Annotated in this window: 37 protein-coding genes and 5 pseudogenes; 18 read left to right on the top strand and 24 right to left on the bottom strand. The window is 70.1% G+C overall.

Annotated features, from left to right (window positions below; genetic code table 11):
• Positions 1-24: 24 nt before the first annotated feature.
• A complete protein-coding gene (locus tag SSP08S_RS07625) occupies positions 25-891 on the bottom strand; it encodes a sirohydrochlorin chelatase (RefSeq protein WP_019066986.1) in 867 nt (288 codons plus the stop codon).
• 222 nt (positions 892-1,113) lie between these two features.
• Here SSP08S_RS07625 and SSP08S_RS07620 point away from each other — a divergent pair, with 222 nt between their 5' ends.
• A complete protein-coding gene (locus SSP08S_RS07620; RefSeq protein ID WP_078532365.1) occupies positions 1,114-1,803 on the top strand; it encodes a SanA/YdcF family protein in 690 nt (229 codons plus the stop codon).
• 18 nt (positions 1,804-1,821) lie between these two features.
• On the opposite strand, the gene SSP08S_RS07615 is transcribed toward SSP08S_RS07620, so the two are convergent.
• Positions 1,822-2,238, bottom strand: a complete 417-nt coding sequence (locus SSP08S_RS07615; RefSeq protein WP_019066984.1) for a gamma-glutamylcyclotransferase family protein — start codon at positions 2,236-2,238, stop codon at positions 1,822-1,824.
• Between the two features lie 122 nt (positions 2,239-2,360).
• Between SSP08S_RS07615 and SSP08S_RS07610 the strand changes: the two genes are divergently transcribed.
• From SSP08S_RS07610 to SSP08S_RS07600, 3 genes are all read left to right on the top strand, one after another.
• Positions 2,361-4,004 (top strand): M4 family metallopeptidase, encoded by a 1,644-nt coding sequence (locus tag SSP08S_RS07610; RefSeq protein WP_019066983.1) that lies wholly within the window; start codon positions 2,361-2,363, stop codon positions 4,002-4,004.
• 91 nt (positions 4,005-4,095) lie between these two features.
• Positions 4,096-4,572: a carboxymuconolactone decarboxylase family protein gene (locus SSP08S_RS07605; protein WP_019066982.1), complete on the top strand. Its 477-nt coding sequence runs from the start codon at positions 4,096-4,098 to the stop codon at positions 4,570-4,572.
• 41 nt (positions 4,573-4,613) lie between these two features.
• The gene (locus SSP08S_RS07600; protein WP_019066981.1) at positions 4,614-5,543 is read left to right on the top strand and encodes an RNA polymerase sigma-70 factor; all 930 of its coding nucleotides are present in this window, start codon (positions 4,614-4,616) and stop codon (positions 5,541-5,543) included.
• A gap of 11 nt (positions 5,544-5,554) precedes the next feature.
• Here the strand turns inward: SSP08S_RS07600 and SSP08S_RS07595 are convergent, their stop codons facing one another.
• From SSP08S_RS07595 to SSP08S_RS07575, 5 genes are all read right to left on the bottom strand, one after another.
• Positions 5,555-6,175 (bottom strand): hypothetical protein, encoded by a 621-nt coding sequence (locus tag SSP08S_RS07595; protein ID WP_019066980.1) that lies wholly within the window; start codon positions 6,173-6,175, stop codon positions 5,555-5,557.
• Positions 6,169-7,737, bottom strand: a complete 1,569-nt coding sequence (locus SSP08S_RS07590) for a hypothetical protein (RefSeq protein ID WP_019066979.1) — start codon at positions 7,735-7,737, stop codon at positions 6,169-6,171. The genes SSP08S_RS07595 and SSP08S_RS07590 overlap by 7 nt, the downstream gene beginning before the upstream one ends.
• A gap of 14 nt (positions 7,738-7,751) precedes the next feature.
• Positions 7,752-9,215: a hypothetical protein gene (locus tag SSP08S_RS07585; protein ID WP_019066978.1), complete on the bottom strand. Its 1,464-nt coding sequence runs from the start codon at positions 9,213-9,215 to the stop codon at positions 7,752-7,754.
• 85 nt (positions 9,216-9,300) lie between these two features.
• Positions 9,301-10,431: a hemopexin repeat-containing protein gene (locus SSP08S_RS59130; protein WP_019066977.1), complete on the bottom strand. Its 1,131-nt coding sequence runs from the start codon at positions 10,429-10,431 to the stop codon at positions 9,301-9,303.
• Between the two features lie 79 nt (positions 10,432-10,510).
• Positions 10,511-11,098 carry an NADPH-dependent FMN reductase gene (locus SSP08S_RS07575; protein ID WP_019066976.1) on the bottom strand — a complete coding sequence of 196 codons (588 nt, stop codon included), beginning with the start codon at positions 11,096-11,098 and terminating at the stop codon, positions 10,511-10,513.
• Between the two features lie 263 nt (positions 11,099-11,361).
• Here SSP08S_RS07575 and SSP08S_RS07570 point away from each other — a divergent pair, with 263 nt between their 5' ends.
• Positions 11,362-11,880, top strand: a complete 519-nt coding sequence (locus SSP08S_RS07570; protein WP_019066975.1) for a GVDTG sorting domain-containing protein — start codon at positions 11,362-11,364, stop codon at positions 11,878-11,880.
• 118 nt (positions 11,881-11,998) lie between these two features.
• Positions 11,999-12,616 (top strand): class F sortase, encoded by a 618-nt coding sequence (locus SSP08S_RS07565; RefSeq protein ID WP_019066974.1) that lies wholly within the window; start codon positions 11,999-12,001, stop codon positions 12,614-12,616.
• Positions 12,617-12,629: 13 nt separating this feature from the next.
• Here SSP08S_RS07565 and SSP08S_RS07560 read toward each other — a convergent pair whose 3' ends face one another.
• From SSP08S_RS07560 to SSP08S_RS07545, 5 genes and pseudogenes are all read right to left on the bottom strand, one after another.
• Positions 12,630-13,919: a glycosyltransferase family 39 protein gene (locus SSP08S_RS07560; RefSeq protein ID WP_019066973.1), complete on the bottom strand. Its 1,290-nt coding sequence runs from the start codon at positions 13,917-13,919 to the stop codon at positions 12,630-12,632.
• Positions 13,916-14,305 (bottom strand): annotated as a pseudogene (locus tag SSP08S_RS59125) (GtrA family protein); the annotation flags it as partial. The gene SSP08S_RS07560 and the pseudogene SSP08S_RS59125, both read right to left, overlap by 4 nt.
• Before the next feature lie 774 nt (positions 14,306-15,079).
• Positions 15,080-15,985, bottom strand: a pseudogene (locus SSP08S_RS54945) (dolichyl-phosphate beta-glucosyltransferase); the annotation flags it as partial.
• 61 nt (positions 15,986-16,046) lie between these two features.
• Entirely contained in the window at positions 16,047-16,598 is a 552-nt protein-coding gene (locus SSP08S_RS54940; protein ID WP_174479372.1) for a hypothetical protein, read from the bottom strand.
• Between the two features lie 11 nt (positions 16,599-16,609).
• Positions 16,610-17,116, bottom strand: coding sequence for a SigE family RNA polymerase sigma factor (locus tag SSP08S_RS07545; RefSeq protein WP_026178275.1), 507 nt, complete (start codon positions 17,114-17,116; stop codon positions 16,610-16,612).
• Positions 17,117-17,259: 143 nt separating this feature from the next.
• Here SSP08S_RS07545 and SSP08S_RS60675 point away from each other — a divergent pair, with 143 nt between their 5' ends.
• Positions 17,260-17,727 (top strand): class I SAM-dependent methyltransferase, encoded by a 468-nt coding sequence (locus SSP08S_RS60675; protein ID WP_019066970.1) that lies wholly within the window; start codon positions 17,260-17,262, stop codon positions 17,725-17,727.
• A gap of 158 nt (positions 17,728-17,885) precedes the next feature.
• On the opposite strand, the gene SSP08S_RS07535 is transcribed toward SSP08S_RS60675, so the two are convergent.
• Genes SSP08S_RS07535 through SSP08S_RS07525 form a run of 3 tightly spaced genes read right to left on the bottom strand, consistent with a single transcriptional unit; the run spans position 17,886 to position 20,349 of the window.
• A complete protein-coding gene (locus SSP08S_RS07535) occupies positions 17,886-18,533 on the bottom strand; it encodes a LuxR C-terminal-related transcriptional regulator (RefSeq protein WP_019066969.1) in 648 nt (215 codons plus the stop codon).
• A 10-nt stretch (positions 18,534-18,543) separates the two neighbouring features.
• A complete protein-coding gene (locus SSP08S_RS07530; protein ID WP_019066968.1) occupies positions 18,544-19,836 on the bottom strand; it encodes a sensor histidine kinase in 1,293 nt (430 codons plus the stop codon).
• A 9-nt stretch (positions 19,837-19,845) separates the two neighbouring features.
• On the bottom strand, positions 19,846-20,349 hold the full coding sequence (locus tag SSP08S_RS07525) for a hypothetical protein (RefSeq protein WP_019066967.1): 504 nt from the start codon (positions 20,347-20,349) through the stop codon (positions 19,846-19,848).
• A gap of 258 nt (positions 20,350-20,607) precedes the next feature.
• Here SSP08S_RS07525 and nirB point away from each other — a divergent pair, with 258 nt between their 5' ends.
• Both nirB and nirD read left to right on the top strand, forming a co-directional pair.
• Positions 20,608-23,223: a nitrite reductase large subunit NirB gene (nirB, locus tag SSP08S_RS07520; protein ID WP_019066966.1), complete on the top strand. Its 2,616-nt coding sequence runs from the start codon at positions 20,608-20,610 to the stop codon at positions 23,221-23,223.
• Positions 23,220-23,570 carry a nitrite reductase small subunit NirD gene (gene nirD, locus SSP08S_RS07515; protein WP_019066965.1) on the top strand — a complete coding sequence of 117 codons (351 nt, stop codon included), beginning with the start codon at positions 23,220-23,222 and terminating at the stop codon, positions 23,568-23,570. Before nirB ends, nirD begins: the two co-directional genes overlap by 4 nt.
• Before the next feature lie 24 nt (positions 23,571-23,594).
• Here nirD and SSP08S_RS07510 read toward each other — a convergent pair whose 3' ends face one another.
• On the bottom strand, positions 23,595-24,911 hold the full coding sequence (locus SSP08S_RS07510) for an MFS transporter (RefSeq protein WP_019066964.1): 1,317 nt from the start codon (positions 24,909-24,911) through the stop codon (positions 23,595-23,597).
• 68 nt (positions 24,912-24,979) lie between these two features.
• Entirely contained in the window at positions 24,980-26,380 is a 1,401-nt protein-coding gene (locus SSP08S_RS07505) for a M20 family metallopeptidase (protein WP_019066963.1), read from the bottom strand.
• A gap of 152 nt (positions 26,381-26,532) precedes the next feature.
• On the opposite strand from SSP08S_RS07505, the gene SSP08S_RS07500 reads away from it, so the two are divergent.
• The 3 genes from SSP08S_RS07500 (at position 26,533) to SSP08S_RS07490 (ending at position 28,924) form a co-directional block, all read left to right on the top strand.
• Positions 26,533-27,444 (top strand): LysR family transcriptional regulator, encoded by a 912-nt coding sequence (locus SSP08S_RS07500; protein WP_019066962.1) that lies wholly within the window; start codon positions 26,533-26,535, stop codon positions 27,442-27,444.
• A 47-nt stretch (positions 27,445-27,491) separates the two neighbouring features.
• Entirely contained in the window at positions 27,492-28,076 is a 585-nt protein-coding gene (locus SSP08S_RS07495) for a TetR/AcrR family transcriptional regulator (RefSeq protein ID WP_019066961.1), read from the top strand.
• Positions 28,077-28,147: 71 nt separating this feature from the next.
• The gene (locus SSP08S_RS07490; protein WP_019066960.1) at positions 28,148-28,924 is read left to right on the top strand and encodes an SDR family NAD(P)-dependent oxidoreductase; all 777 of its coding nucleotides are present in this window, start codon (positions 28,148-28,150) and stop codon (positions 28,922-28,924) included.
• A gap of 19 nt (positions 28,925-28,943) precedes the next feature.
• On the opposite strand, the gene SSP08S_RS07485 is transcribed toward SSP08S_RS07490, so the two are convergent.
• Positions 28,944-29,870, bottom strand: coding sequence for an oxidoreductase (locus SSP08S_RS07485; protein ID WP_019066959.1), 927 nt, complete (start codon positions 29,868-29,870; stop codon positions 28,944-28,946).
• Positions 29,871-30,053: 183 nt separating this feature from the next.
• Between SSP08S_RS07485 and SSP08S_RS07480 the strand changes: the two genes are divergently transcribed.
• Both SSP08S_RS07480 and SSP08S_RS61635 read left to right on the top strand, forming a co-directional pair.
• Entirely contained in the window at positions 30,054-30,545 is a 492-nt protein-coding gene (locus SSP08S_RS07480; protein ID WP_026178274.1) for an excalibur calcium-binding domain-containing protein, read from the top strand.
• 1,211 nt (positions 30,546-31,756) lie between these two features.
• Positions 31,757-31,999: an RICIN domain-containing protein gene (locus tag SSP08S_RS61635; RefSeq protein WP_158697142.1), complete on the top strand. Its 243-nt coding sequence runs from the start codon at positions 31,757-31,759 to the stop codon at positions 31,997-31,999.
• A 440-nt stretch (positions 32,000-32,439) separates the two neighbouring features.
• Here the strand turns inward: SSP08S_RS61635 and SSP08S_RS64455 are convergent.
• Positions 32,440-32,639: pseudogene (locus SSP08S_RS64455) on the bottom strand (GntR family transcriptional regulator); the annotation flags it as partial.
• Positions 32,640-32,686: 47 nt separating this feature from the next.
• A pseudogene (locus tag SSP08S_RS63265) lies at positions 32,687-33,057 on the bottom strand (ATP-binding protein).
• Between the two features lie 339 nt (positions 33,058-33,396).
• Between SSP08S_RS63265 and SSP08S_RS61630 the strand changes: the two are divergent.
• On the top strand, positions 33,397-33,912 hold the full coding sequence (locus SSP08S_RS61630; RefSeq protein WP_158697141.1) for a hypothetical protein: 516 nt from the start codon (positions 33,397-33,399) through the stop codon (positions 33,910-33,912).
• Positions 33,913-34,045: 133 nt separating this feature from the next.
• Here the strand turns inward: SSP08S_RS61630 and SSP08S_RS07460 are convergent, their stop codons facing one another.
• The 4 genes from SSP08S_RS07460 to SSP08S_RS07445 form a co-directional block, all read right to left on the bottom strand.
• Positions 34,046-35,206 carry a pentapeptide repeat-containing protein gene (locus tag SSP08S_RS07460; RefSeq protein WP_019066954.1) on the bottom strand — a complete coding sequence of 387 codons (1,161 nt, stop codon included), beginning with the start codon at positions 35,204-35,206 and terminating at the stop codon, positions 34,046-34,048.
• Positions 35,207-35,533: 327 nt separating this feature from the next.
• Positions 35,534-35,995 (bottom strand): PH domain-containing protein, encoded by a 462-nt coding sequence (locus SSP08S_RS07455; protein ID WP_245607843.1) that lies wholly within the window; start codon positions 35,993-35,995, stop codon positions 35,534-35,536.
• Between the two features lie 234 nt (positions 35,996-36,229).
• Positions 36,230-38,950 carry a pyruvate, phosphate dikinase gene (ppdK, locus tag SSP08S_RS07450; RefSeq protein WP_019066952.1) on the bottom strand — a complete coding sequence of 907 codons (2,721 nt, stop codon included), beginning with the start codon at positions 38,948-38,950 and terminating at the stop codon, positions 36,230-36,232.
• Positions 38,951-39,356: 406 nt separating this feature from the next.
• Entirely contained in the window at positions 39,357-40,559 is a 1,203-nt protein-coding gene (locus tag SSP08S_RS07445; RefSeq protein WP_026178272.1) for an ROK family protein, read from the bottom strand.
• 120 nt (positions 40,560-40,679) lie between these two features.
• Here SSP08S_RS07445 and SSP08S_RS07440 point away from each other — a divergent pair, with 120 nt between their 5' ends.
• The 3 genes and pseudogenes from SSP08S_RS07440 to SSP08S_RS58140 all read left to right on the top strand — a co-directional run.
• Positions 40,680-42,152 (top strand): MGH1-like glycoside hydrolase domain-containing protein, encoded by a 1,473-nt coding sequence (locus SSP08S_RS07440; protein WP_245607842.1) that lies wholly within the window; start codon positions 40,680-40,682, stop codon positions 42,150-42,152.
• On the top strand, positions 42,149-44,086 hold the full coding sequence (locus tag SSP08S_RS07435) for an amylo-alpha-1,6-glucosidase (RefSeq protein ID WP_019066949.1): 1,938 nt from the start codon (positions 42,149-42,151) through the stop codon (positions 44,084-44,086). The genes SSP08S_RS07440 and SSP08S_RS07435 overlap by 4 nt, the downstream gene beginning before the upstream one ends.
• A gap of 169 nt (positions 44,087-44,255) precedes the next feature.
• Positions 44,256-45,036 (top strand): annotated as a pseudogene (locus SSP08S_RS58140) (hypothetical protein); the annotation flags it as partial.

The following is a 45,036-nucleotide window of genomic DNA, read 5'->3' as shown; positions in this document are numbered from 1 at the left end:
TAAAAGACTCGCCTCCCGCAGGGGCTAAGCCGACGCCAGTTCCTGTGCTGTCGTCACCGGAGTTGCCAGCGTCTGGTCGTAGCGGTGGAGGACCAAGCGTGCCATCGCGGGGTGGGCTCCCAGGGGTGCTGATGCGATCCATGGAGCCTGCTCCGCGCACTGTGTCGCGAAGCGGCCCGGGGCCGTGAAACAAGAAGCGACAGCCACCCTGTGGCGGCCCCTCGCGGCGAGGGCGCGGATCGCCGCTGCGACCGTGGGCGTCGCCGCCGACGCGTACGCGGGGATCACGGGGACTCCCAGGCGGTCGGCGAGGAGTTGGGCCGTGTGGTTGGTGTCGAGCTTGGAGTCCGGGTCGCGGGAGCCCGCTGCGGCCAGGACCACCGCGCTGCCGCGGCGGGACTGCTCATCGCCCCTCGTACGCCAACCCGCCTCCACCAGGCGGTCGTAGAGGGTCTCTACGAGGAGGGGGTGCGGGCCGAGAGGGGGTGCCACGCGCGCGCGTGCCTGTGCCTCCGCCGCCATCTCCGGGATGTCTCGCTTGACGTGGTAGCCACGGGCCAGGAGGAGGGGGACCAGGACGGCGTCGGTGGGGCCGAGTGCGGTGAGGGTGTCCGTCAGGCGGGGCTCGTTGAGTTCGATGTGGCCCAGGTGGACGGGGAGGCCGGGGCGCAGTTCGCGGACGCGTTCCACGAGGGCTCGTACGGTGCTCAGGGCGCGCGGGTCGCGGCTGCCGTGGGCCACGAGGACGAGCGCGGGCGGAGCGGGGCGGCGGCTGCCGTTCAGGGAGACGGCGCTGAGCTGGCTGGCGAGCTGACTGCTGATCCGGTTCATGAGATGCGCCGTACTGTCGAGGGTCGTGGACTCGTCGTGGGGATGATGCGACGCCGTCATGGAGTGATGGTGGCGGTGGGAGGTTGCCGTGCCGTTGCACCGGAATGACGGGTCTTTTCCGGGGGTTCACGGTGGGGTTCGGGGGGTGTGTGAGGCGACGTGACCTGCGGGTTCGGCGTTCACAGTGAAGCCAGTCACACTGCCGGCGGCGAACCGGATCGGGTTACGGCGCGTCTGTGACTGTCGAAACCGAACGGTGAGGGGCCCCCGTTGATACGTCTGATGCGCCGCCCGAGACTTCGCCGACCGCGGCTGCCACGCACGCGTGCCGGGTGGCGGCAGCTCGTGCAGGGGGTCGCCCTCGGGTGTGTCCTCGCGCTGCTTCCGGCGACCTGGCTGTGGGTGGCGACGGCGGACCGGCTGCGGACCCTTCAGGACGCGCCGCGCACCGATGTGGCCGTGGTCTTCGGCGCCGGGCTGTGGGACGGCGAGCCGTCGCCGTATCTCGCGCACCGGCTGGACGCGGCGGCCACGCTGTACCGGGAGGGCCGGGTGAAGGTCGTCCTGGTGACCGGTGACAACAGCCGCAAGGACTACGACGAGCCGGACGCGATGCGCGTCTACCTGGCGAAGCACGGGGTGCCCCGCGCGCGCGTGGTGACCGATTACGCCGGCTTCGACACCTGGGACTCGTGTGTCCGCGCCAAGAAGATCTTCGGCGTCGACAGGGCCGTGCTCATCAGCCAGAAGTTCCACATCCGGCGGGCAGTCGCGCTGTGCGAGGCGGCGGGGGTCGACTCGTACGGCGTCGGGGTCGACGAGGCGCACAACGCGACCTGGTACTACGGCGGTACCCGCGAGGTGTTCGCGGCGGGCAAGGCCGCGCTGGACGTGGCGGTCCATCCCGATCCGCAGTTCCTCGGGCCGAAGGAGAAGGGGGTCGCTCGGGCGCTGGCCTCCGGCGGCAACTGAGGATCGTTCAACAATCCTTCAGCGGTGGTGGCGCCAGTCGCCGCCCTCGATCAGCTTGCCGTGGGCGCGCAGGGCGGCGGTGACGGCGGGGGCCGCGAGATACACCCAGGCGCGTACCGCCGTGCCGTCGGCGTCGCGGGTCACCGGGCGCTCGACGCGCTCGTAGAGGTTGCGCGGGTCGCCGGGGGCGTAGTCCTCGAGCCGGTCGAGGGCGAGGAGGAGCCGGGGGTAGGACTCGGGGCGCGCGGTGACGAGTTCGCCGACGACCACCGAGCCGGGGTCCTCGACGGCGTACGGGTAGCCGGGGCCCTCGTAGAGGACGGCGCCGTGCAGGCGTCCCGGTTCCTCCGACTCCGTGCGGCCGCGCAGGAAGAGGTCGTGGTTGGGCTCGCCGGGGCGGAGGGTGCCGTAGACGAAGAACGGGAGGGGTGTCACTCGGCCTCCTGGAGTCCGGAAGTCTTTGCACGCGCTATGGACATGACATGTCATGACCCTTTAAATCTCATTCAACATCAACGCGGCCCCCACGCCCCCCACTTGCGTTCTTGAGGAGACCGATGAGTCGGACACGGCACGTTCATGGTTCCCGTCTCGCCACGGCCGGTATCGCGGCCGGCGCCGCGACCCTGCTGGCCGCCACCCTCTCCCCCACCGCCCAGGCCGTCGACCGGCCGACCCGGTCCGCCGCGATCGCGAACGCCGCGTCCGCGCTGCTGGCCCACGCCACGAGTCTGGGGCTGACGGCCTCGGAGGGCACGTCGGTCCGGGACGTGATCGTCGACCCGGACGGCACACAGCACGTCCGCTACGACCGGACGTACCGCCAACTCCCGGTGCTCGGCGGTGATTTCGTGGTGCACCTGGCTCCCAACGGGAGCTATCGCAGCGCCGACCGTGCGACCCGCGCCTCCATATCCCTGGCGACCGTCACGCCGAAGGTGGCCGCTCCGAAGGCGGCGGACCTGGCCGTCAACGCGCTGCGGGCCGCGCATCTCGGCGAGGCGCTCAAGGGCGTGACCGCCAAACCCCAGCTGATAGTCGACGCCCTCCACGGCGCCCCGAAGCTCGCCTGGCGGACCAATGTCGTCGCCAAGGACTCGCTCGGCAACCCGGTCGCCCGAACCGTGCTGACCGACGCCCGCACCGGCGCCCGGATCGACGCCTGGGACAGCGTGGAGACGGCGACCGGTGACGGGAAGTCGCTGTACAGCGGGACGGTGCCGCTGGAGACGACGCTGTCGGGATCGACGTACCAGCTCAAGGACGCCTCGCGCGGCGGGACCTACACCGGTGACGCGGCGAACAAGACCGACCTGTGCATCCTCGGCATCTGCATCAGCCGGGCGCCGTCCACGGTGTTCACCGACACCGACAACCACTGGGGCACGGGGGCGGCTTCGGACCGTTCGTCGGCGGCGGTGGACGCGCAGTACGGCACGAACGAGACCTGGGACTACTACAAGAGCGTCCACGGCCGGAACGGCATCGCGGGCGACGGGAAGGGCTCGTACAACCGGGTCCACTACGGCAACAGCTACAACAACGCGTTCTGGGACGACAGTTGCTTCTGCATGACGTACGGCGACGGTGACGGGACGCAGCTCGGGCCGCTGGTGGCGCTGGATGTCGCCGGGCACGAGATGACGCACGGCGTGACGTCGAAGACGGCGGCGCTGACCTACTCGGGCGAGTCCGGCGGGCTCAACGAGGCGACCTCCGACATCATGGGCACGCTGGTGGAGTGGTACGCCAACAACGCGTCCGACCAAGGGGATTACCTCATCGGCGAGAAGATCGTGCGGTCCGGGTTCGGGCGGCCGGCGCTGCGGTTCATGGACAAGCCGTCCAAGGACGGGAACTCCGCGGACTGCTGGAGTTCGACGGTCGGGAATCTGGACGTCCACTACTCCTCGGGGGTCGCGAACCACTTCGCGTATCTCCTCGCGGAGGGCAGCGGCGCGAAGACGATCAACGGGGTCGACTACAACTCCCCCACCTGCAACGGCTCTTCGGTCGGCGGGATCGGCCGGGACAAGCTGGGGGCCATCTGGTACCGGGCGCTGACGGTCTACATGACGTCCTCGACGAACTACGCCGGGGCCCGCACGGCGACGCTCAGTGCGGCCAAGGACCTCTACGGGGTGGGGAGTTCGGAGTACAACGCGGTGGCCGCGGCCTGGAGCGCGGTCAACGTGGGGTGAGACCCGGGTCACATGCGTCCATGTCACAGGGGAACGGGCCGTCTCGTCCCGTGGGTGTAGCCACTGACGACGACGGCCCACGGAGGGCATCATGGACGCACGACTGAACTTCTTCGCCAGCCCGACCGCCGGCAAGGCCGCCAAGCAGTTCATGGCGGTCGGCAGGTCGCTCAAGAACTCCGAACTGCCCGCTCTGACGCAGGAGTTGGTGGCGCTGCGGGTCAGCCAGATCAACGGCTGCGCCGTGTGCATCGACATGCACACCAAGGAGGCCGCCGAGGCCGGCGAGACCTCGGTGCGGCTGAACCTGGTCGCGGCGTGGCGCGAGGCCACGGTCTTCACCGAGGCCGAACGGGCCGCGCTGGAACTGGCGGAGGAGGGGACCCGGGTCGCGGACGCGGCCGGCGGGGTGAGCGACGAAGTGTGGGCGCACGCCGCCAAGCACTACGACGACGAGCAGCTCACCTCACTGGTCATCCTGGTCTCCTTCATGAACTCGGTGAACCGGCTGAACATCATCACCCGACAGCCGTGCGCGGGCGACTACAAGCCCGGCATCCTCGGCTGAACCGCACCCCACCCGCACCGGCCAGGACAAGGAGATCCCGCGTGAGCGAAACCGACCGGAAGGCCCAGGAGTTCGAGGAGCTGCGACCGCTGCTGTTCTCGATCGCCTACCGGATCCTGGGCAGTGTGGGCGAGGCCGAGGACGCGGTGCAGGAGACCTGGCTGCGCTACGACGGCTCGGGGACCCGGCCCACCTCGACCAAGTCCTTCCTGTCGGCCACGGTCACGCGGATCTCCATCGACGTCCTGCGCTCGGCGCGGGTACGGCGGGAGGAGTACGTCGGGCCCTGGTTCCCGGAGCCGCTGCTGAGCGACCCGTACCAGGACCCGGCGCGGTCGGTGGAGCTCGCCGACTCGGTGTCGATGGCGGCGCTCCTGCTGCTGGAGCAGCTCAGCCCGCTGGAGCGGGCCGTGTTCGTGCTGCGCGAGGTGTTCGCCTTCGGCTTCGACGAGATCGCCACGACCGTGGGGCGTTCGGAGTCGGCGTGCCGGCAACTGCTGGTGCGGGCGCGGCGGCACATGGCGGACAAGCGGCCCCGGTTCGCCGCCGACCGGCAGGAGCGGCAGGAGCTGGCGACCCGGTTCTTCGACGCGCTGAAGGACGGTGACGTGGGCGGACTGCGTGAACTGCTCGCCGCCGACGTGCAGTTCGTCGGGGACGGCGGCGGCAAGGCCCCGCAGCTGGCCAGGGCCGTCATGGGCGCGGAGAACGTGGCCCGGGTGCTCGGCACGGTCTTCCCCTGGCTGATCCGGATCGACGTGTCGTTCGAGCCGCACGAGGTCAACGGCCAGCCCGGCGCGCTCTTCCGCGACCGCGACGGCAAGGTGCTCCACACCCTCGCCCTCGACGTGCTCGACGGGCAGATCCAGACCATCCGCGCGGTGATCAACCCCGACAAGCTCACCCACCTCGGCCCGGTCGGCGACGCCTGGGCCGTCGACCGCGAACTGAAGCGGGCCCGACGGGGCTGATCCGCCTGTCACTACGGCCGGCCCGTCAGGTCGGCCGTCTCCAGATACACCTCGGCCAGCACCTGCAACTGTGTTTCGTCCGCAGTGAGTTGCTCGCCCGGTCGCAGGCGTCCGGTCAGATCGTCCGGGCGGCCGGGGACCGTCACCGTGCGCGCGGGCGTCTCCTCCACGCTGCCCAACGCCCACCACTCGCCCGCGAGTTGGGCGGTCAGGACCTGGTCGAAGTCCGGGGGGCGGGTGAGGACGTGGGCCAGGTAGAGCTGTTCGCGGCCGAAGAGGACGTAGCGGAGCCCCGCCGGTTCGGTCGGGTGGCCGGCGTACACCGTCTCGTCGATCGTGATGCTCACTTCTCCCAGCGGTTCACCGTCCCTTCCGAAGCGGCCGAAGTAGAGGTCTGCCGGGCAAGTGGCGCCCGGTTCCAGGTCCTTGAGGAGGAGGGTGCGCGGGCGGGCGGTGAACAGGGCCGAGGTGCCGTAGCGCTTGCGGGCCGTGCGGTAGGTGTCGGTGTCCAGGGTCACCCGCAGGACGGCCTGGAAGTCGTGGGGCGCGGTGAACGTGGGCATGTGGACGGCGTAGACGGTGTCCGTGCCGAGCAACAGCAGGCCGTGGAGGGCGAGTTCGGCGCTCACCATGTCAGGGCCGGGTCCGGGTCCGGGCTCTTGGGGAGCTGTCTGCACACGAAGCCGGCGAGGAACACGTCCTCCGGCGCGGTGACGGTGCTCTGGACCGCCGAGGTCGCCTGCTGGTAGGCCACCCAGCGCAGTTGGAGGTCGTAGCCGTACTGGACGACCAGCACCTTGGCGAAGCGGCCCTCCGTCGTGCGTACGGCGAAGACGTCGCCGGAGACCAGTTGGTTGCTCGCGTCCGGGTTGCCGGTGATCGGGGTGGTGGCGTAGGTGAGGGCCGACAGGCGGTGGCCGTCGAAGGCGTCGTAGTCGACCTGGCCGAGGTTGACGATGCCCCCGTGGGAGCTGGGGACCAACTGGGCGGTCGTCTCCGTCATCCACTCCCACCAGAGGTCGGCGGTGTTCATGCCGCCGCCCGCGATGCCGTTGTCGAGGTCCAGGGTCCAGGTGCCGTGGAGGGTGGTCTCGCCGGGGGTCTCGGTGTAGCCGACGGCCTGGCGGATCAGCTCGATGTTGCGGGCCAGGGCGACCGATTCGACGTAGGAGGGGCAGCGGCCGTGAGGTGGGGTGGCGCCGTCGCTGAGCGGGGCGACGCCCGCCGAGAGGCGCCAGGCGCGGGAGCCGAACAGCTCCATCGGCGGGTCCAGCCAGGGGCGGACGACGGAGACGACGCGGTACTCGAAGGCGAGCGAGAAGACCGAGTCGTCGGTGGCGCGGTCTCCGAAGGCCGCCCTGAGTTCCGCCGGCGCCTGGGCGGCCAGGGTGCGGAACATCTGCTCCGGGAGGACGACTCGCGACCAGGGGTCGTCCAGGGCGCCGTCCGGTGAGTAGTAAGTGGGCGCGAAACGCGTGCCGTTGGGGGCGGTCGTGTACTGGTCGGGGAGGTTCGGGTTGAAGGTGTCTCGGTGCCGCTTCCAGATGCCGGAGGGTGCCTTGGAGGCGAGTTCGGAGGTCTCGCGCAGGGCGTCCTCCACCTCGGCCTTGTGTCCGGCGGTCTGCCAGGCGTCCATGGCGTCGTCCCTGGCCTGGCGGAGCCGCGGTTCGTCGACGTGGGTCCAGTGGTCGCGCGCGGCCGGGTCGGCGGACATGACCGCCGCCTGTTCCGCCTGGTGGTAGTCCGTGTCGGCCTGGAGCCAGGCCTGGCGGGCCGTGCGGTAGTCACGCAGGGCGGGCGAGGGGACGAACACTCCGTCGGGGCCGGTGTCGTAGAGGTAGTCGACTGCCCTGTCGTAGCGCTGGTGTTCCTCCGGGGTGAGGGTGGAGCCGGCCAGGTCGGCGCCGAGTACCTCGCCGTAGACGCTCCACAGATGGGTGGTGGCCGGGGGTGCCCAGACGGGCTGGGTGGGGATGCGGTTGACGAGTTCGCAGAACTCGGACCAGACCGTGGCCCGGGCCGTGTCCAGGGCGCCGCCGAAGCGGAACGTGCTGTCCTGGTGGACGACCGGTGTCACCGGTACGCCGACGAGGTGGTCGGGGTCGGTGAGCAGGTTCCGGAAGTACGCGCCCAGGCCGAACATGGCGGCCGCGTCCACCGGGGACGCCGACCACACCGTTGCGTTGTCGGTCACAATTGCCCGCCGCCCTATACCAGTTGGTCGGGGTCGAGGCCGTCGAGCAGGTCGGGTGTCTTGCCCAGCAGGTGGTTGACGAAGCCGATGATCTGCATGCCGGGGACGGTGATGGTGGCGCCGTCGTTCTCCGAGTGGAAGTGCTGGTCCGACTCGGAGTGGCTGTAGCTGCCCCGCACGGTGAACGGGCCCCAGCCGACACTGGCGTTGACCGACACGGAGCTCTGGTGGGTCTGCAGGGCCTGGGCCAGCGAGGCGGAGTGGATGGTGAGGTTCCTGATGAACAGGGCCTGGAGCGGGTAGCCGATGAAGCGGCCCTGGGGCGGGGTGCCGCCGTCGGACGGCATCTCGTCGTAGTTCCAGCCCTGTCCCTTGCGCAGGTCCCAGCCGCGGTTCTCCAGGAACTCCGGGTAGAACCAGGGCCGTACGACCTGCACCTGGGCCATCTCGAAGGACATCGAGAAGTCGTCGACCTGGTAGTTCTCGCTGTAGTCCTGGGAGTTGGAGCTGACGCCCGCACTCGCGCTCCACAGACCGAAGTTGAGACCGCCGCCCGCCGACCAGGACGTCGTCTCGTAGTGGCTGTGGGAGTCCACCATCTGGTGGTACATCGAGTACGCGGTCCAGCCGCTGGAGGTGGCGAAGTCACCGGGGACGACCGTCGTGTAGTAGAACGACTGGCCCGGGCCAAGGGCGTTGGTGTTCGCCTCCTCGTAGAAGCGCTCCAGGTTGCGCTTCCACAGCAGCATCGACTTCTCGGTGGTCTGGTCGATGTAGGCGTTGATCTCCTCGACCTCGTTGCGGTACCCGCTCGACGTCCAGTCGTCCATCGCGGCGGCCACCTGCATCGAGTACAGCTGCGCGTTGGCCGCCCAGTCCGCGACCGCCTGCTTGCCGGACTCGCCGACGGCGGCCTGCGCGGCGATCCGCTTGTTGTTGTACGACAGCGCGGCCGTGACGTACGCCTGCATGCACGCCTTGTAGGCCTTGAGCATGGGGCTGTCCTCGGTGACCTGCTTCTCCTGCTCGGTGACGATGTCCTTCACCGTGCGCGTCACCCTCAACAGGCCGCGGAACCGGTCCAGTTTGGCCTTCTGGTCGTCGGTGAGCTGATCGTCGACCACCTTGGAGAACTTGAGGATCTGGCCGTAGATCTCGCTCAGCCGGGCGCCGCTCGCGTTGCGCCACACCCCGTCCTGGCGGCCCGACGAGTACGCCGAGGTCACGTCCGGGATGAAGTCGATCAGCGAGGAGAAGTTGTACGCCTGCTGGAGCAGGAGCTTGTCCTCCGCCGCCGTGGCGCCGGTGCCGATGCCCTGCGCGGCGAACGCGAAGTCCGCCTCCTGGTACGGCAGTCCGGGCATGCACCAGGTGATGAAGCTGGACTTGGCGGGCGGGACGCTGCCGTCGCCGCCGGTGAGCACGTTGTACATCTGGTCGCGGAACGTCCGCCCCAGATCCCCCAGTTGGTATCCCATGTCCCCGTCCTGCCCGGGTCATATGACACCTATACGGCGACTTGCGGTCATTCACCCGGATCGGTGAATCACCGGCCGCTCCAGTTCAGGCTGCCGCCTCGATGTTCCGCATGACGGACGCGAGGGAGTCGTAGTAGTTCGTGGCGGTCGCGTAGCCCGCGTCCGCGACCGCCCGGGCGAAGGCGTACGGGTCGTCGGTGTGGTCGAACGCGGGCGCGTAACGGGCGTTGTTCCGCAGGTAGTTGCCGTGGGCCGTGAAGGACTCCTCGGGGCTCGCGTAGACGCGGAACCAGTCGCGGACGACGTACAGGTACTTGCCGTCGGGGCGCTGCGTCACCGAGACGACCTCGGGGAACTGCACGTCCGGGCGGTCCAACACCTCCTGGGTCCTGAGCAGTTGGCGGGTCTCCGGCGGGTCGGTCGCCTTCGCCTTGATGCCGAAGAAGTTGTTGCCGGGCGCGGCCGTGCCCCAGCCGGATTCCAGGGCCGCCTGGCCGAGCGTGACCAGGGCGGGCACACCGGTCGCCGTCTCGCCGGCGGTGGCGAACTCGCCGTAGGACTGCAGGAATTGGGCCGCCTTGCTCGAACTCGGCGGTGAGGTGGCCGCGTTGGACCAGATCGCGTCGTAGGGGCCGGTGAGGCCGGGCCACTGGTCGGCGGTGGTGAGCGGGTGGCCGTCCTCCTGTTTCTTGGTGTGCCAGTCGACGGCCGTGTACTCGGTGCCCTTGAAGAAGTACGCCCGTCCGTTGCCGGGGTTGAGCGCGCCGTCGATGCCCTCGCCGATCCAATCGGCGGTGACTCCGGTCCAGCCGTCGGCGATGAGTCTGGGGTAGCCGGGGTCCTGGCGGTCGGCGGCGATGTCGTAGCGGACGTACTGGGGGCCGCTGAAGAAGTAGAGCTTGCCGTCGGCCCAGTTCATGACCGCGTCGACGGTGTCGAAGGAGAGGCCGGTCCAGTTGTCGCGGATCGTGAGCGGGTAGCCGTCGTCGACGGTCTGGGTGGCGAACGGGATGCGGACGTACTCCGTGCCCCGGAACACATAGAGGTGGGCCTGGCCCAGGTCCACCGCCGCGTCGACGCCCTCCTCCCAGCCGGGCGGCAACCCGCCCCAGGCCGCGCCCAGTTGCCACTCCTGCGCCGGGTCGGCCGCGTCCGCGTCGAGGTCGTACGTGGACACGGTGGCCCCGACGGTGAAGTACGCCTTGTCCACACTCATGCGGGGATGCATGCTCCGGCGGGGCCGTTCTCATGGCGCGGGACGGGTTCCCGTTCGGGTGAATTCAAGGGCGGCGACCTTATGCGGCGTACGGCCGCGTCTCCCGCGCCTCCTTCAACGACCGCCCCCACCACACCAGTTGGTCGAGCATCGCCTTCGCCGCCGCGTCCGGGGCCGAGGGGTCCTTGAGGAGGCCGCGGTCGTCGAAGGACGCGCCCGCGTTGTGGAAGGAGACGGTGTCGCGGACCGTGACGGCGTGGAGTTCGGCGAAGACCTGGCGGAGGTGCTCCACCGCGCGCAGGCCGCCCGCGAGGCCGCCGTAGGAGACGAGGGCGACGGGCTTGGCGCGCCACTCGGTGTAGTGCCAGTCGATGAGGTTCTTGAGGCCGGCCGGGAAGGAGTGGTTGTACTCGGGGGTGAGGACGACGAAGGCGTCGGCCGAGGACAGTTTCGGGGTGATGGCGGCGAGCGCGGCGGACGCCTCCGGGCTCGGGGCGAGGGTCGTGGGCAGCCGGCCGGTGTCGGCGACGTCGACGACCTGGAGGGTGAGGTCGGCGCGGTCGTTCACGTGGGTGAGGAGCCAGTCGGCGACGACCGGGCCGAAGCGGCCGTGGCGGTTGCTGCCGATGACGACGGTGACGGTCAGAGGAGCGGTGTCGGTGTCCATGCGGGCAGCCTGGTACCTCAACCATTCTTGAGGTCAAGCGCGGCCGTCGTCACCCGTTCACACGCTCGGCGTGCGCTCTTCGGGTACTCCTTCGGGACGGGGGCGCCGTACCCCTATGACCTGCTGAAACAGCGAGGAAACGGGCCGCCGCGACGGCTCCCTGACACCCATTCACCACACTTCTGACGTGCGCTCAGGAAGCGGGCTCGGCCCGGTGCCACTTACCTCGGAAGGGCAGCCAACCACAGCTCGGAGGAGCACCGATGCGTCGTACGGCCCGTCTGTTGACCGGTACCGCGCTCGCCGTCGCCGCCGCGGGTCTCGCGACCGCACCGGCGTACGGCGGCGAGACCGGCAGCCTGGAGGTGTTCCCGTCGAGCGCCGTGCCGGGCGGCGACGTCACGGTGAACACGGCCGCGTGCGGCGACGGCGGTACGGCGGCCGGGGACGCCAGCGCGGTGGGCGCCGGCACGTTCACGCTGGCGCCGAGCACGCACGAGGGCGACGCGATCGGGCAGTTCAAGGTGCCGCCGAGCGCGCAGCCGGGGACGTACGAGATCGTCGCGAAGTGCACGGACGGCAAGGAGGTCAGCGGCGATCTGATGGTGACGCTGGCCTCGATGCGGCAGCAGGTGCAGCCGCGCGGAAGTGTGAAGACGGGGGTCGGTGGCGCCCTGGGCCCCGACCCCGTGCAGACCGCGGCCGGTGTGGCGGCTCTCGCCGTCGCCGCCGCGGGCGGTACCTGGCTCCTGCATCGCCGGGCGAGAGGCGACGGGATCTGACGGACACCCTCCGCTGTCCGTCCGCCGGTACCGCAAGCCCCTCCCCCTCCGGGTCCGACGCCCCTCGTGACCCGGAGGGGGCGCGGGGCAGGACCTGGTCACTGGAGAGGGGTGCGTGATGCGTTTCGGCAACACCGCGATAGGGGCCGTGACCGCGGTCGCGCTCTGCACGGGTGCGTGGCTGCTGACCAGTGGCCGGGACACGGACCCGCCGCCGCAGCCGTCCGCCGCCGAGGCCCGCCCCGACCCGGCCGTCGAACGCGCCGCGGCCCGTGCGCTGCCGCCGTCGCCGCCGGACCGCATCCGGATCCCTTCCATCCATGTGGATGCCCCGCTGATGGGCCTCAAACTGACGGGCAACGGGAGCCTGGACGTGCCTCCGGCCGCGAAGAAGAACCTCGCCGGCTGGTATGAGTCCGGCACCACTCCTGGTGAGACCGGCACGGCGATCGTCGCGGGCCATGTCGACAACGCCGACGGGCCCGCCGTCTTCTACGACCTCGGTGCCCTGAAGAAGGGCAACACCATCGAGTTGGACCGGCTGGACGGCACGGTCGCGCTGTTCACGGTGGACGCGGTCGAGGTGTATCAGGCGAGCCGCTTCCCCGATCAGAAGGTCTACGGCGCCGCCGGGCGGCCGGAGTTGAGGGTGATCACGTGCGGGGGCGGTTACTCGCGGTCGACGGGTTATCAGGGGAACGTCGTCGTGTTCGCGCATCTGACGGGCAGTCACTAGTCGTCAACACCCGTTACGGGACGCCGAGTTCGAAGAGGGCGTAGCCCGCGTACGAGCCCGAGGCCAGGGCCGCCATCCCCAGCAGGGTGAACTGGTGGGCGAGGCTGAGGCGGCGCAGTGCGGCGGCGAGCGGGAGGAACAGGGGGAAGAGGGGCAGCAGATAGCGGGAGACGTTGCTGAAGATCTGCTGGCTGCCCAGGACGAGCGCGACGGTGAGGACCGTGTAGACGATCAGTACCGCCGGCGGGCGCAGCCGGAACAGCAGCGGGAGCAGGGCGAAACCGAGCAGGACCACACAGACGCCGATCAGGTCCGCGAAGGGCCAGGCGAAGAGGTAGGTGGTCCTGCCGACCGGGATGGACGTGAGGACGTCGAGGGTCTGGCTGCCGTAGTCCCACTTGTGGGCCCAGGCACCGGACTGGAGCTTGAAGTAGCCGCCGTAGTCGCCCATTCGGTGGCCCACCCAGCCGAGATAGGCGAGCAGGCCGAGGGGTGCGACGGCCGTCGCGGCCAGCGGGCGCAGGACGCCGTCGCGGCGGTCGCGCAGTGCGAGCAGGGCCGCTACGGCGACCGCGGCTATCAGCGCCGCCGCCGTGGGGCGGTTGAGGCCGGCGGCGCAGGTGAGGAGGCCGGCGGTGAGCCAGCGGCGGGTGAGGACGGCGTGGCAGGCCCAGGCGGCCAGGGCGACGAAGAGGGAGTCGGAGTAGACCGCCCACTCGACGCCGGAACCGGGCCACACGGCCCAGAGTCCGGCGGCGGCCAACCCGGCCCGGCTGTCGAGGAGTTGCGCGGCGACGGCGTATATCCCCAGGGCGGCGACGAAGGAGGCGAGTACGGAGACCAGCAGGCCGGCGCCGTAGGAACCGAGACCGGTGAGTTCGGAGGCCAGGCGGATCAGCGCCGGGTAGAGGGGGAAGAAGGCCGCCGAGTTGCCTTCGAGGGTGATCATTCCGGTGGCGCCGGGGATGCGGACCAGCTCGGGGTGGTAGCCGTGGACGGCGATCTGCTGGTACCACCAGCCGTCCCAGGTGGCCAGTACGTCCCACGGGTGGGCGCCGCCGCCGAAGCGGGGGTTCTTGGTGCGGTAGTTCCCGGCGGAGTCCAGCAGCCACATGAAGGAGACGAAGCCGATGAGCTTCAGGGCGCCGTAGTAGGCGAGTACGGGGGTGTGGTGCTTGACGGTCTGCTTGATGGTCTGCTTCATGGTCCGGCACGGTCGTTGCCGCTTGCCGTCCGTGGGGGCGGGCCGCTCCTCCGGCAGTCTCGCGTTCCAGTCGCTCGCCGGGGTGATGGTCTCGTTCATGCGCGGAACACCCACGCCCGGAGCAGCAGGAACCGCAGCACGGTCGCGGCCAGGTTGGCCACGAGGAGCACGGCGAGATCGGTGCCGTGACCGGCCGAGGGTGCCGCGTGGTGCAGGACCGCGAGGGAGCCGCTGGTGAGCACCAGACCGATCAGGAAGACCACGAGCCCCTTGCCGTGGTGCCGCAGCGCACCGCCGCGTCCTCGGTACCCAAAGGTGAGCCGCCTGTTCGCGGCCGTGTTGGCGAGGGCACAGAGGAGCAGCGCAAGCGCGTTGGCGGCCTGGGCACCGAGCGCCGGGCTCAGCGCCGCGTACAGCAAGAGGTGTCCTACGGTGCTCATCGCGCCGATGGCGGCGAAGCGGGCGAGCTGGGCGGCGGGGCCGGCGGGGGCGCGGGGGATGAGGACGGCGGGGGCGGCGGGGCCGGCGGGGGCGCGGGGGATGAGGGCGGCTCGGGCGGCGGGCGTGCGGGTGAGTCGGGGGGCCTGTGCGGGGTGGGCTTGCGTGGGCTGGGGGGTCTGTCCGGGCTGCGCGTGTGTGGGTGGGGCGGTCTGTCCGGGCTGCGCGTGTGTGGGTGGGGCGGCGTGTCCGGGCTGCGCCTGCGTGGGCTGGGCAGTCTGTCCGGCGTGCGCGTGCGTGGGCAGTACGCCGGGTCCGGGCTGGGGGTGTGTGGGCTGGGCGGCTCCTCCGGGCCGCGCCCGCGTGAGCTGTGCGCCCGGTCCAGGCTGCGTCCCCGCGAGCTGGGCGGCCTGTCCCGCCTGCACGTGCGTGAGCTGCACGCCCGGTGCAGGCTGCGCGCGCGTGGGCTGGGCTGCCCCTCCGGGCTGCGCCCGCGCGGGCTCCACGCCCGGTCCGGACTGCGCCCCCGTGAGCTGGACGGCCTGCCCGGCATGCGCCTGCGTGGACTGTACGCCCGGTCCAGGCTGCGGCCCCGTGAGCTGGGCAGTCTGCCTGGCCTGCGCCCGCGCGAGCTCTACGCCCGATCCGGACTGCGTGTGCGTGAGCTGGGCGGACTGTCCCACCTGAGCCTGCGTGGACTGTACGCCCGGTCCAGGCTCCGCGTGCGTGAGGTGGGCGGCCCCTCCGGGCTCCGTCCACGTGAACTGGGCCGCCTGTCCAGCCTGCGCCCGCGCGGGCTCCACGCCCGATCCGGACTGCGCCCCCGCGAGCTGGGCAGCCTGTCCCGCCTGCGCCCGCGTGAACTGGGCGGCCGGTTCAGTCGGCGCGCCTGAATCGGCGGTGTCCGGGGCGAGTCGCAGCGTCGCCGGGGTCAGGGTGCCGCGGGCCAGTGCTCTGCCGATTCTGGCGATGCCGCGTAGGTCGGCCAGGGCGGTGGTGAGGAGGTCGACGCGGCTGTCGGGGTCGTCGACCCAGTCGACCGGGACCTCGTGGATGCGGAGGCCGGCGCGCTCGGCTATCACCAGGAGTTCGGTGTCGAAGAACCAACCGGTGTCCTCGACCAGGGGCAGCAGCACTTCGGCGACATCGCGTCGTACGGCTTTGAATCCGCACTGCGCGTCGGAGAAGCCGACGGCGAGGGTGGAGCGGAGGAGGGCGTTGTAGCAGCGGGAGGTGACCTCGCGTTTGGGGCCGCGCACGACCCGGGAGGCGGGGGCGAGGCGGGTGCCGATGGCCAGGTCGGAGTGGCCGGAGATCAGGGGGGCGACGAGGGGCAGCAGCGCGGCGAGTTCGGTGGAGAGGTCGACGTCCACGTACGCGAGCACCGGCGCGGGCGACTGCGACCAGGCGGCGCGCAGTGCCCGGCCGCGGCCCTTCTCGGGCAGCCGTAGCCACTCGGTTCCGGGCAGTTCGGCGGCCAGGCGGGCGGCGATGTGCGGGGTGCGGTCCGTGCTGGCGTTGTCGGCGACGGTGATCCGGAACGGGTACGGGAACGCCTCGGAGAGGTGGGCGTGGAGGCGGCGCACGTTCGGCTCCAGGTCCGTCTCCTCGTTGAACACCGGGACCACCAGGTCCAGGACGGGGCCGGGGTGATGGGTCGGCACCGGTGTGCGTCGCGGTGGCCGGCTGATCACGTCCACCGGCCTGAGCGACTTGTCGTTTAGCATGGTTTGCCCTTTCTGTGCACTGGTTCGGGGCATGCCGAAGTCACCAGTGGCGGAGGGGAGTTCAGGAACCGGAGCCGGGCGAGACGGTGAGCGACGACGTGATGGACGACGGCGTGCTCCGGCTCAGGTTCTCCGCGGTCGCCGTGTTCGAAGGGGTGGAGGAGGAGGTGGCGGGCGGTGTCGTAACGCCCGTGTTCCCGCCGCTGGTTGCCGTCGCCGTGGCCGAACTCCCGGTCGTGGCGGGCGCCGTGGGAGTGTCCGAGGCCGTCGCGCCCGGGTTGGCCAGGGATGTCGTGGCGGACGAGGTGGGCGGAGCGGTCGGGGTCTCCCCCGGTGTCGGGGCCGAGCCGGTGGACGTCGGGCTGGTCGCGGGCCTCGGGTGGGGCTCGGCGGGCTGGACCTTGGTCGGACCGGCGGGCAGCAGGAGCAGCCCGATGCCGACACCGACGACGGCCAGGGCGGAGCCGACGGTCCTGCGCACGACCCTGGTCCGGCGACGGACCCGTACTCCCTCATGGAGACGTGCGCGGTGGCGCGGCTCGAAGGGGGCGGGCTCGTGCGTGTCGCGCATCATCCGCGCCAACTGCCGTTCGAACGGATCCATTTGATCCATGGGGTCCTCCTTCACCGCGTCGGCTCGATGGCGTCGGTCAGGATCTGCCGCAGCCGCGCCACACCACGGGAGGCGTGGGAGCGCGCGGTGCCCACCGGACACCCGAGCGCCTCCGCGACCTGGCCCTCGGGCAGGTCCTGGTAGTAGCGCAGCACCACGGCCGCGCGCTGGTTCGGCGACAGCTGGGCGAGCGCGGCCTCCAGCCGGGACCGCTCCGCCACGTCGGCGGACACGTCCCCGGTCGTCGCCCCCTCGGGCAGCCGCTCGACGGGGCGTTCACCCCACCAGCGCCGCCTGCCCGCGCGCGCCGCCGCGCGGACCATCACCTTGCGGACGTATGCCTCCGGCGCGTCCTGGGAGACCTTCGGCCAGACGAACCAGAGCTTGACCAAGGACTCCTGCGCCAGATCCTCGGCCCGATGCCGGTCACCGCCGACGAGCAGACGCGCCAGATGGAGAAGTACCGACCAGCGGGCCGCCACGAACTCCTCGAACTCACCCGCCTGCCCCTGCTCGATGCGCACTGTCTCTGCTCCCACTGGTTGCCTACACCGGTTAAAAGGCTGTGGGCGGCCTTCCACGATGCACCTGCACTGCGTGATCTGGATCACGGGGTGTGTGCGGCGGACGCGGTGGAACTCCTGCTGCCGCAGGGTCCTGCGTGATCCTGGACATCGCGTGCGGCACGGGCATCGTGACCCGCAGACTGCTGCGCCCGGAGCGGACGGTGGTCGGGGTCGACCGTTCACCCGGGATGCTGGGCCCTGCCAGGCGGCGGATGCCGGGAGGTGTCGTGCGCGGCGACGCCACGCGGCTGCCCTTCGCGCCGGACGCGGTGGACGCCGTCGTGATCGTATGGCTGCTGCATCTCCTGCCGGACCCCGCACCGGTGCCGGCCGAGGCGGCCAGGGTGCTGATCACCACCGTCGACAAGGACGACGCGTATTTCGTCGAGGACAGTGACATCGCCCGGGTCACGGCGGCCTCGCGGCGCCGCTACGCGCCCCGCGTACCCGGCCGTGCCTCCCGGGTACTCGGTCGGGCGGCCGAGCCGGGGCTGGGGTTCGCGGGCCGGACGGCGTTCCCCGGAACAGGGCAGGGCCGCGGCCGCGCAGGTGGCGCGAGGTGATCGAAGAGGGCCGTACCCCCTGAGCCACGTATGCGCCCCCGGACCGGGTGACCCGCCGCGCTGTCGGACCAGGACGCGGCCCGCCCTGACCCCGCCGTATCGGTTCATCGCCCTGAAAGCGTGACATCACGCCGGGTGAGCCTGTTCTTCGCCGGGCTTCAGCGGCCGTTCTCCAGGTAGCGGAGTACGGCGAGCACCCGCCGGTTCCCCGTCTCCGACGGCGGCAGGTCGAGCTTCGTGAAGATGTTGGCGACGTGCTTCTCGACCGCGCGCTCGGAGACGGTGAACGCGGTGGCGATCGCGTGGTTGGTGCGGCCCTCGGCCATCAGGGCGAGGACCTCGCGTTCGCGTGGGGTGAGGGTGTCGAGGGCGGTGGACCGGCGGGCGGCGCCGAAGAGTTGGGCGACGACCTCGGGGTCGAGGGCGGTGCCGCCGGCGGCGACGCGTTCCAGGGCGCCGACGAACTCGCCGATGTCGACGACCCGTTCCTTGAGGAGATAGCCGAACCCGGCCGGGTTGCCGAGGAGTTGGGCCGCGTGGGTCGTCTCGACGTACTGCGAGAAGAGCAGCACACCCATCGCGGGGTACCGCTCCCGCAGTCGTACGGCCGCCCGTACGCCCTCGTCGGTCTGGGTGGGCGGGAGGCGGATGTCGACGACGGCGACGTCCGGGGCGTGGGCCGCGACCGCGGTCAGCAGGGACTCCGCGTCGCCGACCGCCGCGGCCACCTCCACGTCCCGCAGCTGGAGCAGCTGGACCAGGCCGTCGCGCAGGAGGGCCGAGTCCTCGGCGATGACGACGCGCATGCCACTCCGTTCACAGGTGGGGGAGCTCGACCGTGACCACCGTAGGGCCTCCGCGCGGGCTGTCGCAGGTCAGTGTGCCGTCGACGGTACGGACCCGGGCCAGCAGGCCGGTGAGTCCGGACCCGGCGCCGAGCCTCGCGCCGCCCTGTCCGTCGTCGGTGACGCGCAGCCGTAGAACTCCGTCGCGGGCGGTGACGTCGACGGCGGCGGCCGTGGCCCGGGCGTGTTTCGTCGCGTTGGCGAGGAGTTCGGCTGCGCAGAAGTAGGCGATGGTCTCGACGGCCGGGGTGGGGCGGGTGGCGATGTCGGTGGTGAGGGTGACGGGGAGCGCGCTGTCGGCGGCGAGGGTGGTGAGCGCGGCGTGCAGGCCCTCGTCGAGTACGGGCGGGTGGATGCCCTTGACCAGGTGGCGCAGGTCGGTGATGGCCTGGGTGGCGTTGCCCCGGGCGGTGTCTACGACGGCCAGCACGCGGTCGGGTGCGGCCTCGGTGGTGACCAGCTCTCGGATCATGGTGAGCTGCATGGCCAGGGAGACCAGCCGGGCCTGGGTGCCGTCGTGCAGATCGCGTTCGATACGGCGGAGGGTGGCGGCGGCGTCGTCGACGGCCCGCGCGCGGGTCTCCTCCAGGGTGCGGATACGGCGGGTCGCGGCGTCGGGGCCGAGCAGCACGGTCAGCAGGGCGCGGTGCGGGCCGAGGGCGTAGCGGAGGAGGACGGGCGCGACGGCGAGCAGCAGCAGTCCGACCGCGAACGGGATCAACCACCGTGGCCAGGAGTCGAGTTGGAAGCCGAAGAACTCCAGTGAAACGTGGTGCGTGGAGCCGTCGGCGCTGTGCACCGTGTTGTAGTTCCAGCGCTTGAGCAGCGGGTGCAGGGTGAGCAGGACGCCGTAGACGTAGCCGATGACGACGGCCGCGTACGCGAAGACGGCCGTGAACGGTGTCAGCAGCGCGCAGCCGGCGGCCCGCCAGCCCGCCCGGTCGAGCAGGAGGCCCCGGCGCCAGCCGAGGAGGCCGCTGCCGCCGGGTGCGCCCGGCTCCTCGATCTCCAGTCCGAGCAGCCGCCGCGCGAGCCCCCGCTGCAGCGCGCCCAGCGCCAGCGCGCCCCGCACGGTGACGGCCAGCAGCCACAGCCCGAGCGTGGTCACCGACAGCGCGCCGCCGAACGCCAGCCCGACGAGGGTGAGGAGGAAGCCGGCCAGGGCGAGCGGGAGGGCGATCACGCCGTAGAGGACGGCGGCCAGCGCGCGGCGGCCGAAGGTGGCGACGGCGAGCGTGCGGAGGCGGGAGCGGAGGCTCGGCATGGGATCAACCTAGGAGAGGAGCGACCTGGCGACACGGACCTGTACGGCGGTGAGGCCCCGCACCAGCCACGGCATCAGCAGCAGGAAGCCGATGCCGCCCAGGATCGCGTGGAAGGCCCAGGCCCCGGCGAAGGTCGGGCCGCCCCAGGCGCCGGAGTAGTCGTCGCCGGCGCGCAGCGGCCAGCCGAGGTTCATGGGGACGATCGCCCAGCCGTAGACCGTGATGAACAGGGAGAGGAGGTTGAGGGGGGTGGCGAGGAGCGCGTGGCGCAGGCCGCCGCGGCGTGCGGTGCCGGGAAGGTCCGTGTCCAGGAAGCGGCGGACCAGGCCCCGCTGCCAGCGGGCCGTGGGGGCGCCGAGCAGGGAGAGCGGGACGCACGCCAGGTCCACGGGGAGCGCGAGTACCGCGTAGGCCGTGCGGCGCCAGGTCGCGGCGGTGAAGGGCTCGCGGACGATCCGCCACATCCGCACCGCCCCGGTGTCGTGAACCTGCGCATGTCGGACACTGCCCATGGTGCTTCCTCCTGGCCGTGAACTGCCGAAAACCGATGTCTCCAGCGTTCCGCCGCCGCCCGCCGTACACGATGGTGCCTGCACGGAAGTGCGGGGTTCGGTTAACCGAACCGGCGCGGACCGGCCCGTCCTCACACTCCGCCCCCGGCGCGCACCCGGAACCCTCACACCCCCCGCGCGCTCCCGCTGAGGGCAGCGTTCCTCACGGGAAACAGATGTGATGCGGTCGGGTAACACCGAAGTCGCAGGCTCCTGGACATGACCTCGAATCCGCGTGTGGTGCCCACCATCGTGCTCGTCGGCCACGGCATGGTCGGTCAGCGCTTCCTCGAAGCGCTCGCCGAGCGCGGCCTGACCGCGACACACCGCGTGGTCGTGCTGTGCGAGGAGCCGCGCCCGGCCTACGACCGCGTCCAGCTCACCTCGTACTTCTCGGGCCGCACCCCCGAGGAACTGTCGCTCACGGACGCGGAGTTCATCAAGGACCACGGCATCGAGCTGTACGTCGGCGACCCGGCCGAGACGATCGACCGGGCGGCGCGGACGGTAACGGCCCGCTCCGGACTGACAGTTGAGTACGACACCCTCGTCCTGGCCACCGGCTCGTATCCGTTCGTGCCGCCCGTCCCGGGCAAGGACTCCGACGGCTGCTTCGTCTACCGCACGATCGAGGACCTCCTCGCGATCGAGGCGTACGCGAAGTCGCGGGCCACGACGGGTGCGGTGGTCGGCGGCGGGCTGCTCGGCCTGGAGGCCGCCGGCGCGCTCAAGGGGCTCGGACTGGCCACGCACATCGTGGAGTTCGCGCCCCGGCTGATGCCGGTGCAGGTCGACGAGGGCGGTGGCGCGGCCCTGCTGCGCACCATCGAGGACATGGGTCTTACGGTCCATACGGGGACCGGTACGCAGGAGATCGTGGCCGGTGAGGACGGAGCCGTCGTCGGCATGAAGCTGTCGGACGGTTCCGAACTCGCCACGGACATGGTGGTGTTCAGCGCCGGTGTGCGGCCCCGCGACCAACTCGCCCGGGAATCAGGGCTGTCGGTGGGCGAGCGCGGCGGCATCACGGTCGACGAGCAGTGCCGTACGGTCACCGACCCGCACGTCTTCGCGATCGGCGAGTGCGCACTGGCGGCGGACGGCCGGGTGTACGGCCTGGTGGCACCCGGCTACGAGCAGGCGGAGACGGTCGCGGCGACCATCGCGCAGGACGAATCGGCGTTCACCGGCGCCGACTTGTCCACCAAGCTGAAGCTGCTCGGCGTGGACGTGGCGTCCTTCGGCGACGCGCACGGCGCCACCGCGGACTGCCTCGACGTCGTCTACTCCGACGCACGGGCCGGAACGTACAAGAAGCTGGTCATCGGCCGGGGCGGCGAGCTGCTGGGCGGCATCCTGGTCGGCGACGCGGAGGCCTACGGCACGCTGCGCGCGTTCACAGGGTCCGTACCGCCCGTCTCCCCCGAGCAGTTGGTGCTGCCGGCCGGTTCCGGGGGCGCCGTCCAGCTCGGCCCCTCGGCGCTGCCCGACGAGGCGGTGATCTGCTCCTGCCACAACGTCACCAAGGGCACGATCCGCGGCGCGGTCACCGAGCACTCCTGCACGAGCGTGCCGGAGGTGAAGAAGTGCACCAAGGCCGGTACCGGCTGCGGGAGTTGCGTCAAGGTGCTCGGCCAGCTGGTCACCGCCGAGCTAGAGGCGAGCGGCGTCGAGGTCGACAAGGGCCTGTGCGGCTGCTTCGCGCAGACCCGCGAGGAGCTGTACGAGATCGCCCTCGCGCTGCGCATCAACTCCTACCAGGACCTCCTGGACCGCTACGGCCGTGAGGGCGCCCGGGGTGGCGACGGCTGCGAGATCTGCAAGCCGACGGTCGCCTCGATCATCGCGTCCCTCGCTCCGACGATCGGCGCGAGCGGCTATGTCCTGGACGGCGAGCAGGCGGCGTTGCAGGACAGCAACGACCACTTCCTCGCCAACCTCCAGAAGAACGGCTCCTATTCGATCGTGCCGCGCATCCCCGGCGGCGAGATCACCCCCGAGAAGCTCATCGTGATCGGCGAGGTGGCCCGCGACTTCGGCCTCTACACGAAGATCACCGGCGGCCAGCGCATCGACCTCTTCGGCGCGCGGGTGGAACAACTCCCGCTGATCTGGGCGAGGTTGGTGGACGCCGGCTTCGAGTCCGGCCACGCGTACGGAAAGGCCCTGCGCACGGTGAAGTCCTGCGTCGGCCAGACCTGGTGCCGCTACGGCGTCCAGGACTCGGTGCGGATGGCGATCGACCTGGAGCTGCGCTACCGGGGCCTGCGCTCCCCGCACAAGCTCAAGTCGGCGGTCTCCGGCTGCGCCCGCGAGTGCGCCGAGGCCCAGTCGAAGGACTTCGGCGTCATCGCCACCGCCAACGGCTGGAACCTGTACGTCGGCGGCAACGGCGGCGCGACCCCGCGCCACGCGGACCTGCTGGCACAGGACTTGACCGATGCCGAACTGATCCGACTGATCGACCGGTTCCTGATGTTCTACATCCGTACGGCCGACCGCCTCGAGCGTACGAGCGTGTGGCTGGAGCGGATCCCGGGCGGCCTGGACCACATCCGGGACGTGGTCGTGGAGGACTCGCTCGGTATCTGCGAGGAGCTGGAGTCGCTGATGGCCGCGCATGTCGCCGGGTACCGCGACGAGTGGGCCGAGACCATCAACGACCCCGAGAAGCTGGGCCGGTTCGTGTCCTTCGTGAACGCGCCGGACACCCCGGACCCGGTCGTCGGCTTCGTCCCCGAGCGCGACCAGATCAAGCCCGACCTGCCGCTGCTCACCATCGGCATGCGGCCCCAGCAGACCGCCGACGTCCTGGAAGGAAGCGCCCAGCGATGACCCTGGCCCCCGAGACGACCGACCTGAAGGTCCAACTCCAGCTCGCCGAGGGTTGGTTCACGGTCTGCGACCTGAACCGGCTCACCCCCGGCCGCGGCGTCGCGGCCCTGCTGCCCGACGGCCGCCAGGTCGCCCTGTTCCGCGACCGCGCCGACACCCTCTACGCCATCGACAACCGCGACCCCTTCAACGGCGCGGCCGTCCTCTCCCGCGGCCTGACCGGCACCCACCAGGGCCGCCCGTTCGTGGCCTCACCGCTGCTCAAGCAGCGGTTCGACCTGGTGTCCGGGGAGTGCTTGGACGATGCGTCGGTGCGGGTGGAGACGTATGAGGTGCGGGCGGGGTGACGCAGCGCTCCCCCGCTCCCCCGCTCACTGGATCCGGCCGCCGCGCTGCGCGACCGTCAGCGCGGCGGTGCTCAACACGGCCGTGGCCAGCAGATAGTAGCCCGGTGACACCGGCGAACCGGTCGTCTCGATGAGGGCCGCGGCGATCGTCGGTGTGAAGCCGCCGAAGAGCGCGACCGTGGTGTTGTAGCTGAAGGACAGGCCCGTCGCGCGGGCCCGGGCCGGGAAGACGTCGGCCATCACCGACGGCAGCGTGCCGAAGTACACCGCCTTGAGCAGGGCGAGGACGGTGGTGCACAGCGCGAGGGTGAGGAAGGACGGCGAGGCGTTCAGCCACAGGAAGAGCGGCACCACGCCCACGCCGATCAGCAGCGCGGCCGGGATCATGATGCGCAGCCTGCCGTGCCGGTCGCCCAGCAGCCCCACGAGCGGGGTGACGAAGGTCAGGACGGCCCCCGCGATGAGCAGCGCCGTGAACGACAGCGAGGCGTCCAGGCCCAGTTGACCGATGCCGTACGTCGGCAGGTACTGGAGCATGAAGTTCAGCGCCGTCGACACGACCAGCGCACCGCCGGCGATGAGCAGCCCGCTCCAGTGGTGCCGGAAGACCGACACGATCGGGGAGGGCTTCGGAGCGGCCGACTCCAACTCCGGTGCCGGCGCCGGGGATTCGTCCATGTAGCGGCGTAGGAAATAGCCCACCGGGCCGATCAGCAGCCCGAACGCGAACGGCACGCGCCAGCCCCACGACGTCATCTGGGCGTCGGACAGCAGAGCCGTGAGCGCAGCCGCGAACCCTGCCGCCATGAGCGTGGACAGTCCCTGACTGGCGAACTGGAAGCTGCCGAGGAAGCTCTTGCGCCGATCGTCGTGCTCGACCAGGAACGAGGTCGCCGCCCCGAACTCCCCTCCGGCGGCGAACCCTTGGATCAGCCGCGCGAGCACGATCCCCAGGGTCGAGGCGATCCCGAGGGTCGCATAACCGGGCATGACCGCGAGCAGCAGAGTACCGAGGACCATCAGCCGGATCGACAACACCAGTGCCTTCTTACGGCCGTTGCGGTCCGCGTACGCGCCGAGCAGCAGCCCGCCGAGCGGCCGTATCAGATAGGTCACGCCGAACACGGCGTAGGCCTGCACCAGTTGGACGCCGGGGTTGCCGCCGGGGAAGAACGTGCGGCCGATGTACGAGGCCATCAGCGCGTACAGGGCGAGGTCGAAGAATTCGAGCGCGTTGCCGATGGTGGCCGCCGCGATGGCGCGGCGGGCGGAGGGGCGGCCGGGGCTTCGGGTCTCGTCGGGTCGAGTGGACTGGGTGGGCTGGGGGGACGGAGCGGTCATCGGGGGTCCTTCCGGCGGGTGTTGGGGAGGGGTGTGCCGGACGGGGTGCGGGTGCCGAGACTCGAGTGCTATGTGTGCGTGGGGAGCGGCCGGTCCGTGGGCGGGTGGCCAAGCGTGTGGAACAGGCCGGTCGCCAGGACCAGGCCCTCGCGGGCGATGGACGCCAACAGGTGTTCGTCGGGGGCGTGTTGGAGGCAGCCGGGGTAGGAGTGGGGCAGCCAGAGGGTCGGCAGGCCGAGGATGTCGGTGAAGACGGCGTTGGGCAGCGAGCCGCCGATGTTGGGGAGTACGGCGACCGGGCCGCCCGTGACCTCTTCCAGCGTGGTCCGGGTCCAGCGGACCCATGGGTCGTCGAGCGGGGTGCGGCTCGCGGCGAAGCTGCCGAGGACGCGGACGTCGACCATCGGGTATCCGTGCGCGGCCAGGTGCCGGGCGACGGTCTCGGCGGCCGTGTCGACGTCGGTGCCTACTACGTACCGGAGTTGGAGGACCGCGCGGGCCGTGCCGGGGATCGCGTTGACCGGCCGTTCGGCGTCGGCCGCGCCGAGGGCGAGGACTTCGAGGGTGTTCCAGGCGTAGAGCCGTTCGGCGGCGGTCAGTCCGGGCTCGCCCCAGCCCTCGTCCGGCACCGGGTCGCCGGGCGAGGCGGCCACCTCGACACCGGCGAGTGCCTCGCGGACCGCCGCGGGGATCGCGGGCGGCAGCAACTCCGGTACGCGGATGCGGCCGTGGCCGTCGACCAGGGTCGCGACGGCGCCGGCGAGGGTGGTCGCGGGGTTGCGCAGCAGGCCGCCCCAGTTGCCGGAGTGGTAGGCGTCCGGCCGTAGATCCGCGGTGAGTTGGAGTTGCAGGCCGCCGCGCGCGCCGAGGAAGAGGGTCGGGGTGGTGGCGTCCAGACGTGGTCCGTCCGAGGCGACGAGCACATCGGCGCGCAGCAACTCCCGGTGCGCCGCGGCGAATTCGGCCAGTCCGGGCGAGCCGATCTCCTCGCCGGACTCCAGCAGGAAGGTCAGGTTGAAGCCCAACTCGCCCTGGTCGGCGAGGAGGAGACGCAGGGCGGTGAGATTGACCAGGTGCTGGCCCTTGTTGTCGGCGGCGCCGCGTCCGTACCAGCGTTCGCCCTCGGCGCTCAGCGTCCACGGGTCGCGGCCCTCGCTCCACCGGCCCGCCTGGCCCTCGACGACATCCGCGTGGCCGTAGACGAGCACGGTCGGCAGGTCGGGGGACTCGACGCGGGTGCCGACCAGGAAGGGGCCGCCCGCCGGATCGGGGTTGTCGTACCGGACGGCTTCGCAGCCGAGGGCGGTCAGGGCCGGGGCCAGCACCTCGTCGAGGTATGCCTCAACGGCAAGGCGACCCTCCGGCCGGGAACTCTCCGTGGCGTACGCGACCATGGTGGCCAGCTCGGTGAAGAAGGCACCCGAGTCGACGAACTCCTCGGCTTTACGGGCCAGTTTCTCAGGGATCACGGGCAGATCTCTCCAGGACGGGCGGGGTCGGCCGGGCGGTGCTGTCTCGCCGTTCCAGCAGAGTAGGGCGGATTCCGGCGTGCGACCATTGCCGTTTGTGACGCGATGCGTTCTGATTTCGGCAACGGACCATGTGACCAGAGGGGGACCTTGTGCAACTCCTGCCGGTGAACCTCGCCTACTTCCTGGAGGTCGCCCGCACCGGCTCGGTGACCGAGGCGGCGAACGCGCTCAATGTGGCGCCCTCGGCGATCAGCAGGCAGGTCGCCAAGCTGGAGTCCGGCATCGGGGTCCCGCTGTTCGCCCGGCATCCGCGCGGGATGACCCTGACCGAGGCGGGCTCCCGGCTGCTGGCCCACGCCCGCCGTACCGAGACCGAATCGACCACGCTGCTCGAGGAGTTGAGGACGGGGCGGGGAGCGCAGGCACGCAGTGTCGCCGTCGCCTGCTCGGAGGGGTTCGCGCGCCGGCTGGTGCCACGGGCGGTGGCCGACTTCCGCCGCGAGCACCCCGATCTTGCCTTCCGTGTGGACGTGGTCGACCGCCAGGAGGCGACGCGCCGCGTGGTCGAGGGGCTCGCCGATGTCGCCGTCACGTACACGATGGGCCCGCAGCACGACGTCCGTGTCGAATGCGCGGTCGTGGTCCCGGTGGCCGCGATCGTCCCGCTCGGGCATGAACTCGCCGGCCGCGACCGCATCGGCCTCGCCGACCTCTGCGCCTACCCGCTCGCCCTGGCCTCGCCGGGCACCAGTCAGCGTGAACTCTTCGACATCGGCGCCCAGTTGGAGGGGATCACGGTCCGTCCCGCGCTGGTCTGCGACAGCCTCGCCCCGCAGTACGAGTTCGTCCGCGCCGGGGGCGGCCTCGCCCTGGTCGGGGACCTCGGCGACATCGGGCAGGACACGGCGACCGAGGGCGTGGCCCACGTCCCCGTCGACCACCCGGTGTTCCGGCAGCGCGAGGCGCAGGTGCAGACGGCGACGGGACGGCGGCCGTCGTGGCCGGCGGCACAGTTCACCGAACTGCTGGTGGGGGCGTTGCGGCGGGACCGGTCGCCCTGACCACGCTTTCTTGACTGCTCGTTCCAAATGGATCTAGGCTGCGACGCATGGCCAGGACCAAGGAGTTCGACCCCGAGGCCGCGCTGCGGGCAGCCCTGGAGCTGTTCTGGCGGCGCGGCTACGAGGCGACGTCGATGTCCGATCTCGTCGAGCACCTCGGTATCGGCCGGGCCAGCATCTACGCGACCTTCGGCAGCAAGCACGAGCTGTATCTGAAAGCACTGGAGAGCTACGACCGCGCCGGACTCACGCCGATGGTGCGGGAGTTGTCCCAGCCGGGCCCCGCACTACCGCCCGTACGAGCGGTCGTACGGCGGTACGCGGCCGAGGCGGCGGACGAGCAACTACGGCCGCTGGGCTGCCTGGTGACCAACACGGCCGCCGAACTGGCCCCGCACGACAGGGCCGCGACCCGGCTGGTCGAGCGCAACTGGGACCAGCTGGAGGCCGTACTGCGCTCGGCGTTGGTGCGGGCGCAGGCGCAGGGCGAGTTGCCCGCCGACCGCGATCCGCTCACCCTCGCGCGCATGCTGCTGGTGCTGCTGCAGGGGCTGCGGGTGGTCGGCCGGGCGTCCGGGGACCCGGCGCGGGTGCGGGACGCGGCGGAGCAGGCGTTGACGCTGCTCGACTGAGGCCTCGGGTGGCGCAGGGCACCTTTCCATGTCCCCATACCGAACCGATCGTTCTAGAAAGAGGCTCGTTCATGAGCAACCGCTCCAGCAACCGCTTCTCCGGCAGGACCGCCCTCGTCACCGGGGCCGGGTCCGGCATCGGGCGGGCGATCGCCCTCGCGTTCGCGGCGGAGGGGGCGAATGTCGTCGTCGCCGGGCGGCGAAGGGGGCCGCTGGACGAGACCCTCGCCCTGATCGAGGCCCGGGGCGGGAAAGCCCTGGCCGTGAGCGCGGACGTATCGAAGGCCGCCGACGCGGACGCGCTGGTGCGGGCGGCCGTCGAGCGGTACGGCTCGCTCGACGTGGCCGTCAACAACGCGGGCGTCTTCCGGGGCGGGCGCCCCCTCGCCGACCTCACCGAGGAGGACTGGAGCACCCAGCTCGACATCAACGTGACCGGCGTGTTCCTCGCCCTGCGCGCCGAGATCGCGCGGATGCGGACCCAACCGTCCGGCGGCGCGATCGTCAACGTCGCGTCCACCTTCGGCGTGCACACCAGCAGCCCCGGGGCGGCCGCCTACGCCGCGTCCAAGGCCGCGGTCGCCGTGCTCAGCAAGGGCGCCGCCGTGGACCACATCCGCGAGGGCGTCCGTATCAACGTGGTCAGCCCCGGCGCCACCGACACCCCCATGTCCCTGCGCCCCGGCGAGACGGAGACCGACCGCGCCGAACGCGTACGGGCCACGCTCCCCCTCGGCCGTATCTCCGCCACGGCCGAAATCGCCGCCGCGGTCCTCTACTTGGCCTCGGACGACGCGGCGTCGGTGGTGGGCACGGACCTGGTGGTGGACAGCGGAGCGACGGCCTGAAGTCCGGCAGCCAGGAGGCTCACGGCTTGAGTTGGTCGTACACGACCCCCGTCAGCTCCTCCGAGGCCGCCCAAAGTCGTTGCGCCATCGCGTCGTTGAGGGTCCACGGGGCCCGCCAGGAGCGGGCCGGTGCCCCGCGCCACATCGCAACTCGCGGACCGTAGAAGGAATCGGGGCGTACGTCCGGCGCGGTCGCCGCGTAGAGGGAGGGCAGCGCGCCGGCCTCCGCGGACTGCGCGAAGACGCGATTGCCGAGCTCCATGACCCGCTCGGCACCCTTGCGCCCTTCCACCCTCGGCCCGGCGGCCTGAAGGTTGGTGGCGGCGTACCCGGGATGGGCGGCGGTGGCGACCACCCCCGAACCCGCCGCCGCGAGCCGCCGCGCCAGCTCGTGCGTGAAGAGCAGATTGGCGGTCTTGGAGCGGGAGTAGGCGGTCCAACGGCCGTATCGTCGCCCGCTGTTGAGGTCGTCGATGTCGATGTTGGCGAGCGTGTGCATGAAGCTCGAGACGGTGACGATCCGGGCGTCCGGCGCGTCGAGCAGGGCCGGCAGCAGCAGCCCGGTCAGCGCGAAGTGCCCGAGATGATTGACACCGAAGTGCGTCTCGAAACCGTCCACGGTCGTGCCGTACGGCATCGCCATGACGCCCGCGTTGTTGACGAGCAGATCGAGCCGCTCGTACGGGAACGTGGCCGCGAACTCCCGTACGGAGGACAGGTCCCCGAGGTCCAGCCGCCCGAACTGGGCCTCGGCGCCCGGCACTTCGGCGACGATCCGGTCGGCGGCCGCACTGCCTCTTACGGCGCTCCGGCAGGCGAGTACGACCCGGGCGCCCTTACGCGCCAGCTCCCGCGCGGTGACGTACCCGATCCCGCTGTTGGCCCCGGTGACCACGGCGACCCGGCCGCGCTGATCGGGCACGGCCTTCTCGTTCCAACCGGACATGGGCGGCTCCTTCCGTCGACGCGCGAACCCCGGCGCACGAAGAGCGTACGAGAGCCGGACGGGCCCCGCCGCCCCCACGCCGAGTGACCTGCCCGTCACGGACCATCACAGGTTGGTCACTCCCCCTTCGCCCTTCCCGTCCCGGCGTTACGTTCCAGGCCACACCAGACACAGGGGGACGAGATGACCCATCCGTACGCGATGCCACCCGTACCACCGGCTCCCCAGCCGGACCGCCCCACACCCCGCTGGGCCCGCAAGCGGTATGTGCTCCCGGCCCTCGCGCTGGCCCTCTTCATAGGCGCGGGTATCGGCGCCTCCGGCCAGGACACGAAGAAGAACACGACGGCGGACGCGAAGCCGGCGGCCGCCAGCCCGCAGCCGACGATGACGGTCACGGCGACCGCGACGGAGACGGCGGCCCCGTCCCCCGCGCCTACGGTGACCGCGACGAAGACCGTCAAGGTCACCAAGACGGTGACGGCGGAGGCGGAGGCGGGAAGCGGCTCCGGTTCGGGTTCCGGGTCCGACGACAGCGGGTCCGACTCCGGCGGCAGCACCTACTACGCGAACTGCACCGCGGCGCGCGCCGCCGGTGTCACGCCTCTCTACCGGGGCGATCCCGGTTACGACTCCCACCTTGACCGGGACGGGGACGGGGTTGCTTGCGAGTGACTCTTCTTCTACGCCGACGGGATCGACCGATAAGACGTGACCGACGCTGAAGGCGTGAGCCGTACCTCCGATGCCAGGAGTTGCAGGTGTCCGCCAACACATCTCCGGCCGGCAGGCTGATGCTCAACAGCGCCGACCTGTACGTGCGTTGGATCGTGTCGACGTCGACAGGCAGCAGCGCGCCATTCACCGGCGGTGCCTTCCGTGAGCCGGCGCCGGCCGTACGCCACGAGCTGTGGGGCGGTTCAGAAGTGTCCGGCTCGAATCGGCAACCGGCCCCACCGAAGTACTGTCCCGCGACGGCAGTAGGGTCCCTGTGTGCTGGGGACAGGGGGGGTCTACAGATGACGCTGTACGAACTGGGTGAACGGCTAGGAGAGTGGACTGTCTGGATCGCCGTGGCTTTGGCGGCAGTCTGGATAGGAACAGGCCGGTGGCGGGACTACCCACGACCTGACGGCAGGGACCCAGAACAACTCACCACCGTGGTGCGGCACCGGACCCGACTGGTCAAACGTTCCGTCTTCGGTGTCGCAGCCCTGTGGGTCCTGATGATGGTTCTCATCGACGCCTGGGCCGTGCACAGCAGTTAGCACTGGGGGCTCTTCGAGCCTTCGCGGCTTTGGTGGGGATCTCTGAAATCGACCAGTGCTGCGCGTGTCCCCACTCGCCCCGGCGTTCAACCGAGTGGGGAGTTTCAGCGAGCGTCGAGTGCCTTGTCGGCCGGGGCCGCCCGCTCATGGAGTGCGGGGGCCGTGCCGGCCGGTCAAGGGCGCCTTCGGCGACACTCCGCGCCGGGCTCCGCCCACTCTGGACGGTCCGACCCGCCCGTGCCCCGGCCGGCTGCTCTGCCACTGCCGATCCCGAAGGCCGCCGGACGCGACTCCGGGAATGCGTTGCCGTGCTCAATTCATGCTTGGTTTATAGGTAGTTCACGGGATACAGGGACTCTGGCGATCATGACTTCTCGTAAAGCCTCGAAGAGGCTGGCTCTGCCCATGGGAATCGCCGCCTTCATGCTGAGCGTCGCCGGCGCTCTGACCCCTGCATCCGCAGCGGGAGCCGATTGGATTTTCATCAGCGATGCCAACAACCTGAAGTGTCTCAACGGGTCGACCGCGAGCAACAGGGTCTGGGCGGACGACTGCGGCTCTGGCGCGGGCCCCGTCTGGCACTGGGGCACGGAGTCGAACCAGTGGAATGGGCACACCATGAAGCGACTGGTGAGCAACGCCAACGGTGGCTGCCTCACGACCGACTCCGGAGCCGCGTCGAACGACGTCTACGCGGCGCCGTGCGGGAACGGCCGCAGCGGACAGTTCTGGACGGCCGACGGCAAGTACCTGCAGAACCAGAACCACTCGTACCTCAGCTACTCCGGCACTGGTGCCGCCGTCTACACCGTCACCACGCTCGACGACACCACGTGCAAGTGGTTCGACTACGTGGTCTGACCCAGACCTGCGGCGGCCCCGGCACCTCGTTGCGAAGTGCCGGGGCCGAATTCGTTCTCGCCGGTGCCGAGCGGAAGGGATGTCGGCACCTGGAGAACCCCACGCCATGCCCTCCGGGAGCGCCAACCGGCACACGTTCGGCGACCTGACCAACGCCGCGTCGACCTGATCCTGCTACTGGACCTGGCTGTCTATCGGGCGCCCCCTCCGTTGTGGCGCCCGTCCGCAAGTCAGGTACCGCATGGGTGGGGAGATCTACCGAGCAGGTGTGGGGCCATACCGGAGCATGGGGTGGTCGTTTTCAACGAGCCCCATCACTGGGGCCGTGAGTGTCTAATTGCGTGACAACGCAGGCGAAGTGCGGCGGACAGGTGCGGGCGTCTGCGAACCGTTGCAGCAGGTGAGAACCACATCAGCCCAAGGCCGCGCCCCAGTTGCTACCCCTGCCGCGACTCCAGCCAGCCGTCATGCTTCAGCAACTCCAGGGCCCGGACGACGGTCGGGCGGGACATTCCGAAAGCCTGCACCAGTTGGTTTTCACTGGGCACGCGGGTTCCGGGGGCGTATGCGCCGTCCTCGATGCGCCCCTGAAGGTCTGCGCCAGGCGAACGTACTTCGGCGCCTCCACGTCATACGCCATCAACGCCGCCGCCTGTCGGTATTGGCCAAGTCAACTGGTCAACCGGACTAGCGGCAGTGCATACAGAAAAGAACCCAGGCGCCTCTACAAGCCGGCCAGGCATCGGCCACCACGAAGGAGACGCTCGTGCCGCCGAAGCGACTGGGCCGGGAGTGCCACGACTCGGCGATGGAGTCGACCAGCAGCAGCCCGCGCCCATGCGCATCGCTGGCATATGGGTGCCGCAACCGTACGTTCGCCGGGAATCCAGGGTTGTGGACCTCACCCCTGAGCGAAGCGCCCTCCCGGAACCATTCCACCGCACAAGCCACGGGTCGCCGGCTCGCCCGTAGCGGTTGGCGTTGGTCACCAGTTCCGTGATCATCAGCACGCCTCGAAGATCATGGCCCCAACGTCGGGCTTTAACGGGCAGGTCAATAGACTGCCCGACTCGCCGGAAGCTTACGGGGCCATGATCACTCGCGCCAAAGCAGCTCCAGGCCAAAGTCGCCCCACAGACCTTATGTGTAAGCGAACACGGGTGCGTTTCAACGGTAGATGGGCCCGGGTAACGTCATTGCAGCTCCACGCCGCCATGACGAATCGGGGGACCATGGTCGACTTCCTATCTGATGCCCTTCCATACATATCTCAAGCAGCAACACTCGTAATTGCAGCTGCCGCAGTGCTTTTCTCGCACAGGGCCAGCAAGGAAGTAGGTCAACGCGAACTTACAACAAAAATGTGGGAGAAACGAACAGACACATACACTGAGATCTTGCGAGCGACGCAGGATCTAGACCCTACCCGTCGACCGACTCCTGAAGGGTTCGCCACACAATCCGACGATGCCCCGCCTGAAGGTGTGCAGCTACTGGCACGCGACCTAGAATCGGAAGAGTGGAAGGAATTCACCGCGCGCGTAGATTCATTTGCGTCCGACGAGGCCAGGTACCTCTTCTATTTGTGGCTAGCAACACTTTCCGGTTGGTCTTGGCTGATCATGAAGTGCGTAATTCATTACGGAAGAGATCCGGTTAAGTACAACGAAGCCAATGGTGAGCTTCAGCGCACCTATAAGGCCACGCATTCTGTATGCGTAGAACTTACGGCACAGATTCGAGCGGAACTTGCGTTCAAACAGCGCAACGTTCGAAAGGTGTCAGTCAAAGGACCCGACAAATATTTTGGCGCTGTGACTGATGTGGAATTCACTCGGGGCAAGCAAACTGACCTGGAGCCTATCCACTCGTCCCGCCTCTCAACGCTGCGCCGGAGTGCCGAAACTTCATGACCGCCTCCTACGAACACCCTTCGTGGACGCGGTGGATCACCTCGGGCGAGTTGCCAATCCGTCGGGCAACCCCGGCCACAGGCACGGCGGCATGGTTTGAAGCGCTAGGCCAGCCGCACGTTGACCGCATCGGTTATCCGTCGTCTCCCACGTTATTCGTACGCTCCCCTTTCCTCGCTGAGCGTCGGAGCGAGACAACACTCCCCTTGGCCATCTCAATCTCGTCGAAGCTCATCCCCGGGGGAAGATGTTCTATCTCAGACAATATTGCAGCGGCGAGTTGTTCGATCCGCAGGCCTTCCGTCTGAGACAGATCTACGTCCTTCAACATGACGTCCGCTAGGTTGGCATTGTGGAGGTCAGTGAGCATCAGGCGAGTGTGAAGGAAAGCAGCGCCCTGAAGCGTGGCGTCCCTCAACCGAGCCCCCTCCATGTTGACGTAGGAGAAGATGGAATTCGTCGCACTGGCCTGCCACAGCGCGGACTTCCCCATGTCCGCTCCGTAGAATATCGCGCCGTCAAGATGCGCGAAGGATAGGTCAGCCTCATGGAGCACGGCACCCTGAAAGACTGCATCTCGTAGAGATGATCGAGCGAAGTGAGCACGCTGGAGTCTGGCGTTTCGTAGGTCGAAACGATCGAGCTTGGCATCGCTTAGGTCTGCGCCGCGGAGATCCGTGTTACGAAGATCGATGTAGCTGGGTTCCTCGCTGCGGATCGGTCGCCGCCCAAGGACAGTGAGCGCAGCCTGAACGTCCTCGTCGGGTCTGGCGTCCAACCTGTCAGGGCCTTCTTCATCTCTAGTCGCAGCGCGCTCTCGGATAAATGCCGCCAGCACTTCGACAACGGTCGCGTGATCCTTCTCAGAGTCCCTCATGATGCGTTCAAGCGCGTAGATGCCGCCGAGTCTCTCAGTTAAGCTCTTCGACGCCAGGAGCTTGATCGCTTCAACGTACCGTTCAGTGACCTGACCCTCACGGGTTAGTTCAGCCTGTTGTCGATCACGGTCCTGTGTGTGAGCGAACTGGTGCTGTACCTGCTCGTATTGCTGCAGCGCCAAGACGTGGTTGCGATGGGTGTAATACAGGGTGATAGCGGCTACCGCCCCTACGCCGAGGGCGACGAGCATGGTGCGGAAGCCGGTGATGACAACGCCGTCGGCGGGTTGCAGGTTTTTGCTACGGACGTGGGCGCCGTCAACCCACCAGGGGCCACGCCACAGCAGTAGAACATATCCGACAACTGTCAGGATGAGGACCACAGTGAAGGCGATCCGCTTCATCTTTAGCTTCATGTCGAGCAGAATGACTCGCGGCCTGCTCTTCGACTCGTGGAATAGCGAAGTTCAGAGCAGAAGTTGAGGCAGCGGCTACCGCCTGATGTCCTGACCGCGAACCTCCAGGCCGCAGAGCGGGAGAGGGTTCCTGCTGCCGGAAGTCCAGCAACATCGGCGACGCCGAGCTTGAGCCGTGTCCGCACTGGCAGGCATGCCGTGGACTATCCATGGACAGGCCCCTGTATTTCGCCATTTACGGTTATGTGGCGCGAGATCGGGGCCGAAGCGGGGTACCGAGGCGGCCAACGGGCATGCGTCGGCCGCAGCAGAATTCTGATCGAACCCCTAAAGCGGTTGTCCACTGCGGAGTCGATCCTCAACGATCCGCCGCACATCCGCGAACCGCTCGTCCTGGCGAGTCCCACCCGCCAGATCACTCAGGGCGTACGCCGTGTACGTGAACCCGTCCGTCGTGTGGAACAGCGCACCCCAATTGCCGAGGCTCACCGCGCTGACACGCGACCACGGGAGACGTTGGGTGCCCCAGGGATTCACCATGACGATCATGTCCGTCGCGAGTTCCAGGCGTACGCGCAGCAGCCCCCACCAGGCGAAGAGCCAGAACCCCAGCGCGACGGCCGTAGCGATCCCCGCAGCGCCCGCGGACTGCGCGTCCGGGTGGGAGAGCACGCCCAGCCAGACGGACAACGCCCCGCACCCCGGGCCGGCAGCCAGTACGTAGCCCAGGAGCCGGCCGGACCAGCCGACCCGCCACACACCGATGACGCCGTCTCGCACATCGTCCACGGTGCGAATGATCCTCGCCCGTACCTCACAACGGAACCGCGCGAGCAGCGGAGTCGACAGGCCGCATGCGCCGCACGCGCAGAGCACGACAGCTCTCCGCAGGCAGCACAGAGGGGCAGCATCCCCGCACAGGATGCCGCCCCTCCTTCGTGATCCGGAACCGTCGCCCATCGGTGAGGGTCGGGGACAAGCGACGGTTCCGGCGTTCAGTGGTCGTACCTACGTACCTACGGCCTACCGGTGATCGCTCCCCTGCGCCACCGAAGCCGCCCGCCCCGCCTCCAGCCGCGCCACCGGGATCCGGAACGGTGAGCAGGAGACGTAGTCCAGCCCGACCTCGTGGAAGAAGTGGACCGACTCGGGGTCGCCGCCGTGTTCGCCGCAGACGCCCAGCTTCAGGTCCGGGCGGGTCTCGCGGCCGGCCTTCGCCGCGAGCTTCACCAGGGAACCGACACCGTCCCTGTCGATCGTCTCGAAGGGGCTGACTCCGAAGATGCCCTTCTCCAGGTAGGCCGTGAAGAACGAGGCCTCCACGTCGTCGCGGCTGAAGCCCCACACCGTCTGGGTGAGGTCGTTCGTGCCGAAGGAGAAGAACTCCGCCGCCTCCGCGATCTGGCCCGCCGTCAGTGCCGCGCGCGGGAGTTCGATCATCGTGCCGATCGACAGCTTCAGGGACGTGCCCGTCGCCGCCTCCACCTCCGCGATGACCTGGTCGGCCTCCTCGCGGACGATCTCCAGCTCCTGGACCGTGCCGACGAGCGGGATCATGATCTCGGCGCGCGGGTCGCCCTTCGCCGCCTTGCGTTCCGCCGCCGCCTCGGCGATCGCCCTCACCTGCATCGTGAACAGGCCGGGGATGACCAGGCCCAGGCGTACGCCCCGCAGGCCCAGCATCGGGTTCTGCTCGTGCAGGCGGTGGACCGCCTGGAGGAGGCGGAGGTCGTTCTCGTGGGACTCCTGGCGGGATTCTGCTAGCGCAACCCGGACCGACAACTCCGTGATGTCCGGGAGGAATTCGTGCAGCGGGGGGTCCAACAGGCGGACCGTCACCGGGAGTCCGTCCATCGCCTTGAAGAGCTCGACGAAGTCCGCCTTCTGGAGCGGCAACAAGCCCTTCAGGGATTCCTCTCGTTCGGCCTCCGTATCCGCCAGGATCAGGCGTTCCACCAGCTCCCTGCGGTCGCCGAGGAACATGTGCTCCGTGCGGCACAGGCCGATGCCCTGGGCGCCGAAGCGGCGGGCGCGCAGCGCGTCCTCGGCGTTGTCCGCGTTGGCGCGCACCCTCAACCGCCGTACGCGGTCCGCGTATCCGATGATCCGGTGGACCGCCTCGACCAGTTCGTCGGCGTCGTCCGCGCCCGCGTGCATGCGGCCCTCGAAGTACTCCACGACCGGGGACGGGACGACCGGGACCTCACCGAGGTACACCTTGCCGCTGGAACCGTCGATGGAGATGACGTCGCCCTCCTCGACGACGTGTCCACCCGGCACGACCATCCGGCGGCGCTTGGTGTCGACCTCAAGCTCCTCCGCGCCGCAGACGCACGTCTTGCCCATGCCGCGCGCCACGACGGCCGCGTGCGAGGTCTTCCCTCCCCGGCTGGTCAGAATGCCCTCCGCCGCGATCATGCCGTCGAGGTCGTCGGGGTTGGTCTCGCGGCGGACCAGGATGACCTTCTCGCCCGAACGCGACCACTTCACCGCCGTGTACGAGTCGAAGACCGCCTTGCCGACCGCAGCGCCCGGCGAGGCCGCGATGCCCCGGCCGACCTGCTGGACCTTCGCGTCCTCGTCGAAGCGCGGGAACATCAGCTGCGCCAACTGGGCACCGGTGACCCGCTGGAGGGCCTCCGCCTCGTCGATGAGGCCCTGGTCCACCAACTGCGTGGCGATACGGAACGCCGCACCCGCCGTGCGCTTCCCCACCCGCGTCTGCAGCATCCACAACTGGCCGCGCTCGATGGTGAATTCGATGTCGCAGAGATCCTTGTAGTGGTTCTCCAGGGTCTTCATGATCTGCATGAGCTGGTCGTACGACTTCTTGTCGATCTGCTCCAACTCGGCGAGCGGGACGGTGTTGCGGATGCCCGCCACCACGTCCTCGCCCTGCGCGTTCTGCAAGTAGTCGCCGTAGACGCCCTGGTGGCCGCTGGCGGGGTCGCGGGTGAAGGCGACGCCCGTGCCGGAGTCGGGGCCGAGGTTGCCGAAGACCATCGAGCAGACGTTGACGGCGGTGCCGAGGTCGTGCGGGATGCGTTCCTGGCGGCGGTAGAGCTTGGCGCGGTCGGTGTTCCAGGAGTCGAAGACCGCGTGGATGGCGAGGTCCATCTGCTCACGCGGGTCCTGCGGGAAGTCGCGGCCCGCCTCGGTCTTGACGATCCGCTTGAAGCGGGTGACCAGCTTCTTCAGGTCGGCCGCGTCCAGTTCGGTGTCGACCGTGACCTTCTTGGCCTCCTTGGCCTTGTCGAGGGCCTCCTCGAAGAGGTCGCCGTCGACGCCGAGGACGGTCTTGCCGAACATCTGGATGAGGCGGCGGTACGAGTCCCACGCGAAGCGCTCGTCGCCGGCCTGCTTCGCCAGGCCCTGCACGGACTTGTCGGAGAGGCCGATGTTCAGGACGGTGTCCATCATGCCGGGCATGGAGAACTTCGCCCCGGAACGGACCGATACGAGGAGGGGGTTGTCGGCCTGCCCCAGCTTCTTGTCCATCGTCGACTCCAGCGCGTCGAGGTGTGCACTCACCTCGTCACGCAGTGCCGCCGGCTCCTCGCCACTGTCGAGGTAGGTCTTGCACGCCTCGGTGGTGATGGTGAAGCCGGGGGGCACGGGAAGGCCCAGGTTCGTCATCTCGGCGAGGTTGGCACCCTTGCCGCCGAGAAGGTCCTTGAGGTCCTTGTTTCCCTCGGTGAAGTCATAGACGAACTTCGCTACGTGGGGTTCTTTGTTTTCCGACACGGGTCTCGACTCCTCGGGACGCGGGTGGCTGCCCTGACGGCCAGGAACATACCCAGATCGAAGGCGCCTGGGTACGTCCACTTGCATGTCATGCGTCCGTAACCAGTCGTCCGCCAGCGGATCGAAAGTCAAAGCTCGGCAAGCGAACACCGTCGGATGTTTTCACTTCTTGAACGCGGGCGGACCCATCTGCCGCACTTTCCGCTCACCTGAGCGGGTTGCGCGCTCGCCTGTTTTCGATCGATGAACGATCAGAGGGTGGCACCCAGTGCCACCCCTTGGAGAAGTGCAGCCGCCCAAGATCCGCTCACCTGAGCGCCACCCCTATCAAAGGTGGTGAGAATCACGCTTCCACACCCGGCGAGATTTCACCATGCGGACGAGTCTCCGGGTGGAAATGTGAACGTCACATGCCCAGCGCGAGCAGCCGCTCCTCGACCCGCTCCGGCGCGTACAGGTACTCCACGACCAGCGCGCCCGCCCCCACCAGACCGGCCCGCTCGCCGAGCCGTGAGGTCAGTACGTGCAGATGAGCGGTGGAGCGCGGCAGCGCCCGCTGGTACAGCAGCTCCCGTACGCCCGTCAGGAAGGAGGTGCCGGCCAGGTCTCCCGCGATCATCAGGACCCCGGGGTTGAGCAGCGTCACCACGGTCGCCAGGACGTCCCCGACCTGCCGTCCCGCCTCGCGGGCGAACGCGGCCGCCCCCGGGTGCCCCGAAGCCAGCAGGTCCCGTACGTCCGAGCCGGAGGCGGCCGGCACCCCGGTCTCGGCCAGCCGTCGCGCGACGGCGCCACCGCTGGCGACGGCGGCGAGACAGCCGTAGGACCCGCACCGGCACAGTGCCTGCGCGCCCGCCGGGATCCGGATGTGGCCGATGTCGCCCGCGCCGCCGTCGATGCCCCGGAAGATGGAGCCGCCGACGACGACTCCGGCGCCGATACCGGTCGAGACCTTGACCAGGACGAAGGCCTGGCAGTCGGGGTGGCCGGTGCGCTGTTCGCCGTAGGCCATGAGGTTGGCGTCGTTGTCGACGAGGACCGGGACCCGGGGGGCGCCGGTGTGCTCGGTGAAGGCGCGGGCCAGGCGGCCTCTTATGTCGTAGCCGTCCCAGCCGGGCATCATCGGCGGCTGGACGACCCGGCCGGTGTCGGTGTCGACCGGGCCGGGGACCGCGAGACCGATCCCGCAGACCTCGGACGCCTGATGTCCGGCCTTCTCCAGCAACTCGGCGAACCAGCGGCCGAGTTCACCCAGTACGGCGTCCGGGCCGTCCTCGATGACCAGCGTGCCGCCGTGCTCCGCGAGGATCTCGCCGCTGAGCGAGAGGACGCACGCGCGCGCGTGGCGGGTGTCCAGGTCCGCCGCGAGGACCACGGCGTGGGCGTCGTCGAACTCGAGGGTGATGGAGGGTCTGCCGCCCAGCGGGGAGTCCACGGGGCCGCCCGCGCCCTCGCGCAGCCAGCCCGCGCGGAAGAGCCGGTCCAGGCGCTGGCCGACGGTCGCGCGGGAGAGTCCGGTCACTTGCTGGAGGGCGCCTCGGGTCGTGGCGCGCCCGGTGCGCACCAGTTCGAGCAGATCTCCGGCGCTCCCTTGACCTCTTCCCGTCATGCGCACCCCCTTGTGTTTCTCAACCCTGCATTACATATTGAGTTTTGCGTGTTAAATAGACGTAACCCTACGGTAGCCATGACCGAACCGGTCGGCACGATGTGTTTCGTGGAGTCCCGAGTGGATCGCACTGCCCAGCTCACAGCCCTCCCCGTGGAGCACCACCTCGTATACGATCCGCCGTCCTTGTCAGGTTCCCTGCACCTCAGGGCGGCTGCCGTACTGGAAGCGAACTGGACGGGAGCCTCAACGGTCCCCTCGCGCGGTCTGTATCCGCACCAGTGGTCCTGGGACTCCGCGTTCATCGCGATCGGTCTGCGGCACCTCTCACCGCTGCGGGCGCAGACGGAGCTGGAGACGCTGCTCGCCGCCCAGTGGGGCGACGGCCGGATCCCGCACATCGTCTTCAACCCCTCCGTACCGCTCGACGCGTACTTCCCGAGCCCCGACTTCTGGCGCTCCTCGACCGCGGGCCACACCGCGGGCGCCCCGCGCACCGTACAGACCTCGGGCATCGTGCAGCCACCGGTGCACGCGCTGGCGGCGTGGCTGGTGCACTGCGCGGACCCGGGCCTCTCCCGCGCGCGCGGCTTCCTGGCCGGTGTCTACCCCCGGCTGGCCGCCTGGCACCGCTATCTGCTGCACCGGCGCGACCTGGGCGGGGGCGGGCTCGCGTCCGTCGTGCACCCCTGGGAACAGGGTATGGACAACAGCCCTTGCTGGGACGCCCCGTTGAGTCGCGTCACGCCCGCCCCGGCCCGCTCCTTCCGCCGCGCCGACCTCGACCACGGGGCCGCCGAGGACCGGCCCACGGACCTCGACTACGGCCGTTACGTGCGGCTCGCGACGGACTACCGCGACGGCCAATACGCCGACGGGGCAAGCGAGTTCGCGGTGGAGGACCCGTCCTTCAACGCCCTGCTCATCGCCTCCGAGCACGCGTTGGCCCGGATCGCACGGGAGTTGGGCGCGACCGGCACGGCCCGGCACGCCCGCGCGGAGCGCCTCACCGGCGTCCTGATCGAGCGGCTGTGGGATCCGGCCGAGGGCATGTTCTTCTGCCGTGACGTCCGGGGCGAGGGACTGATCCCCGAGCGGAGCGTCTCCGGCCTGATCCCCCTCCTTCTCCCCGACCTGCCCCGGGACATCGCCGCGGCCCTCGTCCGTACGGCGTCCGGACCGCACTTCGGGCTCGGGGACACCACTCAACTCCCGCCCAGCTACGACCTGTTGGGCGAGGCCTTCGATCCGCACCGGTACTGGCGCGGCCCGGCCTGGTTCAACACGAGCTGGCTGCTGGAGCGCGGCCTGCGGCTGCACGGCGAGCGGACGCGGGCGGAGGCACTGCGCGACGCCGTCCTGGAGACGGCCGCCGCCACCGACTTCGCCGAGTACGTCGACCCGTACGACGGCGAGGCGTGCGGCGCGACCGGCTTCAGCTGGACCGCCGCACTGACCCTCGATCTGCTTCACGAGCCCCCCGGGCACGGCGTGTCCGGCACGGGTCTCGGCACGTTCGACATGCGTGGCACAGAAGTGAACGGCACGGAAGCCAAGGGCGCCAAGAGAGTCAAGGGAGGGGACCGGGGATGACGGACCGGCATCATCTGCTCGTGCACGGCGGGACGTTCGCAGCCGTGGGCGACGGCGGGGACATCAGCGGCGTACGGGGCGGCAGTTCCCCGGACGGGTTATTCGTACGGGACGCCCGGCACCTGAGCCGCTGGCAGTTGACGGTCGACGGCGCGGTGCCGGAGGCACTGACACCGGTGGCCGACGGGGACATGGCGCGCTGTGTCCTGGTCCCGCGCGGTGGCCGCCAGGAGCCGCCCGCGCACACGCTCTTCCGTGAACAGGCCGTCGGCGACGGCTCGTTCGTCGAGTCGCTGAAGGTGACCAGCAACCGGCCGGTGCCGACCACGGTCCGGCTCGCGGTCACCGCGGACGCCGACTTCACCGACCAGTTCGAACTCCGCTCCGACTACCGCACCTACGCGAAGACCGGAGCCACCCGCTCCCGCCAAGTCCTCGACGACGGCGTGGAGTTCGCCTACCAGCGCGGCGAATGGCGATCCTGCACGACGGTCACGGCCGAGCCCGCCCCCGACGGCGTCGAGGAGACCGGCACCGGCGCCCGCCGCATGGTGTGGACCCTGGACCTCGAACCGCACGGCACCGCCGAGCTGGCGCTGCGCGTGATGGCCCGCCCGCACGGCGACAAGCGGGCGCTGCGGGTACCGCGTTCCCCGTCCGCGCTGAACGAGCAACTCCTCGCGCTGGAGGGCGAGTACGTCCAGGGCGTCTCCTTCCCCACCGGCTGGCCGGAGCTGGCCGCCGCCTGCGCGCGGGGCCTGTCGGACCTGGCCTCGCTCCAGGTTCCGGCGACGGGCCTCGACGGCGAGGAGCTGCGCGTACCGGCGGCGGGCGCGCCCTGGTTCCTGACCCTGCTGGGCAGGGACGCGCTACTGACGTCGTTGTTCGCCCTCCCCTACCGCCCCCAACTCGCCGCCGCCACACTGCCCGCACTCGCCGCGACCCAGGCGACGGCGGTCGGCCCCGAGTCGGTGTCGCAGCCCGGCAAGATCGTGCACGAGGTGCGGCACGGCGAGCTGGCGCACTTCGGGCAGGTGCCGTACGGGCGTTACTACGGCTCGGTCGACGCGACCCCGCTGTTCCTCGTGCTGCTCGGCGCGTATGTCGAGCAGACCGGTGACACGGCACTCGCCCGGCGTCTGGAGTCCAACGCCCGTGCGGCGGTGGGCTGGATGCTCGACCACGGCGGCCTGACCTCGCGTGGCTATCTGGTCTACCGCGCGGACCAGGGCGGCCTGGCCAACCAGAACTGGAAGGACTCCCCCGGCGCCATCTGCGGGGCCGACGGCACCCGCGCAAGCGGTCCCGTGATGGCGGCGGGGGCCCAGGGGTACGCGTACGACGCGCTGCGCCGCACCGCGTGGGTGGCGCGGACGGTGTGGGAGGACGAGACGTACGCGGCCCTCCTGGAGCAGGCCGCGGCCGATCTGCGGGACCGTTTCCAGCAGGACTTCTGGATGCGGGACCACTCCTTCCCGGCGCTGGCGCTGGACGGGGAGGGCCGCCAGGTCGACGCGCTGGCGTCCGACGCGGGGCATCTGCTGTGGTCCGGGCTCCTCGACAAGGAGTACGGCGAACTCGTCGGCCGAAGGCTCCTGGAGCCGGACTTCTTCTCCGGCTGGGGCGTCCGCACGCTCGCCTCCGGCCAGGCTGCGTACCACCCGCTCTCCTACCACCGGGGTTCGGTCTGGCCGCACGACAACGCGCTGATCACGCTGGGCCTCTCGCGCTACGGCCTGCACGACGAGGCCCGTACGGTCGCGCACGCGCTGGTCGACGCGGCGACGGCGGCCGGCCACCGGCTCCCCGAGGTCCTCGCGGGCTACGGCCGCGACACCCACCCGGAGCCGGTTCCGTACCCGCACGCGTGCGTGCGGGAGTCCAGGTCGGCGGCGGCTCCGCTGGCGCTGCTCACGGCGGTTGGGGGCGCGTGACGGAACGGTGATAAGCCGTTTGCCGGGTGTTTGCCCAGTTCCGTGAACGGGCGCACGAGGCAACTCGTACGGAATGAAGGCGGCCCTGCCTCCCCAGCGAGGGTCTGGCCGGCCAGGTCCTAACGGGCCGCCACTCCGACTACGGGCTCCTCATGGAAGGACCTTCGGGTTGCCTCAGCACACGAGCACACGCCAGTCACCGAACACGGCCGGGGCAGCCGATGGCCAGGTTCCGCCGCCGGACGTCGACACCGACGGCGTCGGCATCGACGTAGACAGGGAGCCGACGCCCGGCGACGCGATAGCGATACCGGGCGGGGCCGGGGTGAAGGCCGAGGTCGAGCCTTCCGAGACCGCCGCGCCCGAGCGGGCGGAAGCCGCCAGGATCGGGACCGGGCGAGTCGTGGGGACTCCGGCCGAGGCCGGGAAGGTCGTAGCGGCTGCGGCCGCGACCGGGAAAGCCGCAGCAGCCACAGCGGCTCCGGCCGTGACCGGAAGGGCCGCAGAGGCTCCCATCGAGGCCGGGAAAGCCGTAGCGACTCCGGCCGCGAGCGGAAAGGCCGTAGAGGCTCCCGCCAAAGCCAGGAAAGCCGCAGCTGCCCCGGCCGCGACAGGAAGGGCCGCAGAAGCTCCGGCCGCGACCGGGAAAGCCGTAGCAGCTCCGGCAGACGCCACGACCGAAACCGGGTCCGCAGCGGCGAAGCCCCGGTCGGCCGAGAACAGCGAGGCCACCGACACCGGCGCGGGTGCCGAAGCCGCCGGCTCCGGGGCCCCGGGCTCCGACGCTGCCGAGAAGGCGACCGGCCCGGCCACGACCGCCGATCTCGACGTCCCGGTCACCGCACCGGACGTGAAACCCGCAGCCGACCCCGGCGCCGAAGGCGACGCCGATGTCACCGCGCACGGAGCCGCCGCCGACCCCGAGATCGCCGCCCCTGGCACCGAAGCCG

Source organism: Streptomyces hokutonensis (genome assembly GCF_000376565.1).
Taxonomy (GTDB): domain Bacteria; phylum Actinomycetota; class Actinomycetes; order Streptomycetales; family Streptomycetaceae; genus Streptomyces; species Streptomyces hokutonensis.
Note: the sequence above shows the minus strand (reverse complement) of the source record. Positions and strands in the feature narration are given on the sequence as shown.

Bases quoted from the DNA above. Each gene is read 5' to 3' on its own strand.
- SSP08S_RS07495 (WP_019066961.1), top strand. From the start codon at position 27,492: ATGGCCAGGACCAAGGAGTTCGACCCCGAGGCCGCGCTGCGGGCAGCC.
- SSP08S_RS07530 (WP_019066968.1), bottom strand. From the start codon at position 19,836: ATGCCGAGCCTCCGCTCCCGCCTCCGCACGCTCGCCGTCGCCACCTTC.
- SSP08S_RS07620 (WP_078532365.1), top strand. From the start codon at position 1,114: ATGCGCCGCCCGAGACTTCGCCGACCGCGGCTGCCACGCACGCGTGCC.
- nirD (WP_019066965.1), top strand. From the start codon at position 23,220: ATGACCCTGGCCCCCGAGACGACCGACCTGAAGGTCCAACTCCAGCTC.
- SSP08S_RS07535 (WP_019066969.1), bottom strand. From the start codon at position 18,533: ATGCGCGTCGTCATCGCCGAGGACTCGGCCCTCCTGCGCGACGGCCTG.
- nirB (WP_019066966.1), top strand. From the start codon at position 20,608: ATGACCTCGAATCCGCGTGTGGTGCCCACCATCGTGCTCGTCGGCCAC.
- SSP08S_RS07575 (WP_019066976.1), bottom strand. From the start codon at position 11,098: ATGGACACCGACACCGCTCCTCTGACCGTCACCGTCGTCATCGGCAGC.
- SSP08S_RS07625 (WP_019066986.1), bottom strand. From the start codon at position 891: ATGACGGCGTCGCATCATCCCCACGACGAGTCCACGACCCTCGACAGT.
- SSP08S_RS07570 (WP_019066975.1), top strand. From the start codon at position 11,362: ATGCGTCGTACGGCCCGTCTGTTGACCGGTACCGCGCTCGCCGTCGCC.
- SSP08S_RS07460 (WP_019066954.1), bottom strand. From the start codon at position 35,206: ATGAAGCTAAAGATGAAGCGGATCGCCTTCACTGTGGTCCTCATCCTG.
- SSP08S_RS07485 (WP_019066959.1), bottom strand. From the start codon at position 29,870: ATGTCCGGTTGGAACGAGAAGGCCGTGCCCGATCAGCGCGGCCGGGTC.
- SSP08S_RS07510 (WP_019066964.1), bottom strand. From the start codon at position 24,911: ATGACCGCTCCGTCCCCCCAGCCCACCCAGTCCACTCGACCCGACGAG.
- SSP08S_RS59130 (WP_019066977.1), bottom strand. From the start codon at position 10,431: ATGAGTGTGGACAAGGCGTACTTCACCGTCGGGGCCACCGTGTCCACG.
- SSP08S_RS07435 (WP_019066949.1), top strand. From the start codon at position 42,149: ATGACGGACCGGCATCATCTGCTCGTGCACGGCGGGACGTTCGCAGCC.
- SSP08S_RS07490 (WP_019066960.1), top strand. From the start codon at position 28,148: ATGAGCAACCGCTCCAGCAACCGCTTCTCCGGCAGGACCGCCCTCGTC.
- SSP08S_RS07445 (WP_026178272.1), bottom strand. From the start codon at position 40,559: ATGACGGGAAGAGGTCAAGGGAGCGCCGGAGATCTGCTCGAACTGGTG.
- SSP08S_RS07525 (WP_019066967.1), bottom strand. From the start codon at position 20,349: ATGGGCAGTGTCCGACATGCGCAGGTTCACGACACCGGGGCGGTGCGG.
- SSP08S_RS07565 (WP_019066974.1), top strand. From the start codon at position 11,999: ATGCGTTTCGGCAACACCGCGATAGGGGCCGTGACCGCGGTCGCGCTC.
- SSP08S_RS61635 (WP_158697142.1), top strand. From the start codon at position 31,757: ATGAAGCGACTGGTGAGCAACGCCAACGGTGGCTGCCTCACGACCGAC.
- SSP08S_RS07560 (WP_019066973.1), bottom strand. From the start codon at position 13,919: ATGAACGAGACCATCACCCCGGCGAGCGACTGGAACGCGAGACTGCCG.
- SSP08S_RS54940 (WP_174479372.1), bottom strand. From the start codon at position 16,598: ATGGATCAAATGGATCCGTTCGAACGGCAGTTGGCGCGGATGATGCGC.
- SSP08S_RS07605 (WP_019066982.1), top strand. From the start codon at position 4,096: ATGGACGCACGACTGAACTTCTTCGCCAGCCCGACCGCCGGCAAGGCC.
- SSP08S_RS07585 (WP_019066978.1), bottom strand. From the start codon at position 9,215: ATGGGATACCAACTGGGGGATCTGGGGCGGACGTTCCGCGACCAGATG.
- SSP08S_RS07595 (WP_019066980.1), bottom strand. From the start codon at position 6,175: ATGGTGAGCGCCGAACTCGCCCTCCACGGCCTGCTGTTGCTCGGCACG.
- SSP08S_RS07610 (WP_019066983.1), top strand. From the start codon at position 2,361: ATGAGTCGGACACGGCACGTTCATGGTTCCCGTCTCGCCACGGCCGGT.
- SSP08S_RS07480 (WP_026178274.1), top strand. From the start codon at position 30,054: ATGACCCATCCGTACGCGATGCCACCCGTACCACCGGCTCCCCAGCCG.